Here is a 56922-nt window from a genome sequence, read left to right as displayed (position 1 = left end):
CGCTAGGAACGGTCTTACTAGGCCCCGCCCGCCGCAAGCCCCACGAGGAGCTGCCCCGCCGGACGCCCGCTGCTGGGCAGGGAACAGTTGCCGGTCAGCGTTCCTTGGTGATCAGCAGCTCGTGCGCGCCGGCCCCGGCAGCACCCATCGACTCCACCACGGTCTTGGTCCGCTGCCGCGTCGCGGCGTCTGCGGCGGGGCTGGCGCAAACGCCCTGCGGCGCGTCGGAAGCCACGGAGCACCACCGGTAGGGCGCGTTCACGATGACGGACGGTGCCCAGCCCAGGTCGGACGCCGTCCACTTTCCTGCGGCGTCCTGGCTGAACTGCGCCCGCACCAGCAGGCCCTCGTTGTTCACCACGTACGTGGGCGACAGCTCAGTCACGCCGTTGCCGAGGCCGTACACAATCCAGGTCCCCTTGTACTTTTCGACCGGCAGCACGGAGTGCGTGTGGTGTCCGTAGATCATGGTGAACTGGCCGCTGTCCACCAGGGCGTGCGCGACGTCCTGCTGCTGGGCATTCGGGGCGCTGGCATATTCGTCGCCGGCGTGCATGGCGCCGAGCACGATGTCAGCCCCCAGTTTCCTGGCCTTCTTTGCCTTGGCGATCATGGCGGAAGCGTCCAGCATGTCCACCTGCCAGTCCGCTTCCGGAGTCTGCCCGTTGAGGCCGTACGCGGCCTCGATGACGGCAATCTTCGCGGCGTCGGTCTGCATGATGAGGATTTCCTGGGATTCGGCCTGGGTCCGGTAGGAGCCAGTATGCTCCAGGCCGGAGGCGTCCAGGGCGTCCAGGGTCCTGACGAGGCCTTCAGTGCCCTGGTCGATGGTGTGGTTGCTGGCGGTGGTGCAGGCCCTGTAGCCCACGGCCTTCGAGGCGGCGATGATCTGCGGCGGCACGTTGAAGGAAGGATAGGCGGAGAAGGGGCCCTGCGGAACGCCCACCGGGGTCTCCTGGTGGCAAATGGCGAGGTCGCTCTTCTGGATGTAGCGCCGCTGGCCCTCGAGCAGGGGGGCGAAATCAAGACCCTTGATGCCGCCCGCCAGTGCGTCTTCCCGCGCCTGGTCCCACAGCTGGGCGTGGACCAGCATGTCGCCACTGACCAGCACGGACGTGCAACGAGCGGCCTTACAGGCCGGGCCCGCCCCTGGCGTCGGAGTAGGGGTCGGAGTGGGCGTCGGGGCAGCGGCGGCCGAGGACGCCGGAGGCGTTGCCGCCGAGGCGGTGGAGGTGGGCTGTCCGCCCGGCCCCGGATTGTCCCGTTCCGAGATGACCCCGCAGGAAGCCACGGATGCGATGAGTGCTGCCGCCGCGACCGTACGGACGGCACGGCCAGCGATTCTGGTGCGAATGTTCCCCATCCCGCAATCCTACGGCCGCACCCCGGCCGGAACGCGTAGCCAAACGCACCCGACATGATTGTGAACCGGACAGCTGCATGAAAGTGTTTCGTCATGACTAATCCCCTGCTGAGCCCGAGCAAACTGCCGTTCGGCCTGCCTCCGTTTGCAGACATCACTGACGCCCACTACGCCGAGGCAGTTGGTGCCGGCCTCGCTGAGCATCTGTCCGAGATCGCGGCCATCGTGGACAACCCCGAACCGGCAACGTTCGAGAACACTGCCCTGGCGATGGAGCGGTCAGGCCGTCTACTGGAACGCGCCGCCGCATCCTTCTTCACCCTGGTTTCCGCCGACGCCTCTGATGCCATCCAAGACCTAGAAACAGAGCTGTCGCCACGCTTTGCCGCCCATCAGGATGCCGTCTACCTCAACCGGGGGCTTTACGAGCGGTTCGCGGCTATCCGCACCGATAGTCTGGATGCTGAGTCGACCCGGCTGGTGGAGGAATACCTCAAGGAATTCCGCCAGTCCGGCATTCAGCTGGACGATTCGGGCCAGGAGAAACTCAAGTCGCTGAACGCCGAACTCTCGAGGCTTGGCACGGAGTTCGGGCAGCGGGTCAAGGAAGGCATGAAGTCCGCGGCCCTCCTGCTGGATGACGCCGAGGAACTGGCCGGCCTGCCCGCTGACGAGGTCGCCAGCGCCGCGGAAGCGGCCCGGGTTGCCGGCCACGAGGGGAAGTACCTCCTGACGCTGATCCAGCCAAGCAACCAGCCCGCCCTCGCGGCGCTGGAAAACCGGGACGTCCGCCGCCGGCTCTATGAGGTGTCCGTCGCCCGGGGCAGCAGCGGCGGCAGCCTTGACGTCCTCGATCTTGTGAAGTCCATGGTGCGGCTTCGCGCCGAGAAGTCCGCGCTGCTGGGCTTTGCCAACTACGCCGAACTCGTCGTGGACCGGCAGACAGCCCCGGACTTTGAGGCCGTACGGACCATGCTGAACCGGCTGGCGCCTGCCGCCGTCCGGAATGCCGACGCCGAGGCCGCCGCCTTGGCGGAAAGCGCTGGCCACCCGCTGGAGGCCTGGGACTGGGCGTACTACTCCGCGAAAGTCCGGCGGGAGCGCTACGCGGTGGACGAGCAGGCAATCCGGCCCTACTTCGAACTGGACCGGGTGCTGGTGGACGGCGTGTTTTTCGCGGCCACGTCGCTTTACGGCATCACCTTCCATGAACGGAGCGACCTCGCCGGCTACCACCCGGACGTCCGGGTCTGGGAGGTCCACAACGAGGACGGCACGGCGCTGGGACTGTTCCTGGGCGACTACTACACGCGGGAATCCAAACGGGGCGGCGCCTGGATGAACTCGCTCGTGGAGCAGTCAGCCCTGTTGGGCACCAAACCGGTGGTGATCAACAACCTCAACATTTCCAAGCCCGCGGCCGGTGAGCCCACCCTGCTGACGCTGGACGAAGTCCGGACGGCGTTCCACGAATTCGGCCACGCCCTGCACGGGCTTTTCTCGGACGTCACTTATCCGCGGTTCTCCGGCACGTCGGTGCCCCGCGACTTCGTGGAGTACCCGTCGCAGGTGAACGAAATGTGGATCATGTGGCCCGAGGTCCTGGCCAACTATGCCCGCCATCACGCCACCGGTGAGCTGCTCCCCCAGGAGACGGTGGACCGGCTCAACGAGTCGAAGCTCTGGGGCGAGGGCTTCGCCACCACGGAGTACCTCGGCGCCGCGCTCCTGGACCTGGCCTGGCATGTGCTGGACGCCGGCAACGTCCCGCAGGACGCCCTGGAGTTCGAGGCCAAGGCGCTGGCGGCGGCAGGGGTTGCTCACAGACTGATCCCGCCCCGATACCGCACGGGGTACTTCCAGCACATCTTCGCCGGCGACGGCTACGCGGCCGGCTACTACTCCTACATCTGGAGCGAGGTGCTGGACGCCGAAACCGTAGACTGGTTTACCGAGAACGGCGGACTCACCCGCGCGAACGGCGACCGTTTCCGTACTGAGCTCCTGTCCCGGGGCAACAGCAAGGATCCCCTGGACTCGTTCCGCACGCTGCGCGGACGCGACGCAGCCCTGGAGCCGCTCCTGAAGCGCCGCGGCCTGGAATGACCGCCGGCCCCACCCAAGTGACTCGCATTTGTTGTCGTTCTGAGGGCTGAAAACGACCACAAGTGCGAGTTAGTTGGGAAGAACGGACGACGCCGGCCGGTCACCCAAGAAAGGTGACCGGCCGGCGTCGTACTGCTTTTGAAGCTGTTACCAGCCGCGCTCGGCGAGGCGGTGCGGCTGCGGGATCTCGTCCACGTTGATGCCCACCATAGCTTCGCCCAGGCCGCGGGAGGCCTTGGCGATGACGTCGGGGTCGTCGAAGAAGGTGGTGGCCTTCACGACGGCGGCGGCGCGCTGGGCCGGGTTGCCGGACTTAAAGATGCCGGAGCCGACGAACACGCCGTCGGCGCCGAGCTGCATCATCATGGCGGCGTCGGCCGGGGTGGCGATGCCGCCGGCGGTGAACAGCACCACCGGGAGCTTGCCGGTGGAGGCAACTTCCTTGACCAGTTCATACGGTGCCTGCAGTTCCTTGGCGGCGACGTACAGCTCGTCCTCCGGGAGGGAGGACAGCCTGCGGAGCTCGGCGCGGATCTGGCGCATGTGCGTGGTGGCGTTGGAGACGTCTCCGGTGCCCGCCTCACCCTTGGAGCGGATCATCGCCGCGCCCTCGTTGATGCGGCGCAGGGCCTCACCGAGGTTGGTGGCGCCGCAGACGAAGGGAACGGTGAAGTTCCACTTGTCGATGTGGTTGGTGTAGTCGGCCGGAGTCAGGACCTCGGACTCGTCGATGTAGTCCACGCCGAGGGACTGCAGAACCTGCGCCTCGACGAAGTGGCCGATGCGGGCCTTGGCCATTACCGGGACGGACACGGCTTCGATGATCTTGTCGATCATGTCCGGATCGGACATGCGGGACACGCCGCCCTGGGCACGGATGTCGGCCGGGACCCGCTCGAGCGCCATGACGGCAACGGCACCGGCGTCTTCGGCGATGCGGGCCTGTTCGACGTTGACGACGTCCATGATGACGCCGCCCTTGAGCATCTCTGCCATGCCGCGCTTGACGCGGTTGCTGCCCGTGACGCTGTTGGCGGACGAGCCGGCTTCGCTGCTTACATCAGGTGTAGACACAAAAACCCCTATGGGTAGATAGATGACCTTCGCCGGGAGTGCGGGCGGCACGGAAATGCCGTAATTTGCACACACCGGATTACCCGGATCCATTGACCAGGCAGTCCTAATACTAGTCCCACCCCGGCAGCCCGGCTTAATCAGGTTTGCTCGGTGTCTTCGTGCGACTGGTCGCGGACCGCCAGCACACGCTGGACCACCGTGACGAAGCTTGCCAGGGCCAGCAGCACGAGGGTCACGAACAGGACTATGGACGGCAAGCCCAAGCCCGTGAAGCCGGTGACCACCAGGACGGACACCAGCCGTTCGGCGCGTTCGGCAATGCCCACATTGGCCTGGAAGCCCAGTGATTCGGCCTTCGCCCGCACGTACGAGACCACCATGCCAAGAACAAGGCAGACGACGGCGGCGATCGCTATCGCCTCATTCTCGCCGCCCGTAAAGAACCAGACAGCCAGGCCGGCGAAGAGTGCCCCGTCCGCCACCCGGTCCAGGGTGGAGTCCAGGAAGTTGCCCCAGCGGCCTCCCCCGTTCTGCAGCCGCGCCATGATGCCGTCAATAACGTCGGAAAAGATGAAGGCGGTGATAAAGATCGTTCCCCACCAGAGCTGGCCCAGCGGGTAGAAGACCAGGGCGCCCACCACCACACCGGCCGTCCCGACGATGGTGATGGCGTCCGGGGATACACCGATCCTGAGGAGCCAGCGGGCAAGCGGGGAGAACAGCGCGGTGAAGAAACCGCGGGCATGCCTATTCAGCATGCGTCTCCCCTGGCCACGCCTCGGCAATTTGCTGGCGGACTTCGTCGAGGGTCTGCGTGATCGCCTTGGTCTGGGCGATGATGGGGAAGAAGTTCCCGTCCCCGCCCCACCGCGGAACGATGTGCTGGTGGAGGTGCCCGGCAATTCCGGCCCCGCCCACAACCCCCTGGTTCATGCCGAGGTTGAAGCCGCCCGGATTCGCCACCTTCCGCAGCACGCGCATGGCGGTCTGGGTCAGCTCGGCGAATTCGGCGGTCTCCTCGACCGTCAGGTCCGTGTAGTCCGGAACGTGGCGGTAAGGGCACACCAGCAGGTGCCCCGGGTTGTACGGGAACAGGTTCAGCACCACATAGCTCGTGCGGCCCCGGTACACGATGAGGGACTCCTCATCCGTCCGTGAGGGGGCTATGCAGAACGGGCAGTCGTCCTGGTTCTTGAACTGGTGCTGCCCGCCCTTGATGTAGGCCATGCGGTGCGGAGTCCACAGGCGCTGGAAGGCGTCCGGAACGCCGGCGAGGCCGAAATCATCCGTCACCTCAGCGTCGCCCGGATAGCCCGCTCCTGTGTTCTCCTGCACTGTGTGTCCCTCCGCCGCGGCTAGGTGGTCCGGTCGCGGACGGCATCCACGATCCGCTGGACAGCCTCGGCCACGGGCACGCCGTTGTCCTGGCTGCCGTCGCGGAAGCGGAAGGACACAGCGCCGGCTTCGGCGTCCTCGCCGCCGGCGATGAGCACGAACGGGATCTTGTCCTTGCTGGCCGTGCGGATCTTCTTCGGGAAGCGGTCCGAGGAGATGTCCACCTCGGCCCGGATGCCGGCCGCCTTAAGCTGGCCGACGACGTCGAACATGTAGTCGTTGAACGCCTCGGCCACCGGGATGCCCACCACCTGCACGGGAGCCAGCCAGGCCGGGAAGGCGCCGGCATAGTGCTCCGTGAGCACGCCCATGAAGCGCTCCACCGAGCCGAAGAGGGCGCGGTGGATCATGACCGGGCGCTGGCGGGTGCCGTCAGCGGCCTGGAACTCGAGTTCGAAGCGCTCGGGCAGGTTGAAGTCCAGCTGGATGGTGGACATCTGCCAGGTGCGGCCCAGGGCGTCTTTCGCCTGAACGGAGATCTTGGGGCCGTAGAACGCGGCTCCGCCCGGGTCCGGGATCAGCTCCAGGCCCGAGGCTTCGGCCACCTCGGCCAGGGTTCGGGTGGCTTCGTCCCAGGCCTCGTCAGAGCCGACGTTCTTTTCGGGATCCTTGGTGGACAGCTCCAGGTAGAAGTCGTCCAGGCCGTAGTCCTTGAGCAGGCCCAGCACGAAGTTCAGGGTGGAGGTGAGTTCGTCCTTCATCTGCTCGCGGGTGCAGTAGATGTGGGCGTCGTCCTGTGTCATGCCGCGCACGCGGGTCAGGCCGTGCACCACACCGGACTTTTCGTACCGGTACACGGAGCCGAACTCGAAGAGGCGAAGCGGCAGTTCGCGGTAGGAGCGGCCGCGCGACCGGAAGATCAGGTTGTGCATGGGGCAGTTCATCGGCTTCAGGTAGTAGTCCTGGCCGGGCTTGCGCACGGTGCCGTCCTCGTTCAGTTCCGCGTCGATGTGCATCGCCGGGAACATGCCCTCCTTGTACCAGTCGAGGTGGCCGGAGACTTCGTAGAGGTGACCCTTGGTGATGTGGGGCGTGTAGACGAACTCATAGCCGGCCTCCACGTGGCGCTGGCGGGAGTAGTCCTCCATGGCCTTGCGGATGATGCCGCCCTTGGGGTGGAAGACCGGCAGGCCGGAGCCCAGTTCATCAGGGAAGGAGAACAGGTCCAGTTCGGCACCAAGCTTGCGGTGGTCGCGGCGTTCGGCCTCGGCAATGCGCTCCTGGTAGGCCTTGAGGGCATCCTTGGTGGGCCAGGCCGTGCCGTAGATGCGCTGCAGCTGCTGGTTGTTCTGGTTGCCCAGCCAGTAGGCGGCCGAGGACCTGGTCAGGGCGAAGGCGTTGGAGATGAGCTTGGTGTTGGGCAGGTGCGGGCCGCGGCACAGGTCGCACCAGACGCTGTCGCCGCTCTTGCGGTCCACATTGTCGTAGATGGTGATGTCTCCGGCGCCCACTTCGACGTTGACGCCCTCGCCGGCGTCGGCGGCGTTGTTCTTCTTGCCCAGGAGCTCGAGCTTGTACGGCTCGTCCTTCATGGCTTCGCGGGCTTCGTCCTCGGAGACGACGCGGCGGACGAACTTCTGGTTCTGGTTGATGATCTTGAGCATCATCTTTTCCAGGGCCTTGAGGTCTTCCGGGGTGAACGGCTCAGCGACGTCGAAGTCGAAGTAGAAGCCGTCGGTGATGTAGGGGCCGATGCCCAGTTTGGCGTCGGGGCGCAGCTGCTGCACTGCCTGGGCCATGACGTGGGCGGTCGAGTGGCGCAGCACGTTGAGGCCGTCAGGGGAATCGATGGTAACGGCCTCGATCTGGGCACCTTCGGGAAGGGGCTGGTCCAGGTCCTTCAGCTCGCCGTCAACGCGGGCCACGACGACGTCGCGGCGCTCAAAGAAGAGTTCCGCGCCGGTGGTCCCGGTAGTCACCTTCATCTCTTCGCCATCGACGATGAGGGTGATCTGCTCGGCATCTGACACGGGTGTCTCCTATTCAAAGTTAAGGCTTCGTAGCTTGTGGCATACGGGGACCACAGCCAGCCTTGTCAATGGTATCTGTAACGGAAGAGGCCAGCCAAAGCGGCACACGGGCGGCCGCGGCGCATCACGGGGGCGGGCGCGTCAGCCGCCCAGTCCGGTGATGGCAAGATTCCTGCCGATTCCCTCCAGCGGTCCCGGCACCCTGAATTCGTCAGGGATGACCGTTCCGGGGTGGACAGCCGCGCCTCCGGGTTCACCCTGCGCCGGGAGGGCCTGTGCTGGTTCACCCTTTTCCCGGAGGGCCTCCGGGAGGGCCTGTTCCGGGATGGCCTGTTCAGGGAACGGCAGGGTGTCTATCCGGCTGAGGTCCCAGGCCATGCTGGCGCTCAGGCTGATCCCCCGCGGGCCTGTTCGCCTGGTGGTACCCCGGATGAGCAGCAGCCGCGTGCCGAAAAGCAGGGGCCCTGCGAGCTCCTGTGCTTCATGGAAGAACACGGAGTCCACACATCCGGTGCCGTCATCGATGCTGATGAAAACAACCCTGCGGCCGCCGCGCATGGGCGGGGTTTGGGTGGCAATCCGGACCCCGGCCACCAGAACCTCCGTGCCGTTCCTGAGTTCGAGCAGTTTGTCCGCGGTGGTGACACCCAGCCTGTCCAGCAGCGGCCGGTGGCTCGACATCAGGTGCTCGCTGACATCCACCGCCATCAGGTCAAGCTCAGCGCGGACATTCTCCACCATGGTGGGTGCCGGAAGCTCAGCCTTCACGTTCCGCAACTCAACATCACCCAAAGGCAGTGCCAGTTGTCCGTCGATGACGTCGGGGCCTTTCCGGACCTGCCGGCCCTGGAGGTTCTGGAGGTGCTGGACCAGGTCTGCCCGGTTGGCCGCACCGCCCGATTCACGGTGCAGGGAATCGAAGGCGCCCAACTGGGCCAGCCTCTTGATGCTCGGTTTACTCACCCTGGACCTGGCCCGAAGGTCCGCCAGGGAATCGTAGGGCTGCCCGGCCACGATCCGTTTCAGCTCCGAACCCGAAAGGCCGAAGATCCCGTTCAGGCTCAGCCTGATGCCCAGCTTCCCCCGGTCCGGCCCCTCCGCGACCCGCTCCACCCGGTACTCGCCCCCGCTGCGGTTGATGTCCAGCGGCAGGATGGGGATGCCGAGACGGCGTGCCTCGGCAACCAGCAGGCGCTTGGGGTACATGCCGGGATCGTGTTCCCACAGCCCCGCCAAGAAGGCCTCCGGATGGTGGGCCTTCAGCCAGGCCGACTGGTAGGTGGGCACCGCAAAGGCTGCGCCGTGGGCCTTGCAGAATCCGAAGCTGCCGAAGGCCTTCAGGGTCCCCCAGACCTTGTCCACTACCTCCGGGGTGTAGCCGTTCTCCTTGGCCTTACTTCGGAAGAACTCCTCCACCTTCGGCTCCAGTGCCTCGTTGCCCAGGGCGCGGCGGAATTCGTCTGCCCTGGCCAGCCCGCAGCCCGTCATGACGTCGAAGGTTTTCAGGATCTGCTCATGGAAAACGGTGACGCCGTGGGTTTCCTGCAGCACCGGTTTGAGGTCCGGATGGGGATAGACCTCCGGCGCGAAGCCGTGCCTGTGTTCCAGGAACGGCCGGACCATGTCCGACTTCATGGGCCCCGGGCGGAACAGCGAAATGTCGATGATGAGATCGTTGAAGTCCCTCGGCGCCATTTTGCCCACGAGTTCGCGCTGGCCCGGCGATTCGATCTGGAAACATCCCAGGGTGTGGGTGCTTCTGATGAGCTCGTAGGTGGGTTCGTCATCCAGCGGCACAGCGTTGAGGTCTATGCGGCCGTCCTCGCTGATGTAGTCCGGGCCCCTTCCGTCTGGTCCCACGGGATGGGCCCCGGCTGCCACCACTTCCTCCTTCGAAGGATGGATCCGGATGATCTCCCGCACGGCAAAGGCCATGGCGCTTTGCATCCTGACCCCCAGGACATCGAGTTTGAGCATGCCCATGGGGTCCATGTCGTGTTTGTCGAACTGGCTCATGGGCAGCCCCAGCCCACTGGGCTGGACGGGGGTCCGGTCCAGCAGGGTGGCATCGCCGAGAATCACGCCGCAGGGGTGCATGGAGATATGGCGCGGGAGGCGGTCCAGGCGTTCGGTGAGATCCACCAGCAGGTCAAGCTGCTGGTTTTCCGAAAAGTCCCGATGCTCCACCCTGCCGGCAAATTCCCGCAGTTCGGGCTTTTCCTCAAGCGCCTCCCTGAATTTCCGGGCCGAGAACCGCCACAGCTGCTTGGCAATTTCCCCCACATCGCCATCGTCCATTCCCAATGCCATGCCTGCATCCCGCACGGCTCCCCGGGCGCGGTAGCCGTTCTGCATGCTCATCAGGGTGACGCGCTGGGCACCGAAGCGGTCAAAGATTTTCCGGTAGACGTTGTGCCTCTCAGCACTTTCGACGTCGATGTCGATGTCGGGCAGGGTTGACCTGTCCCCGGACAGGAACCGTTCGAAAATCAGGTCGTGCTGGAGCGGATTCACCTGGCTGATATCGATCAGGTAATTCACCAGGCTCGAAGCCCCCGACCCCCTGGCGGCGGCGCGCACCCCCATGTCCAGGATCATCCGTGAAACCTCCGCCACAGTGAGGAAGTAGGAGGCGAAGCCGAGGTTGGCAATGATCTTCAGTTCGTGATCCAGCCGTGCGCGCATCACGGCCTCAGCTTGGCCGGATATCCCCGGAAAGCGGCGGGTGACACCGGCCTCGCAGCGCAGGGCCAGCTCTGCCAGCGGGTCCCCTTCAATGCCGATCACGGAGGCCTCGGGCACCACCGGCTGTTTCCAGCCCATGTCGGAGACCGGATCCATGCGGCACCGGTCGGCGAGCGCCTCCGTCTGTGCGAGGAGCACCTGGAGATCTGCCGTCCCGTAACCGGCGGCGTGAATGATTTCCTTCCCCAGCTGAAGCATCTGCGCGGGCGATTTCAGCCAGCCCTGGCCGTTGGGCTGGAGCATCGGTGCGGCGGACAGCTCGGGCAGCGACTTCAGCGTGCGGGCGGAATCCAGGACGTCGGCTGTCGCGGCGCCGTCCTCAGCGCAATACCGGACGGCGTTGGTGAGCACTGCCGGAACGCGGTATTCCTCGGCGAGCTTCAGCATGCGCACGGCATGGGCCGTGCTCAGCGGCTCCCCGGGAGCGCTGAGATGGGTGACAACTTCGGCGGCGAGGCTCCCTGCCGGCAATGCATCCAGCCAGCTCTTGAACAAAGTTCGTGGCCGAAGGTAACGCCGCCCGCCCAAGGCCCGTCCGACGTCGGAATCAGGGCCGACCAGGACGGTGAGCACCGGTTCCAGGGTTTTGGGGTCAAGGATCCTCGATGCGAGCTCCGCGCGGGTGACCGCAACCGGGACCGCTCCCCCGGCCTTACCGGTGGTGCGGGCGTGCGCATCCGAAATCAGCCGGCACAGCGCCTTGTAGCCGGCTCCGTTGTTGTGGCCGTGCGCAAGCACCACCACCCGGCCGGAAAGCTGGGTGCGGAGGTCTCCGTCGTCGTCGAATACGGCGAGGTCCACCCCCACGACGGGGTCTATGCCGGCAGCCATGCATGCCTTGAGGTGTTTAACGGTGCCGTACAGCCCGTCCCTGTCAGTGCAGGCCAAGGCGGTAGCTCCTTCGGCCGCTGCCGACTGGGCGAGCTCATCAGGCCAGGAAACACCGTAGTGGGCGCTGAAGGCGGTGGATACGTGAAGGTGTGTGAAGGTCATGCTGTCTTATACCGGAGTGCGTCGTGGATCCGGAGCAGCCTCCAGCGTCCGCTGCCGGTATGCCGGACCAGATCCAGGGTCAGGGGTTGATGGGTTTCCGCAGATTCCTGGCGGTTGCTCTGGGTGCCGGCCGGAACCACCTGGATGCGCCAGATCTCGTGGTCCACGAGGCCCGGTCCGCTTCCCAGCGGCGCCCGCCGCTCCTCCGCCCACCACTGCCGGCGCTCATACCAGCGCACTGGTTCGGCGCAGACTGTGTACTGCCTGCCGCCCCATTGGAGTTCCACAGGTTCGCCCGCGGCGTTGCAGACGACGTCTACCGACTCGCTGAACATGCCCACGGGTGCCTCCGGAAACCAACATGAATCTGCTGAATATAAACGGTTATTCGAATATGTATTCGAATACCTTCAGTCTACGCCGGGCCTCGGACAAAACCTAGATGGGTGTGGACGGACGGCGGCTTAGGGGGCAGGATGGAGCCATGAGTTCCAATGACGCGCTCCTGAAGCATGTAAGCATCGCCGCCAAAGAGTCAACACTGGTGGCCAGGTTTGATATCGAGGGCAACATTCCAGGATCGGGCGCCTTTGTCGTGGGGCTCATGGCTGCCACTCCGGACTATTCGCATCAACGGAGGCTGGGAATCGAGTTCATGAACGGTGAAGCGGTCTCCATGTACTTCTTCAACCACGACGAAACGGAGGAGACTTTTGACATCAGCAACGTCGAGCACTCCGGCAACACCATTACCGGCAACTTCCCGGTAAGCACAGTGTTCGGGCTTGGCAAAGGACATCTCATGTCAGGCTTCAGCGAAGCTGACGGCCGGGAATACCAGTCCGGAGTGCCCGTGGAGGAATCCCTTTAGGTAGCCCCGACAGGGCTTAGTTGCTGTCCTTGTGGATTTTCAGCTCGAGCTCGATGAACTTCGAGATCATGGCCCGGTACGTGCTTTCCACGATGTCCGGGTCAATTTCCTTCTTCAGGGCAGCAGCGCGGACATGCTCGATGACCCGCTCCACGCGACCGGGAGCCCTGACCTCGGCGTCATCGCCCTTTAGCGTTCCCGCGATCCTGATCAAGCGCTCACGGCGGGCAATCAACGTGACGATCTGCTCATCCACCTCATCGACGGCGATGCGAACGGCAGCGAGCTGCTCTTTGTCAGCCTGGGCGCTTTTATCGTCTTCGTGATTTGTGGGCATGTCCATGACAGTATCGAACCATGCAGCCCCGAGTCGATTTTATTTCACTGGGAGTGCGAAGCGTGGCCGCCTCCCGCCGCTTCTATGTGGACGCCCTCGGCTGGCCCGTCCACCGGGAGGTTCCGGATGAAGTGGTGTTTATCCAGGCCAACCACGGCCTGGTGCTCTCCCTGTGGGACGCAGCGCAGATGCAGGCCGAGGCAGCCGTGGACGCCCCGTCAGCCGTCCCCTGTATTACGCTCAGCCATAACGTGGGCAGCGCCGACGAAGTTAACCGCGTGATGGCACAGGCGGAAGCAGCCGGCGCCGCCATCGTGGCCGCCCCCAAGACCCAGCCCTGGGGCGGCTACACAGGATACTTCGCGGATCCGGACGGCTTCCGGTGGGAGATTGCCTATAACCCCACCTGGACAGTGGACGACGGCGGACGCGTCACCGTCTGATTTCTGCCGCCGGTTGCCGGTATCAGAACAGTGCCTCTACGGGTTCGATGAGCTCCGGGGAATTGTTGCGGACATTTCCGACGGCCGTGCCGACGGAGTCCACGCGCCAGCCGGCGGCAACATCCTTCACCCCCGAGCGGACCAGGTCCACCAGGCCGGCTGCATCGTCCGCCTGCGGATCGATCCAGGCCGCCATCGTTTCCCGGTTCATGGGAAGGGGGACGCGGTCGTGGAGCGCGGTGAGCTCGCCGAAAACTGTGTGCTCCGCACCTGCCGGCGGTGAATCCGCCGTCATGATGGACATCGAAAGCATCCAGCGGGCGGGGTCGTCCTGCGCCTTGGACGGGTCCTTCCACCATTCATAAAGGCCCGCGAAGACCATGCCGGAGCCGTCCCTGGGCCGGACGTAATAGGGCTGCTTGCTGCGGCCCTCACCCTGCTTCCATTCGTAGTACCCGTCCGCCGGCACGGCGCAGCGTCGTGACTGGACCGCTTTGCGGAAGGCGGGCTTCTCCAGCACGCTTTCACTCCGGGCATTGATCATCTTGGGGCCGATGCCCGGGCTCTTTGCCCAGGACGGCACCAGCCCCCAGCGCGCGACGTGCAACTGGCGGACCGTCCCGCCGTCGATTAGCCGCTCAAGGACGATGGGGGCACCGTCGGTGGGCGCGATGTTCCACGACGGCGGGATCTCTATTTCGTTTTCGATTTCGGCGTCGAATTCCGCCAGCAGGTCCCCGACCGCCCTGGCCATGACGTAGCGTCCACACATGGCACCAGCATGCCATCGCAACAGAGGCGGGGGAATACCGGCACCCGGGTTACCGTTGAGACGAACGAACTGACAGCAACACAGCAACCTGAGGAGAGCTCTGTGGATTTCACTCCCGAAGACGGCACCATCACCATGTTTTCGACCACCTGGTGCGGCTACTGCAACCGGCTCAAGAAGCAGCTGGACGCGCAGGGAATCGGCTACACCGAAATTAACATCGAAGAGGTGGATGGCACCGCCGAGCTCGTGGAGCAGATCAACGGAGGCAACCGCACCGTCCCCACCGTGCTCTTCCCGGACGGCACCGCGGCCACGAACCCTTCGGCGGCCGAGGTCAAGAGCAGGCTCGCAGCCTAGGGCGCGGATAGGTCAGCGGAGCCGGGCGGCCGCAGCTTTTTGCAGCGACGCCGCAATTCTCGTGAGCGTGGCGGATTCCACCGACCATTGCTGCCAGTAGAGCGGGACGTCGACGTGGCGCTGATCGTCGAGGACGACCAGCGTGCCGGCAGCGATAGCGTCCGAGGACTGAAGGTCGGGCAGCATTCCCCAGCCGAGTCCCAGTTCGATCGCGCGCAGGAAGTCGGCAGATGCGGGCACGTAATGCCGGGGCGGCAGGGCGGCGCCTGCACCCAGCCGCCGCTCGAGGTAGCGGTCCTGCAGGGCGTCCTTGCGGTCGAACACCACCACGGGCGCCGCGGACAGGGCCTGGTCGGTGAATCCGTCGGGTAGCCACTCCTCGGTAAAGACCCGGCTGGCCACCGCCCTGTACCGCATGATGCCGAGGGGCCGTGCAATGCACCCCTGAACGGGGTTCGGGTCCGATGTTATTGCCGCCATCGCCGTGCCTTCCCGGAGACGGTCGATCGAGTGGTCCTGGTCATCGATGGTGACTTCAAAGCTGGTCCGGTCGATGCTGGCCAGGGCCGGCAGAACCCACGTGGCCAGTGAGTCGGCGTTGATCACCAGCGGTATGCGCGGGCGGGCCCCGGCTCCTTCCAGGCCCAGCTCATCCATGGCCTCACTTTCGAGGAGGGCCACCTGGCGTGCCAGCCGTACCACCACACTTCCGGATTTGGTGGGCCGGGCGGGCTTGGTCCTGAGCAGCAGCACGCGGCCGGTCTGCTGCTCGAGGGCCTTGATCCGCTGGCTGACCGCTGACGAGGTCACATGGAGGGCTTCAGCCGCCCGGTCGAACGTGCCGTGTTCGATCACGGCTGCCAGCGTCCTGAGCTGTTCGGTCGTCGCATCCATCCTGAATTTTCCTTAAGCTCGGTAAGAAAGTTTAGCTGTACTCATGATTCCGCGGCGCCTAGAGTCAGGCAAGTGGACTTCATGACAACTTTCGGATCTCTCCTTGCGGGCTTCGGCGCCGGCCTTTCCCTCATCATTGCGATCGGCGCCCAGAACGCCTTTGTGCTGCGCCAGGGATTGCGCCGCGAACACCTGGCACCCATCGTGGGGGTCTGCATCGCCAGCGACGCTGTGCTGATCGTTGCCGGGGTCGCGGGAGTGGGCGCCCTGATCCAGGCAGCGCCTCTTGCGCTGGCAGTGGTCCGCTGGGCGGGGGCCGCCTTCCTACTCGCCTATGCCGTCATCGCTGCGAGGCGTGCCCTGAATCCCGGAGCCCTCGCCGCCTCAGGCCCGACTACCCGGACCACGCTGACCGCGGCGGTGACCACCGCCGTCGCCCTGACCTGGCTCAATCCGCACGTGTACTTGGACACGGTGGTGCTCCTGGGTTCGCTGGCGTCCGGCCAAGGCCCCGATGGCCGCTGGCCATTCGCCTGGGGAGCGGTGGCCGGCAGCACGCTGTGGTTTAGCCTCCTCGGCTTCGGCGCGAAGTTCCTCGCACCGGTGTTCGCCCGTCCCGGCGCCTGGCGCATTCTCGACGGCGGAATCGCCGTCCTCATGGCGGTGCTGGCTGTGCTGCTGGTCGCTTCGTGACACGAGTCGGTGCTGACGGCTAAACAAAGCAGGCCAGCCGAACACAGGATAGGCACCGCCGCAGCGGTGCCTATCCTGTTTGTGCCTAGACCTTCTCGTGGATGCGGTCAGTCATCGGTTTCGGAGCCTGGTGTTCCCTGCGGCGGGCAAGGAAGGCCCACAGTTTGGTTTGGTCCGCATGGGCCCTCGGTTCCGGGGTTTCCGCAGGTGTCGTCTCCCGGCGCTCTTCAGGCTTCCGGGTTGCGTCCTTCTTAGTGCCCCAGCCGAAATCCTCACGCGATGAATAGCACATCACCGACCTCCTTTACAGCGGCTGTCCTTTAATGGTGCTCCGCTTTGGGCCGAAAAGTCGACGGGATTCAGGACGATTGGGCGGGAGATACGTTGGGGTTACTTATCTGTTGATCGGCTGCTCTGCCGTAAGGCTGATGACCTGGCCCGGCGCGAGTTCGCCGGCCGGAAGATCGGCAAAGGCGAACCATGTGCGCTCGCCGGGCGCCAGAGGCCGGTTCGCGGATTCGAGTTCGTGAATTGCAAGGTTGAACCGGAACGCCACCTGACGCTCGATGTCTCCCGCCGCCGTCGTGTACGTCAGCGGGACCCCGGCGGCATCGGCGGTAAACGTCCCCCGGGCGCCGGTGATCCTGACATCCCCGGCCATCAGTTTCACCCTGGTGCCCGGCGGGATAGGCCTGTCCGCCTTCAAGGCCGGGTTGTAGAGCAGCAATTGGGGTGCTGTGCGCCGGAACTTGTAGCCGATGCTGTCGAACGAGTCCCCGTCCACGGTGGTGTAGAAATCGGCGTTCCCGAACGAGTTCGTGACGGTTACCCCGGTGCCGGACCTGCTGTCCACAGGGTTCTTCTGCAGTTGGATGCGGTTCCCGCGTTTGAGGAAGTAGACATTGCCCTGCTCGTGGACATAGGGGACCTTGTTCGCTTCGGCCAGCTGTTCCTGGGTGAGGCCGAAGCGGTAGGCGATGCCGTCCAGGGTGTCGTTCGCCGCAACATCGTACGTGGAGGGGATGCCGTTGGCGTCCACCGTCGCCGTGCCCGTGGCCCCGCGGAGCGGCCCTTCAGCCGGAATGAGGCGGAGTGTCCTGCCGGGCACCAGCGGCGCCCCGGGGGTGAGTCCGTTGAACTCGGTTATCTTCGCCTCTGACAGTCCGAAGGCGGCGGTCATGGCCGAGAAAGTGTCGCCTGCCACCGTGGTGTAGAAATCGACGTTGCCAAACGAATCGGCCACCTTGGGCCCCGGCATCTCGCGGGACGTGGAAACGTCCCGCGGTTCTGTTGACGCTCCTGTTGCCGCCGGGGCAGCCGCCAGCTTATCCGTCACCGCTTTGCCCGAGACTACACTGCCCGCTCCTACCGTCGCCGTCGGTCCGGGTGCCGGTTCACCGGGCGCGCAGCCCGCCAGTCCACCTGCAAGCACGACGGCGAGCGCCAGGCATTTCGCCTGCGCGGCCAGTCTGACCGTTCCCCTTGACTGACACTCAGATTTCAGTACCAAGACTTCCCCCAATATCCGGCCACGCGAAGATGCCGCGTTTCGCCACTCAACGAGCATAGGTCACGGCGGGCCGGCCCGACCTCAGGTCCCGGAGGTCGTGCCGGCCTTCGGATGACATGACCCCGCGCCATGCTGGCGGCAGGTGTGCGCCCGCGTTAGGGTTCAAGTGCCTGTCCATCTCACGAAGGATCGCCATGCATGCAGTTGCGCCGCAAATCGGCACCGTTTTCGTTCCTGTCCGCGATATTGAAGAGGCCCGTGACTGGTACTGCGAAATGCTGGGCGTGCCCGCCGAGGACAAGATCCTGCTTGACCACCTCTACATACTGCCCATGGACGGGGCCGGCCTGGTCCTCGACAGCAAGATCTACTCCCCCGACGCCGTCTTCCGGGTCCCCGCCTTCCATTTCAACACCTCAGACATCCGGGCAGCCCATGAGTTCATGAAAGACCGCGGCGCGGAACTGACGGACGTCACGGACGATGAATGGTTCAACTTCAGGGATCCGGACGGAAATGTCCTCATGATCTGCCAGATCCCGGCGTCCACCGAATAAGCGCCTCCACGAATGAGCCCCTCCAGCGAATAGACCGTCAGGCCTGGGGGCTGCCGGCCTACGGGTGCAGGCTGCTGAACTCCGCATGGGCCAGGGTTGCGTAGTCCGCGTAGGCACTGACCACGGCGCCTTCGATGGCATCGACGTCCAGGTGCGGCACGAGGTCGTTGACCGCGCCTGCCGTCGCCGGATCCCAGTCCAGGCCGAGGGCCGCGTAGCTCGCCGTGAGGACGCCGCGGATTGGCGCCGAGTTTTCGACCACCACCACGGAGCTGAACAGCCAGCCGCCGGACACCACACGCTGGGCCGTTCCTACCAGCTTGACCTGGTGCGCCGGGAACTGCGGGTCCGTGCCGTGGACGCTGTACTCACCTGGGCAGTACTCGCCCGGGATTTCCCCGACAGCGGCCTGCACGCCGGCACTCCGCAGCGCCTGCGCCAGCATCTCGCCGAAGAATGCGAACCGGCCCTTGGATCCCGAGATGGCGTCGGCGTGCGGCTCCACGTGGTCGATGATCAGCGTGCCTTCGTGATAGGCCGCCGCGCGCCCTCCGGCCTTCCGGATCAGCGGCTCAAAGCCCAGTTCGCGGCAGGCCTGCGCAGCGGCGCCGAACCCGGTCAGATGCGTGTCGCGCTGCCCGAAGGCCACCGTCGGCGCCGGCCGGTACAGCCGCAGGGTCGGCCCGATCCGGCCGGTCTTGGCCTGGCCCAGCAGCTCGATCCCGAAGTCAAGGTCCCTGACAGCCCCCAGCGACTTCTCCTGGCGGACGACGGTCAGTGTCCGCGAGTCAGCCCCGGTCTGCTGCATATTGCTAAGCTCCCTTATGGTCATATTGCAATTCCTGGTCGTTGCCGCTGCCTTCGCCGCCATCGACGCCGTATGGCTCAAGCTCATGAACCCGTTCTACCGCAGCCACATCGGTGACTTGCTGGCGGACCGGCCCCATCTAGGTTACGCCGTGGCTTTCTACGTGATTTACATTGCGGGAATTGTCTTTTTTGCCTTGCGGCCGGCGCTCGACGGAGGCAGCTGGCTGACCGCCGTCGGGTACGGAGCAGCGCTGGGCGCGTTCGCCTACGCGACCTATGACCTGACCAACGCCGCTACGCTCAAGGCCTGGCCACTGCAGCTGATCCTCGTTGACATGGCCTGGGGCGCGCTGCTGACGGCGCTCGCCACGCTGGCCGGCTGGCTCGTCTTCCACTAGCCGCAGCGGGCGCAGGCCAGGAAATCAGCGCAGGTCAGGATTTCCGCAGCGTGAGGATCTGCTCCGCCCGGCCGAACGGCCCCGTGAGGTCGTGCAGCACCGTTGACGTGAGCCCGATCCCGTCAGCGCCGAAGGACACGGCGTTGTCCAGGCCGAGCCATTCACCCTCGGGCCTGCGGTACATGTGGATCTGCAGGTCCAGGTTGGGGAAGGCGTAGCTGTCCTTGCCGGGTGGAACCCGCGCGGCGATACCGTTGGCAGTGTCCACGAGCCCCATCAGCCGGGCCAGGTCGGTGCTGTCGGCAGCATCAGTCAGCGGATGGTCGGTACGCAGCCACACCTTGCCCGCACCGGGCCGGTGCCCCTCTGCCACCCGCATTTCGAGCGAGCGGATGTACCCTCCCGGCCAGACGCTTGAGCCGTCGTAGGGCTTGCATTCGTCCGGTGACGGAATGACGGCGTCTTCGATCGCGGCGACGGCGGATGTGTCGCTGGTGATCATCCGCCAGGCCGTTGCCCTGATGGCCACCCGTCCTGCAGCCAGCAGTTCTGCCTGCACGAGTTCTATGGTCCGGCCGGGCCGGAGCGTCTTGGTGACCACTTCGAATTCGCCGCCGGGAATCAGTCCCAGGATCTCGTAGCTCAGCCTCGCCATGCGCACGTCGCTGCGGGGCTCGTGCCGGTCCAGCCGGTCCGCCAGCAGTCCGGAGGCCGGAGCCATGTGTTGTTCGTGCTCGTTCCAGGCCCCCTGGGCGTGGATGGTGGAGCGGAAGCGTCCGCCTCCCAGGTCCTGGTAGTAGAAGTCGCCGTCGGCGAGTTCCGGCAGTGCAGCAGTCAACGTTGACCCTTTCGAAGCTTGGTACTAACCCGGAATCACACTATCGCCTCCGGCGCAGGCCCGCAGTGACCGGCCGCACGCCGCGGAGACCGGCCGCCCGTTCACCCGCTTTCACAGCTCCCTCAAATGAGGGGCTCACGGCCGGTATAAGTCCGGAACCTAGAAATGATGCATGACCTCCCAAAAGAACCCACCCAGCAAATCCAAGCCGACGCGTCGGGCTATCCTCGCGGCAGGCCTCGCGCTCACACTTTCCGCCGGAGGCGCGAGGCCTGGGCGCTGGACCGGTTTGTGATCCAGCACGTGGAAATCTCTGACGTATCCGCATACGAAGCCAGCCAGGCGTGACCTCGGAAACCAACACTGTGGGCTCGTCCGCGGCCACCGTGACGGACACGTCCTACACCGCAGACGGCTCCAGCATCAACATCTCCACCGTGGTCACCGGCAGCGGTGACAGCACCGTCACGTACTACGTTGCCGACGTCGTCCTGGACGACGCGACCACGCTCAAGTCCGCTTTCGCGAACGACAGTTTCGGTGAAAACATCACCGAAACCACGGCGGCGATCGCCGCCGACCACAACGCCATCTTCGCCATCAACGGCGACTATTACGGGTTCCGGGACACGGGAATCGTCATCCGCAACGGAATGGTCTACCGGGACGAAGGAGCCCGCCAGGGGCTGGCTTTCTACCGTGACGGCACCGTCAAGGTCTACGACGAAACCGCTACCAACGCCGAGCAACTGGTAGCCGACGGCGTGTGGAACACTCTCTCCTTCGGCCCCGCGGTCCTGCAGGACGGCAACATCGTCGACGGCATCGAGGACGTCGAGGTGGACACCAACTTCGGGAACCACTCCATCCAGGGCGAGCAGCCGCGCACCGCGGTGGGCGTCATCGGGACAAACCACCTCGTATTCGTGGTGGTGGACGGCCGCAGCCCCGGCTACAGCGCAGGCGTCACCATGACCGGAATGGCGCAGATCATGAAGGACCTGGGCGCCACCACCGCGTACAACCTGGACGGCGGCGGATCCTCCACCATGTACTTCGACGGCGCGCTGGTCAACAACCCCCTCGGCGCCAACAAAGAACGCGGCACCTCCGACATCCTCTACATCGGCAAGTGAGGTCCGGGCATGATCATCCTGATTCCCGCCTACGAACCGGACGCCCACCTCGTGGAGCTGATCGGCACGATCCACGCCGCTGATCCAGGGCTCACCCTTGTGGTGGTGGACGACGGCAGCGGCCCGGCGTATCGGCATATTTTCGACGGCGCCGCGCGGCTCGGTTGCCGCGTCATCAACTATCCCGTCAACCGCGGCAAGGGCCACGCCCTCAAGGCCGGCTTCGGTTTCATCGAGGAACACCTTCCCGCCAGGACGTCGTCTGCGCCGACAGCGACGGCCAGCACAGCGTGGTGGACATCCTGCGGGTGGCCGAGCGAGCGGGCGGCACCGCCACGGCCATGGTGCTGGGCTCCCGCAGTTTCGCCGGCGACGTGCCCGCCCGCAGCCGCTTCGGCAACGCCGCCACCCGCTGGCTGTTCCGGCTGGCCACCGGCGAGCGCGTGCAGGACACCCAGACCGGCCTGCGCGGCTACCCGGCCATCATGCTTCCGTGGCTCCGCTCCGTCTACGGCGAGCGCTACGAGTACGAGCTGAACGTCCTCCTCGAAGCCAAGGCAGCCGGCTACGGAATCGACAGCGTGGACATAGCCACGATCTACCTGGAACACAACTCCGGGTCCCATTTCCGGCCGCTCGCCGACTCGGTGCGCATCTATGCCCCGCTGCTGAAGTTCTTCCTGTCCTCCTTTGCCGGGTTCCTCATCGACACTGCCGCCTTCCTGGTCCTCAGCGCACTGACAGACTCGGTGCTCGCCGCCATCGTCGGCGCCCGCGCCATCAGCGCCACGGGCAACTACCTCATCAACCGCAGGCTCGTGTTTGAACACGGCCGCGACAAGCCGGCAACCGCCACGGCCGCCCGCTACGTTGCGCTGGCGGTGTCGTTGCTGGCGGCGAACTACGCCCTGCTGACCGCGCTGGCCGGTGCCGGCATCCCCGATCTGCCGGCCAAACTACTCACCGAGCTTGCCCTGCTCGGGGTCAGCTACTCCGTCCAGCAGCGCTTCCTCTTCGCTGCCGGGGGGCCCAAAACGCCTCACGCGGCAGCGCACCCGGCCGCGTGTGAAGGTCATAAACCAGCCCTTGTTCCGGCACAGCCCCAGCACAGCTTGACCGTGAATCGTAAGAAGTAATCCACCACGAGATTCCGGAAAACCCCATGAACCACTTCATCCTGATGGCCGCAGATGTCGCCGCCATCTGCCTCCTCACCTTCGCCCTGTACGTCCGGCGTCACCGGCGCCGCGACCTTGCGGTGTCATACCTGGGCATGAACATCGGCGTCCTGGCCGTGGCCACCGCGCTCTCCGGCTCGGCAGCCGGCGTGGGCCTGGGGCTGGGCCTCTTCGGGGTGCTCTCCATCATCCGGCTCCGTTCCACGGAACTCGCCCAGCACGAAGTTGCCTACTACTTCTCGGCACTGGCCCTGGGCCTGATTGCCGGCATCGGCGTCGAACCGATGTGGCTCACGCTCTCCCTCATGGGACTTGTCCTGGCCGCGATGTACCTCGGTGACCACAAGCGGGTCCTGCCCTCATACCGCCACCAAACAGTAGTGCTGGACCGGGCCATCGCCCGCGAGGACGAGCTGACGGCCCGCCTCGAGGAAGTCCTGGGCGCGAAAGTCCACACGGTCACTGTCCAGGAACTGGACTTGGTCAACGACAAGACCATCGTCAACGTCCGCTACGCATACATTCCCCGCACCCCGGGACTCCACGAAAGCCTTCAGCCCCACGAAGCGCATCCCGTGCAGGCAACCGCAGTGCAGGCAACGCTGGCGCCGGCAGGTGTGGCATGAGCGGCGGCATCCAGTTCAGCGGCCTTTCCCAGCTGCCGCCGGTCGGCCTCGAAGAGCTCAACTCCGAGGCTGCGCTCCAGACCCGCGTGGACCGGAAATACGTGGTCCCCGTCGAGTCTGCCAGGCAGGCCCTGGCGTCCTTCACCGGCCAGGTCCGCGTCCTGGAGATGGATGGCATCCGGTCCTTCGCCTACGACTCCGTCTACTTCGGCACCCCGCAGCTCGACAGCTACATGCTGGCGGCCCGCGGCCGCCGTCGCCGTCGCCGTTACAAGATCCGCACGAGGACCTATGTGGACAGCAGGCTCAGCTTCCTGGAAGTCAAGACCGAGGGCGCCAGGGAAGCCACGGTCAAGGAACGCATCCCGTATGACCTGCAGGACCGGGCCCGCATGACGGCGGAGGGCCTGGACTACGTCAACGAGACCCTCGCGGCCGCCATCGGCGACGTTCCGGCCGGCCCGCTCAGCCCGGTGCTTGAGACCCGGTACCGGCGGATCACGCTCTTCCTCCCCGAATCAGGCAGCAGGGCAACCATAGATGCAGACGTCACCTGGCAGGGCCAGGGAGGCAGCCCGCAGGTCCTTGACGGCAGCGTGGTGCTCGAGACGAAGTCCGGTTCAGGCGCCGGGCCGCTGGACCGGCACCTGTGGCAGCACGGCATCCGGCCTTGCAGGATTTCCAAATTTGCCACCGGAATGGCCGCCCTGAACCCGCAGCTGCCGGCCAACCGCTGGAGCCGGACCCTCCGGCGCACCATGCTGCTGACTCCCGTGGCCTGACCGGCGCCCGCCTGTTCGAAGTGCCCCCAAAACCCCTCCCCGCATCACATCAGATTTTAAGGAAACGCCCATGCGCAAATTCAACAAGACCTTCTCCGTGGCCGCTTTCGCCCTGGCCCTCACCCTCGCCGGGTGCTCCGCCTCCGGGACAGCGGCCACCAGCGGAACCGCAGGCTCCACCGGCCAGGCCGGCACCTCGGCAACCACGCAGATGGTGACTGCCGCGTCCATCTCCGAGGACACCCACTACGACGCCGACGACCTCACCTGGGACGCCGCCACTGAGGTGGCAGTCACGCTCAAGGACGGCGCCAGCAGCGTTGCGGACTCGGCTTCCGGCGCGGTGACGGTCGACGGCGACACCGTCACCATCACGGCGGCCGGCACCTATCGGCTCTCCGGCGCGCTCACCGACGGCAAAGTGGTCATCGCCGCCGGTGAGGAGGATGTTGTCCGCGTAATCCTCGACGGCGTGACAGTCGAAAGTTCCACTGGTTCGCCGTTCGTCGTCCGGAGCGCCAACGAGGCCATCCTGTTCCTGGAGGACGGCAGCACCAACTCGCTCAAGGACGCGGCAACGTACACGGACCAGGGCACCGACGCGCCCAACGCCGCCCTGTACTCCATGGCCGACCTCACCCTGGCAGGAACGGGTTCGCTGGCAGTCAACGGCCAGTACAACGACGGCATCGTGTCCAAGGACGGCCTGGTGCTGGCCGCCGGCAATGTCACCGTCCAGGCCGCCGACGACGGCATCAAGGGAAAGGACTACGCCGTGCTGCTGGATGGCGCCTACCAGGTGACCGCCGGCGGAGACGGCTTCAAGTCGGACAACGACACCGACGACGGCCGCGGCTGGCTGCTGGTCAACGGCGGCAAGATCACGGTCACCGCGGGCGATGACGGCATCAAGGCGCAGAACCAGCTGGCCATCACGAACGGCACCGTGACGGTGGCCGAGTCCGAGGAGGGCCTCGAGGCGCAGCACATCGCCGTCAGCGGCGGGACGGTGGCCGTCACGGCGAACGACGACGGGGTCAATGCCTCGGGCGGGAGCTCCTCCAGCGCCCAGTCCAGCGCCCAGTCTGGTGCCCAGGGCGGAGCGCAGGCCGGCGGGATGGGCGGCGGACCCGGCGGCGGCGAGTCGGTCGGCGACTACACCGTGGACGTTTCCGGCGGCTCGCTGACCATCAACTCCCAGGGGGACGGCCTGGATTCGAACGGCAACGCCACGATTTCCGGCGGCACGGTGTTGGTCAACGGACCCGAGAACGACGGCAACGGCGCCCTGGACGTCAACGGTGAGCTGGCAGTCAGCGGCGGAACCCTGGCGGCGGCCGGAAGTTCCGGCATGGCCGTGACCCCCGGATCCTCGTCCACCCAGTCCGGCGTGCAGGTCACTTTCGGCTCGACCCAGCCGGCCGGCACCACCGTGCAGCTGGCGGACGCCGACGGAAAGCTCGTGGCCACGTTCGTCACGGCCAAGTCGGCGGCATCGCTGGTCTTCTCCTCCGCAGCCATCGAGGCCGGCAAGGAATACACGGTGTACACCGGGGGCACAGCCCAGGTTGAGTCCGGTCTGGGCGAGGGTTCCCTTGACGGCGCGGCGAAACTCGGCACCGTCACTGCCGGCGAATACACGCAGGCCCACGGCCCTGGCGGAAGGTAACAGGTCCCGCATAAGGCAGGCAGCGGGCGAGGTGCCCGTCCGGCGTCGCACGCTGTTTTGGCGGCGCCGGACGCGCGCTTAAGTTTCCCGATCTCCATATGATGTTCTGGGTAGACTCGGAGACTGGTCCTTCTAGCAGCCCTCGGAAGAGGTGTTCCACTGATGAGAGTAATTAGCTACAACCTCCGCAAGCACAAGGCGAGCGGCGAACTGGTCAGTCTGACCCGCAACTTCGGGATAGACGTCCTGTGCCTGCAGGAATGCGATGCCGCGGAGCTGCCGGACACGCTCGGCCCGCTCCATCTGGCCGACTCCACCAAGGGCAACCGGCTGGGCCTGGCAATCTATTACCGCACCGACCGGTTCACGGCGCTGGAAACCAAGACGTTCGCCCTGCACAAGTCCATGCACGACCGCGTGATGGCACCTGCCCACGAGCGCCTGATCGGGACGCGCATGGTGGACAACGCAACGGATCATGAACTGGTCATCGGCTCGTTCCACGCGGCCCCGCTCACCGCGTCGAATTCGCTGCGCCGCAAGCAGATCCATGCGGCCCACGCGGAACTGCTGAGCATGGGCGAGGGCCTCATGACCCTGATGGTCGGAGACTTCAACTACCCGTTCTTCACCAAGAACCTCCACGCGCACATGAAGGACTCCGGCTACGCGCTGTCCCTGAGTGACCGCAGGACGTATACGCGGTACAAGGTCTTCAAGGGCCACTTTGACTTCGCCACGTCCCTGGGTCTGGACATCGAGAGCGTCGAGACGCTGCCGCGGGGCAAATCGGACCACCTTCCGATTCTGATTACGGCCGAGTACGGCCAGGACCGTTCACCGATCAAGGCGCAACCCGTTTCATGATGTGACGGCTTCTCCGAGGGGGGCCCTTGCGCCTGAGCCGCGACTGGATCAAGAATGCCGTACCGGGGGTCCACCTTGCCCGGAGCTATAAGTGGTCCTGGCTGAAGTCCGATCTTGCCGCCGGAGCGGCACTAAGCGCGGCGCTGATCCCTGCAGGGATGGCGTACGCCGAGGCGGCTGGCCTGCCGGCCGTCAACGGCCTATATGCCTCGATAGTTCCCATGCTCTTCTATGCCCTTTTCGGCCCCTCACGGGTGCTCATCATCGGCCCGGATTCATCGCTCGCTCCCATGATCGCAGCGGCTGTCCTGCCGCTGGCGGGCCATGAACCCGCGCATGCCGTCGCACTGGCAGGTGTACTCGCCATCCTGATCGGCGTGTTCCTCATCGCCGGCCGGATTTTCCGGCTCGGGTTCGTGACCGGGCTGCTCTCGAAGCCCATACGGGTCGGCTACCTCAACGGCATCGCCCTGGCCGTCATCGTGGGCCAGGTTCCACGGCTGCTCGGGATCACGGTTCCGGGAGGACCGCTCCCGGACAGGGCGGCAGCCACCGTGGATGCCGTCCTTCAGGGATCCGTCAACCCCATCGCCGTGCTGTTCGGTGCGGGAACGCTGGCCATCATCATTGCCGGCCGCTTCCTCCCGTGGAACGTACCGGAGGTTCTGCTGGCAGTGGCGGCGTCCACCGCCGTCGCCGCAGCCTTTGAGGCGGGACCCGGCCTGGCCATGGTCGGTGCCCTGCCGCCGGGGCTTCCGGCACCTGCTTTGGGCGGCGTCAGCGCGGATGAGGTGGTGGGCCTGATCGGACCGGCGGCGGGAATTGCGCTGATTGCGTTCGTTGATACCTCCGCGCTATCCAAGAGCTTGGCCGGGCACAGCGGCGGCCGCAGCGGCGGCAACCAGGAAATGGGCGCATTGGGCATCGCCAACGCAGCCAGCGGGATGTTGGGCGGGTTTCCCGTCTGCGGGAGTTCGTCTCGGACGCCCATAGCCATCGACGCCGGAGCGCGCACCCCGTTCAGCGGCATCGTCGCAGCCGGACTGGTAACGCTCTTCATGGTGGCCGCACCGAACGTGACTGCCTTCCTGCCGACAGCCACGCTCGCTGCCGTCGTGATCGTGGCGGCCTCATCACTCGTGGATGTCCGAACGGTTCTGCGGCTGGTCAGGATGAGCCGGCTTGAAACGCTGCTGCTGCTCGCGGCGTTCTTGGGCGTAGCCTTCATCGGCGTCCTTGAAGGCATTATCCTGGCCATTGCCCTGTCCTTGATCGCGTTTGTCCGCCGTGCGTGGGATCCCTACCGCACCGAGCTGGGCGGCCTCGACGGCGTTCCCGGCTTTCACGATCTGACCAGGCATCCGGAGGGCAAGCGTGTGCCCGCTCTGGTGGTGGCGCGCTTTGATGCTCCGCTCTTCTTTGCGAACGGGGAAGTTTTCGCCGAGCACATCCGGAGCCTCGTAAACAATGCGCCGGGTCCGGTGCGCTGGGTGATCGTCGCAGCGGAGCCGATCACTGATCTCGACACCACCGCACTGGACGAGCTCGTCCGGCTGGACGATGAACTGGCCCGACTCGGAACCAGCCTGGTGTTCGCTGAGATGAAGGGGCCCATCAAGGACCGCATGATCAAGTTCGGGGTCAGCAGCAGGTTCGGACCGGACCACTTCTTTCCGACCATCCATAGCGCCGTACGCAGCTACAAGAAGACGATGGGACTCGAATGACTCCCCTGCTACTCGCCGCCCGCCAAGGGAACGACGTCGATCCGGGCATCCGGTCCGATGACCACAAGCACGCGCTCGCCGCTGACACCTTCCAGCGCCCTTGCCAGTTGCCCGGGGTCCGGCTGGTCGGGTCCGCCCGAGCCAGCCGGACCGCCGTCGGCCCTTTTCCATACGGTGATTCTGGCCCCGCTCGCCTCGCTGATGACGCGGGACAAGGGCGCGGGGTCGGAGCCTGTCACCAGGATGACGTGCCCGATGGTGCGCCGCTGGGGCGGCGGTCCCGGCGGCAGGGCTGAGCGTTCCCGCTTCCACGCGCCGTAGTGATAGCCGGCCACGAGGCCGGTGGCCACCAGCAGGCCGAGCGGTGCCCGCACCCGCCCGGCGAGGCTCCCCCGGTTTGCGCCATCAAGCAGATATTCGAAGGCCTGGTAGCCGATGACCAGGAGCGTCACGAGTGCCACCACGGCGCTGAGCCCGAAGACCGCAACCAGGTAGATGCGCCGCCCGCCCGCTGCCTTCCCGGACGGCGGAGCTCCACCATCCGGCCCGGCTCCGTCCGGATGGCCTGTAGGACTCCAGACCTTCCACCAGGCCGGACCGCCAATCGTCAGGGCACTGATGCCGCCCAGCAGCAGGGTCCTGGTGTCCGTCCCGGCGAGCGTGGTCTCGGCCAGCCCCAGCGTGGCGTTGACGATCACGCCTATCCCGGAGGCAGCGGCAACCAGGGCGGCTCCCGAGGCCAGCAGCCGGACTGCCTGCCGCATCTGTCCTGACCGTCCGTCCGCGAGCGCTGCGTGGTACGTCCAGAGGAGTGATCCCATGGCCGCGGCCGCCACTGCGGGCCCGAGCGGATCCAGGAGCCGGCTTATGGGATCGGTCCTGTCGAACACCAGCCGGAGCAGCACGAACAGGGCCGTGACCGCACCCGAAAGCGCGAGAATGCAGCCGCCGAGCACGCCGAAAACGGCGACAGCCACGTTGGCCAGCCCCGACAACAGGAGCCGGCCCCCGCCGCGGATCCAGTGCCACCACCAGACAAGGCCTCCGCCTGCCGCCCAGACAAGCGACTGGACAACGGAAACCCACCATGGCCTGCCCAGGGACTGCGTCACCGCAAACACCTGCACGGCTGCATCGAGAAGACCGCCCAGGGCCGTCGCCGCCCCGCCGGCGCCGAGAATGAACCCGAAAACCGACCCGACCACGGTGGGCACGCCGTTGAGGCGCTCGGGCCCTTTGCCCGGGTGCAGCCACATCCACCGGTGCCACCCCCAGACGCCGGCCCACACAAGGCCAGTTGCCAGGGACGGACGCCACTGCGCGGACTCCCCCGCGACGAGCTGCGCGACCATGCCGAAAAGGGCGGTCGAGAAGGTGATCAGTGCAACCGTGTAGATCCCGGCAACGTAGAGCCCCCAGGCGAGTGAGGCGCGCTCCGCCTCCTCGCCGAGCCGCCGCCACACGATCCACCACAGGACGGCCGCCAGCGACCCGCCCACCAGCGCGAAGGCCAGGGACCTGGCGAGGCCGCCGACGTCGTTGGCTGCGAGCGCCGTGCCGGCGGCCAGCAGCCGGTCCAGCAGGCCGGCCAGGCCGGATGCCCCGATGAGGACGAGGGCAAACAGGAGAAGGTAGACAATGAGCCGCCGGACCGTGGACAGCGCGGAGTGCGTTTGTTGGACTGCCGCGGGCCGGACAGCACTCACGGCTTCACCAGGGGTTCCGGACAGACGGTGAGCTGCCACGGGGCGGTCTTCACGAGCCACTTGCTGTTGACCTTGACGAGGTCAAACACGCCCTCGGTCTCGTACTCAGGGTTCCCGAAGGGCCCGTTTCCGTTCGAGACGGACAGCACAACGTGAACGTCCGCGGATTCAGGGCGTTCCGTCGTCGATAGCAGCGTCACCCTGAGGCTGTCGGTTGCAGTGCGGTCAACCGGTCCGCACTGCCGGTTTGAACTTTCCGTCAGGTAGCGGGTAGCGCCGGCCTCGTCGCCGTCGAGGACCGCTGCCGCATAGCGCTGCACCACCCCCGCCGGCGTATCCTCCGCCAGCGGCTCAGGCTGGCCGCGGAAAAAGACGGCCGCCAGCGCCAGCACCACGAGGCCGGCAATGATGGACAGGATAACAATCAGGATCCGGTCGGGCCGCCCCGCGGGTGCGCTCATCCCAGGAGCTACGTGGCTCGGTGCTCGACGGTGAAGTCGCCGCCCGGATACATAATTGTTTCGTGCCCGTCGTCAAAGCGGACGAAGTACGGCGGGGTTCCGTTGGGGCCGCGGACTTCGAGAATCTCACCGTGGCGGTCCGACGACTCCACCGTCCTACCGTGGATGACAATGCGGTCTCCTTGGCTTGCCTGCATGGCAATCACCTCCCAGCCCCTAGCGTACGATGGTCTTCCCCTGTGGGGAACAGCCTGCCAGGACAGGATGAAGAACCGCCGTGGTCAGGCCTTGCCGCTCGCGTGGAGGATGCAAAACGGAGTCCAGGGCCGGGCTTCCAGCCGCCCCTCGGCGATCTCCTGGCCGCACACCGCGCATATGCCGAACGTGCCGGCCGCGATCCGCTCCAGGGCGGCCTCGACCTGGGCCAGCCCGGACCTGCTTTGGTCCAGCAGCGCCGAGGCCTGCGAGAGTTCGAAGGCGATGGTGGCACCTTCGGGATCGTGCTCGTCGTCCACATTGGAGTTCTGCCGGGCCGCGTTGGCCGAAGCGATGTCAGCGCGGAGGGCCGGGAGCAGGGCCAGCTTCCGGGCACGTTCCTCTTCAAGCAGCACCCGGAACCGCTCAGTGTCCGCCATGACGCTCAGCGCCCGTCATGGAGAAGGGGCCGTTGGTGGTCCAGCAGCTTTTCGCTGAGCGCCGGCCAGGACGCGGCGAACGCGGGGTGGAGGTTGAAGCCGGCCACCTCGTGGACCGGGATCCAATCCAGCTCGATGCTTTCGGGGTCGCTGATGGCGGGTTCGAATGGCTCCACGACTTCCACCGCCACGGTCGTATAGGACCAGTAGCCGACGTCGAACACCGAGGTGAAGAGCACCCTGACGTTTTGCTCCGGAACGGCCGCCTCCTCAAAGGCCTCGCGCAACGCACCCGTGACGGGGTCCTCTCCCTGGTGCAGCGCACCGCCGGGCAGCCCCCATGTCCCGCCGTGGTCGCTCCACGTGGCGCGGTGCTGCAGCAGGATGCCCTTCTCAGCGTCGTGGGCCAGGAGCCCGGCGGAGCCGAACCGGCCCCAGAAACGTCCATGGTCACCCTCCACCCAGGCATCGCCCGGGTCACGCGGCCCGAGCGGACGGCGAGGATCTCCCGGCGAGGGCGGCACAATTTTCTCCATCGTCCCAGTCTGCCCCATGGGAAGATGCTGTGATGAGCCTCCGGCTTCTGCTTGTTTCCGACACACACGTACCCCAGCGGGCGCAGGCGCTTCCTGACCAGGTGTGGGCCGCCGTCGACGACGCCGACGTGGTGTTCCATGCCGGCGACTGGGTAAGCGCCGAACTGCTGGACATGTTCGAGCAGCGCAGCAGGCAACTGGTGGGGGTCTACGGCAACAATGACGGCGGTGACCTCAGGCAGCGCCTGCCGGAGACGGCAAGCGTGACGCTTGAGGGTGTGCGTTTCAGCGTGATTCATGAGACCGGCCCGGCGAAGGGCCGCGAGGAGCGCTGCGAGGCGCTGTTTCCGGACGCTGACGTCCGGGTTTTCGGCCACTCCCACATCCCCTGGGACACGGCCTCGGCCCGCGGGCTGCGCCTCCTCAACCCCGGCTCACCCACGGACCGCCGGCGCCAGCCGGTGTGCACCTACATGACCGCCGTCGTCGGGAACGGCAGGCTGGGCGACGTCGAACTCGTGGAGGTCAAGCGGCGGTAAGCGCGGCCGCCCCCCGGAAAGCCGAGAGCCCCGCCTGCTTCGGCAGGCGGGGCTCCCTGTCGGGTCAGTCGTGCTTGAATGCGTCCTTGACCTTTTCGCCGGCCTGCTTCAGGTCAGCCTTGGCCTGGTCGGCTTTTCCTTCGGCTTCGAGGCCTTCGTCGTCCTTGGCCTTCCCGGCACCTTCCTTGGCTTTGCCTGCAAGCTTTTCCGCTGCGTTGTCGATCTTGTCGTCCAGACCCATGCCACTGTCCTTCCGTCTGCGCGGCCCGCTGGCTGCGGGCTGGCTCGTGCTCCCAGTGTAGGACCGGAGGCAGGACGGGTGAAGGCGCCCAAAACCTTGCGATTCAGCGAAGCGGGGGCCCGGCAGACCCCCTATTTGGGGGGTCCGGCCACGACCACCTGTTCTGGTCTGAAGACCGGGGTTTTCCCAAGACGTACAGGCGAGAGTAGCGGTGTCCTGAAGTTGCAGGTAGCCGCGAACCTTCACTGCAGGACTGCCGGGTCCGGGCGCACTCCCCCCAGAAGCGCCGGACCCGGCTACACCCCTCCGGCATCGGCGGCCGCACTCGCCGGGCAACGGCCGGGAACAGTCCCGGTCAGCTCCAGGGACTCCAGCCCGGTCCCCTGGCTGCCAGGAGCCGGTCCGTGCCCGAGTCCGGTTGCCCTTCGAAGTACTTATCAAGGACCCGGTGGAAGGCCGCTTGCCCCGGTACGGCACGTAGGAAGAGCGTCATGGACGAATGAAGCTTCAGCGCGTCGATGCCGCCGAAGATCTGAGTGGCGTTGCGGGCATTGAGGCCGGCCACAATTTCGGCGCATTCGATGAGCCGGGGGCCGAGAACCGGATGCTGCAGATAAGCCCGGGCTTCGTCGAGGGAGGCGATGGCGTACATCCTGGAGGTGGCGCTCTGGCCCAGCCCGGCGATCTGGGGAAAGACGAACCACATCCAGTGGCTCCGCTTGCTTCCGCTCCGAAGCTCGGCAACGGCCGCATCGTAGGTGTCGGCGGCGTTCTGGGCGGCCAGGAAACGCTCTAGGTTGTGCGGGTCACTCACAGCCGGCCCGGCAGGATCGCCACTCATACCCCATGGTGACCGGGGCTGCTTCCGGCGGTCAAGATGCGTGATGTGCGACGGCGGGATGTCGCCCTCAGCGGTTGTGTTTCGTTCACTGGCCCGTAACCCGCCCTCAAAACACCTCTTTCACGGTGACGTGCCTGCCACCGCCCTTGAATTGGCACCTGTGGCGGCGCACGGCACCACTTTCGGCGCGCTCCAAGAGGCCCCGTTAACAATCCGGAAACAGAACGGTCATGCGGGCTTTACTTAGCGGCGTTTTTTGAAACGCCTGCGAAACTTTCCTCGCCAACACCTGAAACATACGTCCACGAATATCGATGAGGGGCTTGGGACCGGCAGCGGTCTCCTGTACGGATGACTTGTTGCGAAGGGAACACGCGTGGAGATCACTGCGGCGAACGTTTGGATGATGGTGTCGGCGGCCCTGGTGCTGCTCATGACCCCGGCACTGGGCCTCTTCTACGGCGGCATGACCCGCGCCAAGGCCTCCCTCAACATGGTCATGATGAGCTTCGTGTCCGCGGGCATCGTAGGCGTCGTCTGGGTGCTGTGGGGCTACTCGATGAGCACCGGTGAAGGCATCCTGGGCCTGTTCGGCAACCCTTTCGCCAGCTTCGGCTTGAACGGCCTTATGGGTACCCCCGAACTGATCAAGGCCGGCTTTGCCGGTACCTTCGCCATTCTCACCGTGGCCCTGATCAGCGGAGCCATTGCCGACCGCGCCAAGTTCACGGCGTGGGTGGTCTTCGTGCCGCTCTGGATCACCTCTGTCTATTGCCCCCTCGCCTTCATGATCTGGGGCGGCGGCCTCATGAGCCAGGGCGGAGCAGTGACCGCCGTCTTCGGCCAGGTCATCGACTTCGCCGGCGGCGCCGTCGTCGAAATCAGCTCCGGCATCGCCGCGCTGGTTCTTGCGCTGATCGTCGGCAAGCGCCACGGCTTCGGGAAGGACCCGGGGCACCGCCCGCACAACGTCCCGTTCATCATGCTCGGCGCGGGCCTCCTCTGGTTCGGCTGGTTCGGCTTCAATGCCGGCGCTGCCACCACGGCGGAGCAGGCGGGACTGATCTGGGTCAACACACTGGTGACTCCGTGCGCCGCAATGCTTAGCTGGCTCCTCACCGAGAAGGTCCGCCACGGCCACCCCACTTCCCTGGGCGCCGCGTCCGGTGCTGTCGCTGGCCTCGTGGCCATCACGCCGTCGTGCGCCAACATCAGCCCGCTCGCCGCCGTAGGCCTGGGCCTGGTGTCCGGTGTGGCTTCGGCGCTCTTCGTCGAACTGAAGTTCAAGTACGGCTACGACGACTCCCTGGATGTTGTCGGCGTCCACCTGGGATCCGGCCTGGTCGGCACGCTTGCACTGGGCTTCATCGCCCTCCCCGTCGACGGCCAAGGCGGCGGACTCTTCTACGGCGGCGGACTCCAGCAGCTCATCGCCCAGACCGTGGCCGTCCTCATCACGCTCACACTGTCCGGCCTCATGACCGCCATCATCGGCGTCGGGATCCACAAGACCATCGGGTTCCGCGTCAGCCACGGGGATGAGGTGGCCGGCGTGGACCGGTCCGAGCACGCCGAGAGCGCCTACGAGTTCGGCGGGCTGGCCCCCAGCCAGTTCCACCCGCAGCGCCAGCACATCGACGCTGCGACGTCTGTACTGCCGGAAGAGGCGCTCGAAGACGCCGATGATCTCCGGCGGGTCGCCACCTCAGTGTAGGACTAACCCGGGCAAGCTACGCGCCGGATGGCAGGCGCAGTTCCGGCCGGCTCTTCGCCACCTCGTCCAGCACCACGCGGATCGCCTCACCGGCAGCCGACCCGTCATCGCCGCTGTCCGTCACCTCGGCGAGAATCGTCCGTGCGTGACGGGTGAACCTGTCCCAATCGCCGCCGCCTGCCCGGAGTGCCCGCAAGGGTGCCATCAGGGCCGCACGGCGCAGCCAGACGTCGGGCTCCCCCGCCCAACGGTCCAACACGACGTCGGCGCGGGCCCTGCCCTGGGCGTCGAGCCCCTCCATCAGCGGCCCGACGACATCAACGGCGAGCGGATCAACCAGAGCCCGCACGCCCGCCTCCCGAACGAAGCCTTCGATCCGCGTGAGGTCTGAGTTGGTCAGCACTTCCACCCTGGACTGCAGGAGAACGACGGCGGCCAGGCGGCGCTCGTATACCGGCACCGACCACAGCTCAGAACTGAGCGCAGTGACGTCATCGTGGGTCAACCCGGCGTGGCGGCGGAGGGCGTCGCGCACCGTGCCGCGGATTGCTCCCACTGACGCACCGTAGAACTGCAGGTCGACGCCGAGCCTGAGGCGCGTCTCGTCAGCCCTGTACCACGACGATTCGCGCTGCAGGGCGTCGTCGATGAACTCTCCAGCCGCACTCACCTCCCCATTCTTTCGGCCCGCGTGGCTGCCCGTCGACTCATTTCGAGACTGCGACAAAGAGGGCAGGAGCAGACTCTGAGGGCACGCGCATGGCTATCGACAAGCATGCTCCAACGGAGGAAGCTGTCACCGTACGCGATTCGTAGTCCGGATTGGCGTGAAATCTGCGGCAGCGCCAGCCGATCCTGCTGACCGGTTTCCTGTGGGAAAGCGTCCAGCACTGTCCAAGCCCGCCATGAGAGAAGGAGTGCAAGTGTCCCAGAACGTCGTCACTCAGCTGAACGTGAAGTCGCACAACTCCCCCGACGAAAGACGCCGCCCGGACAAGGCCGAAGTGGACGTCGTCACGGTTGGGGACTACACCATCGGCCGGTTCAAATTTGAGCCCGGCTGGCGGTGGTCCGAGTCCGTCAAGCCCGTGGTGAAGACCGATTCATGCCAGAACAGCCACGTGGGCTTCTGTGTTTCCGGCAGCCTCGTCGTCGAGACGACGGAGGGAAATCGGATCAACATCACCCAGGGCGACTCCTACACCATCCCTCCGGGCCACGACGCGTGGGTTGAGGGGAACGAGACCTTCACCGGCATCGAGTTCCTGAGCGCTGCCACCTTCGCGAAGGCCCCGGAGTAGCCTGACCGTGCCGGCAGGTTACCCCTGCCGGCACCGGCCCATCTGGCACGGTTCGACACAGCGTCTCCGTGCCCACTGTCTCCACAGTGGGCCCACAAAACTCATCCCGTATGCGAGCACGGACCTGCGCGCCCGCATGCTTCGGTGCGGACGAATCCAGCACGTTTCCGGCTTCAGGCGTGCGACCACGGGCCAGCGTCGGGGTGCCCGGTCGTGACGGGCTCCCGCGAAATTGTTTCAAATCGGTGTTCCCGCAGGTCAGATGCGCCGCCGCTGCCGTCGCGGTGATCCGCACGATCCCGGTGGTTTGCAGACGAAGATCACAATCAGGTAACGTTGGCGCCTGGCCCTGAAGGGCTGGCCCGAACGGGCCCCGGACGCCTGAATGCTGGGCCCGGATGCGCTGAGCGGCACCATGCACGCTCCGGCCCCGCCGACGGGGGCCCAGAAACGCTTCGCGCTTTCTTCATCACCATCGTTGTGGCTGTCGCATGCGTGGCAGTCCTATGCCCGGAGGGTTTTTTGATCAAGAAGAACATAGCCATAGCCATTAGCATCGGTGCTCTGTCCCTGACCGGATGCAGCATCGCTCCCACCTCCCAAAAAGCGGCAGCCCCGGCCCCGGCGGAGACGGCCGCGTCCACCATGGTCGGCGTGTCAGCTACCGCCACCAGCAAAGCCGCTGAGGCGAAGGCCGTGGCTGCCCAGGCCAAAGCCGCAGCTCAGAAGAAGGCCGCCGCGCAGAAGGCAGCCGCCGCTCAGAAAGCCGCTGCAGCACAGCAAGCTGCCGCAGCACAGCAAGCTGCCGCAGCGGCTGCAGCACCAGTTGCTAGCGCCGAGCCAGTGGCCGCAGCTCCGGCAGCTGCGCCCGCCCCCACCCCGGCATCGGTAGCGCCCGCCGCAGCACCCGTGGCACCCGCCGTAACTGGCAGCGGAACGCAGGCAGCCGCCGCGCTCGGCTGGGGACCCGTCGTCGCCGGCGACGAATTCTCCAACACCGGCGCGCCGGACCGCACCAAGTGGGGCGTCTACGACGGCTCCGGCCATGCGGGCAAGGGCGTCCGCAGTCCCGCGGCCTGGTCGGTTGCCAACGGCGTCGCAACGGTCAGCGGCGACTCGGCCGGCACCACCGGCGGCATGTCGGCTAAGTTTGCGAATCAAAAGTACGGCAAGTGGGAAACGCGCATGAAGACCAATGCACGGGACCCGCAGTACCACCCGGTGCTGATTCTGTGGCCGGACAACGATGACTCCAAGTGCGCCGAAATTGACTACGCCGAGGGCACATCCGACACCGCGCAGATGAAGTTCTTCCTGCACTACGCCTGCGGCGGCGGGGACTTCCAGACCACCTCAGCCAAGGCCGTTGATACCACCCAGTGGCACAACTACGCCGTGGAATGGACTCCGGCCGGCATCACCGGCTACATCGACGGAGTCAAGACCTTCACCGATACGAACCCGGCACACCAGCCGTCGGGCAGCATGCACCAGACGCTGCAGCTCGACTGGTTCCCGAACGGCTCAAACACCGCACCCTCGCAGATGCAGGTCGATTGGGTGCGCGTCTACAAGTAAACTGCGCGTCGGCTCACCGCATGGGCGGTTGTGAACCGGCTGGCCCAGCGGGAGCAGCGCGAGCCCTTCGCGGGTGGGCCCCGCACGCATCACTAACCATGACCACCGCAGGGTGGCCGCATCACGCGGCCACCCTGCGGTGCTCGTGGTTAAGAGGGGCGTTGACCCTACTCGCGAAACTGTGCGGCCTGCAGCTCCGCGTACTGAAGCTGGCTGCTTACCTGGGAGGTGCGTCCTAGAAGGCCCTGCGACGCCGGAGACGCGTGGTCTCCGCCGACCTCAGCTGCTCGCAGACGGCTCCGGGCAAGCGCAGCTTCCCCGTGCGCCATGGCCGAACGCCGCGGGCGGGTGAGAGACTCAGGTTCATGCGTGAACTTGTCGTCCTCGGCACCGCCTCCCAGGTTCCGACACGGACCCGGAACCACAACGGGTACCTGCTGCGCTGGGACGGCGAGGGCCTGCTCTTCGACCCCGGGGAAGGGACGCAGCGGCAGATGATCCACGCCGGCGTATCTGCCAGCCAGGTCACCCGTATCTGCCTCACCCACGTCCACGGTGACCACTGTTTCGGACTGCCCGGCGTGCTGTCGCGGATGGTGCTCGACGGCGTGACTCACCCGGTTCATCTGCACTATCCGGCCTCGGGCGAGGACGTAGTGCAAGCACTTGTATCCGTCGCCTCGCCGGGCCTTGATTTGCGCATGCTCCCGCACGCGGGCCCTGGGGAGATTGCGCCAGGGCTGGACGTGCGGCCGCTGCGGCACCGCGTCGAGACCTACGGCTACCGACTCGTCGAGCCTGACGGCTACACCCTGCTGCCAGACCGCCTGACGGCGGCCGGCATCAGCGGTCCGGACGTTGGCCGGCTGCAACGCGAGGGAAGCCTGCGTGGTGTGCGCCTGGAAGACGTAAGTGTGCCGCGGGCCGGGCAAGGTTTCGCCTTCGTCATGGACACGGCGCCGTGTGTGGGTGCCGAGGAACTCGCCGACGGCGTCGACATGCTAGTGGTCGAGTCCACGTTCAGCGACGACGACGCCGATCTCGCCACGCAGTACGGTCACCTGACCGCCGGGCAGGCTGGAGCGCTGGCTGCCAGCGGCGGCGTCGGCACTCTGGTCCTCACCCACTTTTCCTCTCGCTACGCGGACGTCGGCCTGCTTGCCGAGCAGGCGCGGGCCCGCGCAGGTGGGGCCGCCGTCGTCGCAGCGAACGACCTGGACTGGATCGCACTTCCCAAGCGACAGCGGGCCTCCTCGTGAGGCTTCGCAAGAACGGCCGGCACGTATGGGGCCCCGCCGAATAGCAAGATATGGGAAACCCTAGACGTACTTACGGAACCAGGCCAGAGTGTCGTTCCAGGCGGCGGTGGCCTGCGCCTCGTTGTAACGCTCGCCCGTGTCATTGTGGAACGCGTGGTCGACGCCGGGATAGACCTTGAGTTCGTGGCGTACGTCGGTGCCGTCCAGCGCAGTCCGGAGTTCCGGCATTGGGCCGGTGATCCTGTCGTCGAGTTCGGCGTAGACGCCAAGGACCGCCGGCTTGATGGTCGGGACCTTGTCCAGATCGGGAGCGGGTCCGTAGAACGCCGAGGTGGCCTTCAGACCGGTCAGCTCCGTCGCTGCCTGCCAGGTGATGCCGCCGCCGAAGCAGTAGCCGGTCATGGCGATCCGGCCAGCATCGACATAATCCTGCGAGTTCAAGTAGTCGAAGGCGGCCTTGAAGTCGGCGACATGGCGTTGCGCCCCGGCCTGGGTCAGTGCACCCGGCACCGCGTCCCGGTCGAGACTGGCGGTGCCGCCTTCCCTGCTGAGCAGATCCAACGCGAGGGCCGCATAGCCTTCCTTGGCGAAGCGGCGGGCCACATCCTGGATATGCGGGGTAAGGCCGCGGTTCTCGTGGCAGACCAACACGGCAGGTCCAGGCTTGTCCCCTTCGGGCCGGGCCAGGTAGCCGCTGATGTCCGTTCCGCCGGCAGGAAACTTCACGGTTGCCGTCACCAGGCCTGCCGCACCCTCTGGAACGGAAAGCGGACTTTTGGCGCCCGGAACTGCGCCGGCAGTTGCAGTGCCGGTCCCCGGTGAGGACGTGGTCGGCGTAGGCGTCGGCATGGGGTCGGTGGCGCGGGGAACTTCACTCGGCGTGCAGCCGACCAGCGTCATGGCTGCCGCTGCCGCAGCCATGCTGCCCGTGATGAACGCCACCCGGCGCGTGAACGTGCGCTGGCTCATGGCCCCGGCACGGTAGTCGTCAAAGAATTCCTCGATCAGGTACTTCTCAAACTTGCCAAGCTGGGTCATGGCGGACCTCCTGGAGTTTTCCGCATTTCCTCCTCCGAAGTCTGTCGCCGGGCAAGGCTCGGTGATTTCACTCCCCGCGGCCGGTGGGTCTGGAACGAGTCCTACTAAATCCGACTGCTTGGAGGCTGGCCCTGGTCGTCCTTGCCGACGTTCTGCATGCCGACCGGTCCGCCCGGACCCTTATTCGTCATCCTGTTGATCAACCAGGTGATGAACCACAGCACGACGCCGATCGCCATCAACCCGCCGGCGACCTGGTACTGGATTATGTTTCGGCCCACCCACGGGCCGGCGAGAAAGGTGCACAGCAGGGCCGCAACCAACGGCAGTTGCCCCGGCGAGGTGAAAAAGACCTTGCGGTTGGGGTCCCTCTTGCGGCGCAGGACAAGGCAGGCAACGTTCACCACGGTGAACACGCACAGCAGCAGGAACGCCGTCGTGCCGGAAAGGTTGGCCACGATATTGCTCTCCGGGTCGCTGCTGACGTACCAGATCAGCCCCAGCGCGAGGAGGGTGGAGAACACGATGCCGGCCCACGGGGTGCGGCGTCCCGGCAGCACCTTGCCCAACGGTCGCGGCAGGACGTCCTGGCGGGCCATGCCGTAGATCAGGCGGCTCGCCATCAGCATGTTGATGAGCGCGGTGTTGGCCACTGCGAAGACCGCGAGGAATGGGAAGATCCTGTCGATCGGGAAGTCCGGTGAGCCCTTGTGGACCACCTCAAGGAGCGCGGCGCCTTCGGCCTCCCGGATCTGCTCAAGCTCGGTGGGCGAGAGGACGCTGACCACGGAGACAGCCACCAGCATGTAAAGGATCACCGCGACGCCCAGGCCGGTCAGCATAGTGCGCGGGAAGATCTTCGGGGTTCTTGGTCTCCTCGACCATGTTCACCGAGTCCTCGAAACCCACCATGGCAAAGAAGGCGATGGAGGTGGCAGCGGTGACGGCGCGGAACAAGCCCTTGTCCTGGTAGTCGTTGAAGACCGTGATCTCTTCGAAGTTGCCGGTTCCTTGAGCCATCACGTAGAAGCCGACGCCGATCACGATGCACAGGGCGATCATCTCCACCAGGGTGAGCACCACTTTGAACTTCACGCTCTCCCCCACGCCGCGCAGGTTGATCGCCGCCAGCAGCAGCATAAAGCCCAAGGCAACGGCGGTGATCACCTCCCGTCCGGGCAGGCCCATCCAGCCGTTGATCGCCAGGCCCCCGAAAAAGTTCTGGGCAAGGACTTCGCCGATGTGGAGGCGCTGGTGGTGCCGGAGCAGACGACGGCGAACGCGACGAGGAAGGTTACGAAGTGGATCCCGAATGCCTTGTGCGTGTAGAGCGCCGCACCGGCTGCCTGGGGTACTGCGTGACCAACTCCAGGTAGGAGAAGGCGGTCAGCGTCGCGACGATGAACGCGAGCAGGAACGGCAGCCAGACGATCCCACCGACTTGGCCGGCCATCGTCCCCGTGACGGCGTAGATGCCGGCGCCGAGGATGTCACCGACGATGAAGAGGAGAAGGAGTTTGGGTCCGAGGACCCGCTTAAGTTCATGCGTGTCGCCTTCGGGAGTTACATCGAAGACTTTGTCGTCGGACGTTGTGCTCATGGCTGACCTCCACAGCGGGTACACGGCTCCCAAGAGCCGCAGCAGGGCTCGTACTTCACTTTCGCCCTCGCGAGTCACTTGGCAACAGCCGTCGCGAAATGTCCGACGGAAAGCGGAGGACCCGCTCGCAAATGCGAACGGGGTCTTGTCAGCTTGGGTCGCCCTCGGGTTCCACGACTTCATCAGCCACAGTGGATCTCGGCACTGCTGTGAGATGACAGACTGGCTAGCAAAAGACAATTCTTGCCCGCATTGATATGCCGATATTCTTTTTTGACAGACGACTTTTGCCAATCTGACCGGTAACCAATCCGCTCATACCTAACGAAAGAAGACCATCTGTGATCACGGTGCACCTTCGATACGAGATCAATACAAACAAGCTCGCTGAGTTTGAAGAATACGGACGGCGCTGGATCCGCCTCGTCAACAGGCTTGGCGGAGAGCATCACGGCTACTTCCTTCCCAGCGAAGGTGACAGCGACGAGGCCTTCGCCCTGTTCACCTTCCCGTCGCTCGCGGACTACGAGAAGTACCGAACGGCGGCAGCAACGGATCCCGAGTGCATCGAGGCATACCGATTCGCAACGGAAGCAAATTGCATCCGACGGTACGAGCGAAGGTTCCTCTCACCCATGTTCGACTAACAACCAATGGAACGGCCGATGTCGTGTCAACGGGTCGTCTCAAACCCGAGTGCTCGGTACAAACTGAGTGCTCGGTGGTAACTGCTGGACGCATCTATCGGCACGGTTGGGACCAAGAATCGACTGTGACGGGCCGTTGGTTGTGGTTGAGTTAGGAACATGGCCTCACGGATCGAGGAATATGGTTTTGTTTCCGACCTTCGCACCGGCGCCCTGATCTCGCGCGAGGGCAGTATCGATTGGCTTTGTGTGCCCAGGTTTGATTCCGAATCGGTTTTCGGAGCCTTAGTTGGAAATAAAAACCATGGCCGATGGCTACTCGAACCATCTCACGAGGACGAGGCGACTTCGGTTCGTCCCGAAGTACACCGCCGGTACAGGCCCTCCACTTTCATATTGGAGACGCGATGGAGAACCGAAAGCGGGGAAGTCCTCGTTACCGAGTTCATGCCGATCGGGGGAAACGGCAATTCATTGGTACGCAGGATACAAGGCTTACGTGGGCAGGTCCTGATGCGCCAAGAGCTGGAGTTGCGGTTCGGGTACGGAAAAATCGTGCCCTGGGTTCGCCGGATTCACGACGACGACGGAGAGGCGCTGCTCGCCATCGCTGGGCCGCAAGCTGTCATCCTAAGAGCGGATGCTCTCCCCCAAGCTGGGCCTGATTACTCGCACGTGGGGGAGTTTATGGTGGAAGCCGGTCAGGCCATAGATCTGCAACTGCACGCATACTCATCCCACAATATTCCGCCGGCGGCAATTAACGTCGACCTCGCACTGGAGGCAACCAGCACGTACTGGACCAACTGGTCGAGTAACTACCTCCCCCAAGGGAACTACGACAGGGAAGTAGAACGTTCACTGCTCGTTTTGCGCGCACTGACCCATGGGAGGACCGGGGGAATTGTGGCCGCCCCCACCACCTCGCTACCTGAACAGTTCGGCGGGGAACGCAACTGGGATTACCGCTACTGCTGGCTGCGTGATGCTGCGCTCACGCTGGAAGCAATGATGACCCATGGATTCCGACAGGAGGCACTGCACTGGAGGAACTGGCTGCTTCGGGCTGTCGCCGGCGATCCGCACGATCTCCAAATAATGTATGGAATTTCCGGTGAGCGTGAACTGCCCGAGCAGGTCCTGGCCCACTTGCCGGGTTATGAAGGCTCTACGCCTGTGCGGCTCGGCAATGGCGCCGTCAATCAATATCAAGGCGACGTTGTGGGCGAAGTCATGGTTGCGCTTGCGAAGCTGCGCAACAGAGGGGTCCATGAGGATCATTTCTCGTGGCCCCTCCAACGGAACATGCTTCTGTTCGTAGAGAACAACATCAATCGTAAGGACCACGGCATCTGGGAGATGAGGGGCGAGAAAAGGGACTTCACTCATTCCCGCGTCATGATGTGGGCCGCAATGGATTGCGGAGTGCAGGCTGTACAGGAGCACGGGCTCGAGGGTCCGGTCGGACGGTGGGCGGAGATCAGGGACATGCTCCGTACCGAGATTCTGGAGCTGGGTTTCAACAGCGAAATCAACTCCTTTACCCAGACCTATGGAAGCACTGAGGTGGACGCGTCCCTGCTGGTTCTGCCACAGGTGGGCTTTCTGGCCTACGACGACGAAAGAATTCTTGGAACAGTGTCCCGCTTGGAACACGACCTGCTCGGCAGTACCAGCATGCTGTTGCGCTACCGGACGGAAGCCTGCCTGGACGGTCTTGCGCCCGGGGAACACCCCTTTCTTGCGTGCTCTTTCTGGCTCGTAGAACAGTACGCCCGGTCAGGCCGGGTTCCCGAAGCAAAGACGCTCATGGACAGGCTCATTGGGTGCGGGAACGACCTTGGTCTGTTGAGTGAGGAATACGACACGACCGCGAACCGCATGGCAGGTAACTACCCGCAGGCTTTCTCCCATTTGGCCCTGATCAGGGCCGCCGACGCCCTTAACCGAGCTACTCATCAGGGGACCACTACGGGCCAGGAACCGGCCCAACCAAAGCCCCGCGGCAACTGAGAACCTTCTCGACTCCGGCAAACCCTTCCTGGCGTGGAGTTTTGTGCAGCCACCGCAATCGAGGGCTCACTGCCGAGTGCGGCTGGAGACAAGCCGGTAGCGCCCAATCCGATAAGAATGCGTGCTGGCACGGATGCTGACCCCCAACGCCCGAATGCACCATGGATTCATCCAACGGTACGGATCAAGAGACAAGGTCCGCTTACCGCCCGCAGAAGTCCGAAGGAATACGTCAATGTTGTCCACACCCGAATCGGTGAACACGATCCGCCTGGCACATTGCACGCATGCTGACGACCCCACCCAGCTCCTGGATCATCACTGGACCAGAACACAGCTGCAGGCTGTGGCTGAAATGGACCGGAAGGTCCAGAGGCATCCCCAGCACATGCTCGCGCGCTTGGCACTAGCCAATCAGGGGAATACGTTGAGCCTGGAACGCATCAGGGCTGGCGTAGCGCGGTCGCTGGGAGGGACCTCGGGTACGCATTACATCGTTGCCGCCCTGCATCTGGCCCATCTTGCGCTCGCCTTCCCGCAGACCCTCTCTGCCACCCAGCTGGCCCTCCTGCTGGCCCCGCTTGAGGCAGCCGAAATGGCCAAGGAGTCACCCGAGGACGCTCCAGCCGAGGCGCGGATAGCCGCATAGCCGACTTCGCGGCCACGGCCGACTATCCGGAACTCCGCTCCTGTCCGACTCCTCGAAGGTATGTGAGGACGGCGAGCACCCGCCTGTGGTCCTCAGGCTCGGGCCTCAACTCGAGCTTAAGGAAAATGCTCCGAATATGGGCCTCTACGGTCCGCTCCCCTAAGAAGAGTGACTTCCCTATTGCCTGGTTGGTGCGCCCTTCGGCCATGAGCTCAAGGACGCTCTTCTCACGGCTCGTAAGGTCATCGCCTCGTTGGTGACCTTTGTGCGGACGGGCGACCAAACGTGTAACAAGCTCCGGATCGATGGCCGTGCCGCCCGCAGAAACGCGATGCAGGGCGTCAATGAATTCGTCGACATCGGACACCCGCTCTTTAAGCAAGTAGCCCAAGCCTTTGGCCCCATTCTTCAATAGGGACATCGCGTTTTCCGTTTCCACGTACTGGGATAGTAGGAGTACGCCTGTCTCGGGGTGTCTGCTTTTTATGGTTTCGGCGGCCTGGATGCCTTCGATGGTGTAACTGGGGGGCATCCGGATGTCCACCACGGCTACATCGGCCCCATGTTTGTCAATCATTTCCAGCAGCTGCGGGCCATCAGCAGCCTCACCCACGACTTCTAGTCCTTCGGACTTCAGCAGGGCGGACAATCCCCGGCGCAGTAATGCCGAGTCTTCAGCGATGGCAACACGCAGCGTCATGGCAGGTCGCCTTCCGGGTCCGTGGAGAAGGGAAGAACAGCACGTATCGTCGTCCCTCTGCCTTCAGGACTGTCAATGGACAATGAGCCTCCCAGCGCCGCTGCCCGGTCCGCAATCCCCAGCAACCCGCCGTCGGGTCCCGGCCGGGCACCACCAATTCCGTTGTCTACGATCTCCATGCGCAACTCCTTTTCGTTTCCGTCGATGCAGATGCGCACCCACGCCGCCTTGGCGTACTTTGTAGCGTTGGTGACGGCTTCTGCGCAGATGAAGTAGGCAGCCAGCTCCACGTGAGCCGGTAGCCCGTTGCCCGTTCTGAGATCCAGCTCCATGGGCAGTGATGATCGCTCCGCTAACGCAGTGAGGGAGCCCGCTAAACCTCTCTCCCGAAGCGAGGGGGGATACACGCCCCTCGCCAATTCGCGCAACTCGTCAAGTGCATCCAAAAGCTCGGCCCTTGCCTGCCCGACTAGGGTTTGTACCTCCTGCGAATCCGTCGTCCGCTGGGCCCGCGCCAGCTCCATCGACACGGCCACTAAGCGTTGCTGAGCTCCGTCGTGAAGGTCCCGTTCAAGCTGACGACGTCGGGAGTCCCCCGCCGTTACGATTCGCTCCCTGGAGCGACGGACCTCAATGAGTTGGTCCCGGAGCTGTTGTTCCATCTGCTGGTTTTCCAACGCCAGGGACGTTGCGCTGCGCACGGCGGCAAGCAACTGCGGCTGGTCCTGGAGGGCTTCGTCAAAAACCAGGGCTCCCACTGGTGTTCCGTGGCGTTCCAAGACCATGGAGGCGCGTCCGGTTGAACCATCCGGTAACGCCTGGGGAACGCCACTGCTGTCAACAAAAGACGCCTGATCGGGGAACCAACGCAGCAAAGCGAGGGTGGGGTCATGGACGGATCTCCGAAGGGCGCCGATTAGTCGGTCGCTAACCGGGGCTGAGCCGACCTCCACCATGAGATCACCCAAGGTGCCACGCGCGAACCGGTAGCGCCACAGACCAAACAATACTGCTAGCGGCACTATTGCGGTCGCCGGATACTGCCAGAGCAACGCTTCCGAGGACAGGGATCCAGACAGTTGGATCACCGCGAGGGACACCCATACGGTGGCCGCTGTTTTTACGATTACGGCGAGCCATAGTGGCAGGAATGCCGACCGGTAAGCCCTCGTCCCTGAGCGCCAGCGGGCGATCAGGACTACTACGATCGCGACCCCCACCGAGATCTGAAATATGCGGATTGCGTTCCCGAGGGCGGCCACGAGAGACGGGCTGTCCCAGAGAAGCAACAGATTGCGGGACGTGGACTCCCCTACCGCGACATGGAGGCGTGGATCGAAGAAGGCCCAGCCAGCTGCGGGGGCAAACAGCCAAGAAGTGTAGAAGAACGCTACGGCAGCTTTTTCAGCTCGACTGCGCAGCCTTCCTGACGGAAAGCTGAGCGCCAACTGCAGCAAAGGAGGCTGATACATCAGCGTAAGGGTTACGCCGAGCGTAAAGGCCACCGGGTCGCTGGAACGGCGAATCCCGGACGCCAGCCAAAGCCAACCAGCCACAACCAACAGCAGCCCCGGGTTCCGGGACGGGCGACTCCGCCAAGCCGTCACACCAGCGAGAACGAATGCCAAGCCCACGCCCAGGAACAGTGTCAGTTCAAAAACTGTAAACGGAATCCGGTTCGGATTCTCTCCCCACCGGAGTACGCCTTGGGCATTCAAACTCAAGGTTCGAGCAGGATCCTGTAGGGCTGTGGGGGACCAATCGACGCAGACCAAGACCAGGATTACGAAGCCCGTCGTCACCCCGATTACAGAAGTGAGTTGTCGCGGAGTCATTTGCGCTTCCGTCCCATTCGGCCTGTACCTTCGTCCTGGCCACGTTCTGCCCTAGGTGGATCTGCTTCCGCCTGGTCTCAATCTTGGCTTGGCTGATTATTTCTCCGACGGTTGCCTGGCATGTCGGGAGGAACGGTGAGGTCCGGGCAGACCTTGATGTAGTCGATGCCCGGAGACACCCATTCACGCCACTGTTTGTGGCTGATGTTCTGGGAAAGTTTGGTACATAATGTGTCGGACGGGGTCAGGGGTGCGGGCCACAGCCTCACGGTGCTGTCGTCGCTCCCGGAGGCGATTCGGCGGCCGTCGGGGCTGAACGCCACGCTGTACACCGGGCCCTCGTGGCCGGTCATCGGTCCAACGACAGGCTGCCCCGTCTCCGCATCCCACAGCCGCACCGTGCCGTCGTTACCCCCGGTGCTGATTCGGAGCCCGTCGGGGCTAAACGCCACGCTGTACACTCCATTCAAGTGCCCGGTCATCGGCTTACCTAGGGGCTGGCCCGTTTCCGTGTCCCACCGCTCCACTGTGCCATCGGTGCTGCCGGAGGCGATCCGGCGCCCGTCGGGGCTGAACGCCACACTCGTCACCGCATCCTTGTGTCCGGTCAAAGGCTCGCCGAAGGCCCGGCCCGTCTCCGCGTCCCACCGCCTTATCGTGCCATCGGTACCGCCGGAGACGATCCGGCGCCCGTCGGGGCTGAACGCCACACCCGTCACCGCATCCTTGTGTCCGGTCAAAGGCTCGCCGAAGGCCCGGCCCGTCTCCGCGTCCCACCGCCGCACCGTACCGTCTGCGCTGCCGGAAACAATCCGGTGACCGTTCGGGCTGAACGCCACACTCGTCACCGCATCCTTGTGTCCGGTCAAAGGCTCGCCGAGGGCGCGGCCCGTCACCGCGTCCCACCGCCGCACCGTACCGTCTGCGCTGCCGGAAAGGATCCGGTGGCCGTCGGGGCTGAACGCCACACTCGTCACCGCATCCTTGTGTCCGGCCATCGGTTTGCCGAGGGCCCGGCCCGTCTCCGGGTCCCACAGCCGAACCGTGCCGTCGTTACCCCCCGAAAGGATCCGGCGGCCGTCGGGGCTGAACGCGACACTCGTCACCGCCTCCTTGTGTCCGGCCATCGGTTTGCCGAGGGCCCGGCCCGTCTCCGGGTCCCACAGCCGCAACGTGGCGTCGTTACCCCCCGAAAGGATCCGGCGGCCGTCGCGGCTGAACGCGACACCCGTCACCGCACCACCCTGGTGTGCAGTCATCGGTTCGCCTTGAGCCCGGCCCGTCTCCGGGTCCCACACCCGAACCGTGCCGTCGTCACCGCCGGAAACAGTCCGGCGCCCGTCGGGGCTGAACGCGACACTCGTCACCGCACCCTTGTGTCCGGCCATCGGTATGCCGACGGCCCGACCCGTCGCGGCGTCCCACCGCCGCACCATGGCGTCTCGGCTGCCGGAAAGGATCCGGCGCCCGTCGGGGCCGAACGCGACACTCGTCACCGCCTCCTTGTGTCCGGTCATCGGCCCGCCGAGGGCCCGGCCCGTCGCAGCGTCCCACAGCCGCAACGTGCCGTCGGTACCGCCGGAAAGAATACGGCGCCCGTCGGGGCCGAACGCGACGCTCGTAACCGCCTTCTTGTGTCCGGTCATCGGTTTGCCGAGGGCCCGGCCCGTTTCCGGGTCCCACAGCCGCAATGTGCCGTCGTCGCCGCCGGAAAGGATCCGGTGACCGTCGGGGCCGAACGCGACACTGGTCACCGCCCCCGTGTGTCCGGTCAAAGGCTCGCCGAGGGCGCGGACCGTCTGCGCGTCCCACCGCCGCACTGTACCGTCTCGGCTGGCGGAAACAATCCGGCGTCCGTCGGGGCTGAACGCGACACCGTTTACCGGCCCTTTATGTCCAGTCATTGGTTCGCCGAGAGCCTGGCCAGTCTCAGCATTCCACAGCCGCAGCGTACCGTCTGGTCCGCCGGTGAGTATCCGGTTGCCGTCCGGGGTGAACGCTATAGCGCTAACTTTGGTCGCCGTTTCTATGATTTTCTGCAGGTCGCGCTTCATATTGACAGCGCTTAGGAGTGCGCTTTCGCCTCCTGCGGTCGAGGCAATCGCCTGTGCGGCGAGGAGGCGCTTGAGACCGTTTACATCGCCGCCGCTGCGGGTCCCTTCGAGCATGGACAGCCCTTCCGATACAAGACGAAGAGCGGTGGCTTCGCGGTCGCGCGCAATGGCCTCGCGCTCTGCAAAGGAGGCCCATACGAAGCCAGCCACGGCAACCATGGTGATAACGACCGCTGATGCTAGGACGATTTTGAGTACGCGAGAGCGTTTCCGTAAATCCGCTGCGTGCGTTTCGGCCACTTCCTGCTTGTCGCGGGCAGCCTGCAATTCGGCATCCCGCCGTCTCTTCTCGGCTGCCAGCCGTTCCTCTTCCCGGCTTCGGGAGGCGCGGAGGAACCCGCGGGCAGAGTCCAGCCGTTCCCGGAATCCGGGTTTTGCGAAGAGTGTCTCGGCACCACTGAGCCTTTCTCCTTCGAAGAGCCACGCCTCGTTGCGGCCGCTGCGTTCCCAAGCGGCTGCGGCCCGTTCCAGGTTGTCGGCCTCCTTGAGATCCTCCTGCTCGGTGGTCAGCCACCCGGCCAGATCCTGCCATTGCCGCAGCAGGCTCTCCAGGGCTACTTCGATCACGGTCTCCCCGCCGCGCTCGTCCCCGACCAACAAGCGCCGGCCCACCATGGCATCTATGAGTGGCCGGGCGTCGGCCGGTAGGTCGGACAGGCGGGCCATCCGGCGAACCGGCTGGTCATTGTCTGGGTTGATGGTCGCCAGCCAGGGAATGAACGCAGATTTCAGCAGCTCCAACTGCCCCTGCCGCACTGCCAGATCCGGGGACAGCAGGGTGCCGATCTCGTGTTGCACCACCTGCTGCATTCCACCCATGGCATGGTATTCGGCCAGACGGAGGTCCCCGTCGCCGCCGTAGTCCTGGTACAGGCGTGCCAGGGTCAGTGAGAGCAACGGCAGGGTGTCCGCGCCCTGAACGCTTTCTTCCAGCAGCCGATCCACCAGCACAGGCTCGATTTCCAGCGGTCTCCCGGCCCCGGTGGCACGGGCTGCGGGGCCAAGGATGACCTCTCTAAACCGGGCGACCGGCATCGGCTTGAGCTCGTCGAAGACGACGCTCTTGAGTCCGGCCAGCTCGGGTGCGGTCTGCAATGGTTCGTAGAAATCCGCACGGACCGTTGCGGCAACAATTAAGGCCGGCACGGTCCCGTCTTCATGCTCCAGCAGACCGGCAAGCAGATCCAGGAACCGGGGGGCTTGGGGGCCGGAATCCGCACTGAAGAGTTCTTCGGCCTGATCCAGCGGCAGGACCAGGGTCGGGGGCGGCGTCCCGGTTGGCACCTCCAGCAGCCGTTCGGCGGCAACTTGCCGGGTTTCGGCCAGCCACTCCCTCAGTTGTGCCGTGTCGGCCCGACTGCAGGCATCCTTGACGGCCCCCAGAGTGGGGGTGTCCAGTCCGAGACGGGTGCGCTGGGCATGGACCGCGCAGGCGAGGCCCCGGTCCCCGGTGAGCGGGTTGCGCTCCGGGCGCACGGTGTCCAGCACCAGGAACTGCCGGTCCTCACGTCGCAGCCGCGGCATCAGCCCTGCCCGCAGGAACGAGGACTTGCCGGCACCTGACGGACCCAGGATCACGAACAGCGACTCGACACCGGAGTTGCGCATCGTGCGCAGTGCATCCAAGCCGCGCACTATCTGTCCGTCCCGGCCGAAGAATACAGCCGCGTCCGCCTCCTCGAACGGTTCCCAACCCCGATATGGGGACCGGCCAGCATCGTGCGGCGGCGGCCACGCGAAGTGCTCCGCCCCTATCCCTGTACGGCGCAGCCCCTGATGCAGCCGCCGCAGGCCCTCCGTGAGAAAAACAACGGGGCTGACTTCGCCGTCAATCGGAATTTCGGTGGTGGGGCCCTTGCCGAAGAGGTCGCAGCGCTGCCATTCCCCGGTGACACCTTCCTCCTCCAGAGGCTCAAGCCGGGCACACAAAATCAGCTTTCCCAGGTTCTCCGCGGTCCGGTACTCGGCCATGCATTCGCGGGAGTCCTCCCAGCTGGCGGAGAGCAGGCAGATCACCACCTCGCACCGCTCATTGGCCCGAAGCAGGGCCTCCTTCCACCGCTCCCCCGGCGCAATACCCGTCACTGGATCAAGGTCCAGGAAAATTTCCTCGGCAAGACCCGGGTCCTGCTCTACCAGCCACCGCTTTAAGGCGACTGCCTGCCAAGTGTCCCGGCTGGAATGACTCAGGAAGACCCGTGACATGCCTGCACCGCAATCCACTGCTGTAAAGACGGACGGCTTCGCATCAGAAACGCCCCATGGTCCCGCCGGCACAGCTGTAGAACTCCACGCTCACGAAGTCGGCGCCGGCCGCCCTGTGCTGCGTACACAACGTCTCCTGCCCGCGGAAGCGAATCACCCAGCCCCCCAATATTCAATAGTCCACCCGGCGTGTCACGCACTCAAGAGTCATGGATCCGCACGGTGGACCATCTCCGGAGACCCCGCGCGGCCCTGACTACCAAACCCTGTCCAGCTAGCATGGTGTTACGCAGCTCGACATGAGAAGAGGCGTCCAGATGCCTTATCGCATACTTACCCGGGACGAGCACTTCCGCTGTGATGGCGGGCCCAAGCGCATTCTTGCACTTGACGGCGGCGGGTTGCGGGGCGTGTTGAGCCTCGGAATTCTGGAAAAGATAGAGGAGCTCCTGCGGGACCGCCACGGCAGCGGTGGTGACTTTCGTCTTTGCCATTACTTTGACCTGATTGCAGGCACGTCCACCGGGGCCATCATCGCGGCGGCTCTCGCCCAGGGCTTGAGTGTCGGCGAACTCACCGACAAGTATTTCAGCCTCGGGTGGCGGGTGTTTGAGAAAAGTCTTTTGCGCCAAGTTCTCCTGCGTGCCAGGTACAACGAACAGGCGCTGGTTGCGGAGTTGAAGGATGTCTTCGGTACGGACACCACTCTGGGCGGCCCCGAGCTATTGACCGGATTACTGGTGGTCATCAAACGCCTGGACAGCGGCAGTCCGTGGCCGGTGAGCAACAACCCCAGCGGCAAGTATTTTGTTGCCGGGGCCAACGGCAGGATGGGTAACGGTGACTATCCTCTCTGGCAGGTTGTCCGGGCCTCCACCGCTGCGCCGTCCTTTTTCGAACCGGAAACCATCACCATCATGGGCGGTCGCAACCTGAGCCCTGTGACCGGTAGTTTCGTGGACGGTGGTGTCAGCCCCTTCAACAATCCTGCCCTGCAGGCGCTCATGTACGCCTCACTGGAGGGCTACCGCGTGGGTTGGGAGACCGGTGGGGAGAAGCTGCTGCTGGTGTCTGTCGGCACAGGCGCGGCGGATCCTGCCGTCAGCCAGGCAAAGCTGACTGCAAGCCATGCCCTGCGGGCACTGAAATCCGTGCTTCAGGACTGCGCAGTCCTTCAGGAGACGATGCTGCAGTGGATGTCCGCCAGCCCCACCGCGAGGACGATCGACAGGGAATTGGGGGCACTGACCGGTGATCTCCTCAACGGTGCCCCGCTCATGAGTTACCTGCGCTATAACGTCGACCTGCGTCCGGAGAGTGTCCGCGCCCTGGACGAAACTCTTGCCGCACCGGACGCGGTCACCTCGCTGAGCGCCATGGATGCACCGGAAAATATGGAGGCACTCCACCGGCTGGGCAGTCTGGCCGCGGCACGGGATGTGCGGGACACTGATTTTGGCACCGTATTTGACCTGCCGGAAAGGGACGCTGATGAGTGAGTTCCGCCGCTACAGGAGCCGGCCGGACTATTACGTGGTCGCCGTACCGCTACGCCTGGACACCGAGGGGTTCAGCTATCGCAAGTGGGGCGGTGAGCAGAAGTGCAAACCTGGTGACTGGCTGGTTGACGACGACGGCGATATCCACACCGTCGACGCGGACGTCTTCGCCGCCACTTACCGGCAGGTCCACCGAGGTGCTTATGTGAAATCCACGCCTGTCTGGGCTGAAGTTGCCTCGGAAGCCGGCAGCGTGACCACCAAGGAAGGCCGGACTCACTACAATAAGGGCGACTTTGTGGTGTTCAACAATGAAGATGGCACCGATGGCTATGCCATGACCGCCGAAAGATTCGAAACTCACTACGAACCGGACGAATAGGGAGTTCCCTGGCTGCAGCTCCCGCGCTCCGCTCGTGTTTACTAAGCCACATACCCTACGGGCACGGCCAACCTCCATGATCGCAGGCTTGCTTCGCCAACTATCATTGAAACCTTTCGGGCATTCGACTGCCGTCGACTCGTGGTCCCATTCGGCCGCTAGATGCGGGTGCGCGCGACGCCGTCGTCATCATTATTTGGGACGCGAGGCGCTTAGCCGAACGGGTAGATTTGAGAGCATGATTCAGATTGAGCGCGACGACCCCACGCGTGGGGACGTCCACCAACTCCTGAGCGAACACTTGGCGGACATGTTTGCTAAATCTCCGGCCGAAAGCGTGCGCGCGTTGGGCCCATTCAGCACTGTCCGAGCCGTCCATCACGTCCTGGACAGCCCGTGAAAACGGCGAACTCCTGGGATGCGGCGCCCTGAAACTCCTCGATCCCCCAGACGCCGCTATGCAGGAAACCCCAGCGCAGCTCAGCGAAATCAAGTCCATGCGAACCACGCCCAGTGCACGCGGCCGAGGCGTGGCCACCCTCATGCTGAAGCACATCGTGGACGAAGCCCGACGCCGCGACTACGAGCGCGTCTGCCTTGAGACAGGAACCCAGGAGTATTTCGCTCCTGCACGGCGCCTTTACGTCCGCAACTACGTCCGCAACGGATTCACTGAGTGCCCACCGTTTGCGGACTACACCCTGGACCCAAACAGCGTCTTCATGGAACTTCGCTTCTAGGTCTCCCCGCTTAGCCCCGGCACGCCCGACGTAGCGAGTCAGCGGCCCCTGCCACTCCGTGGTGAAAGCAAGTTTTTTGCCTCACTGGTTGCCAGTCGGATTCGGCCGGAACCTGCTGGCCAGTGACCAAGCCGCCCTTACCTGACGAAAGAGGACCACCTGTGATCACGGTGCACCTTCGATACGAGATCAATACAAACAAGCTCGCTGACTTTGAAGAATATGGACGGCGGTGGATCCGCCTCGTCAACAGGCTTGGCGGGGAGCATCACGGCTACTTCCTTCCCAGCGAAGGTGACAGCGACGAGGCCTTCGCCCTGTTCACCTTCCCGTCGCTCGCGGACTACGAGAAGTACCGATCGGCGGCCACAGTGGATGCCGAGTGCATCGAGGCGTACCGCTTCGCAACGGAAGCAGATTGCATCCGACGGTACGAGCGACGGTTCCTCTCACCCATGTTCGAATAACCAAGAAATGGAGCGGGCGTCAACGAGGCGTCTCAAACGGAGTGCCCGTTCCAGCCTCCGCGGGCTGTCTCGGTTGGTTTAGTTTGCTCGGCCATGCAGGCCCTAGGCAGTACGCTGAGACAGCTGTGCCAATGCCGAGGGCGCAGAGGATGAGACCGGATGTCTTTTCTACGGTGCGTGACTGCCGATGGGTATTCCTTGATCCATCCAAGCGGCGTCGCTGGTGCCCGTCGCCAGCCTGCGCCAGCCGCGGCAGGGTACGAGCACACCGCGCCAGAATCGGAACCACGGAACCGACAACCGAATCTGCGACCTAACCGCCATTCCCGGTAACCAGCCACATCCGCAAGTTGCCCCACATCGTTTAGCGACCCATTCCCCTTGGAGCTGAAGGAAAACCGCCTCGAATCCAACCAGACAGTTGTGAATTATGTCCCGGGGGTTAGAGTCCACTAATTGCCAACCAATTGTTTGGAGATCGATGGAATGCGACCAGACCCGGAAACGACCGCTCCACAACGCAGGGGATCGGCGATGAAGGTTTTGATTCTGGGTGCCAGTGGCGCCGTCGGCGGTCACCTGCGCACTGCGCTTCTGGCCGCCGGCCACCAGGTGACAAGTGCCGCGAGGAACGCGCCCAACGGTTGGGTTCGCATCGACGCCGCAAACACAAACCTCAGCGACCTGCTGCGCGAGGCCAGCCGTCACGACATCGTGGTCAACGCATCAGGCGTGGAGAACTCTTCACTGGGCACTGCTGTCGGTGACAGTACGATCATCGACATCAGTGCCAGTGCAGGCTACCTGGCTCAGCTTCAGTTGGCATCCCCGCAGACCGCCATGGTTCTCGGCGTGGGATTGGCTCCAGGCCTTAGCACCCTCATGGTGGCGGCCCTGGACCATGAACCGGGCGACGACATCGACGTGGCCATCATGCTGGGCGCAGGTAAGAAGCATGGACCGGCCGCCGTCAAATGGACCCAACGGCTCATCGGATCACGTCTTGCCGATCCACCCGAGGGGCGGACGGTGATGAACCTGCACGAGGCGCGGACCTTCAGCACTGCCAGTCGTCCCCGGCGCTACCTCAGGGCGGATTTCCCCGACCACGTGCTTTATGGCCAGGCTCGGGAGCTTCGCGTGCGCAGCTATCTAGCGTTCGGGTCCCCCGCTGCCACCACGGCGCTGGGCATACTCGCCCGGGCGCCACTGGCCAGGGGGCTAGTCGCCATGGTTCCACCCATTGGCGATGAAGGCTGGTCCGTTATCACGACCAACCGGAGAACCGGTCAGTCTCGTCGTGCGCGAGGATACAACCAGTCCAAATCCACCGCCCTGTTAACTGCGCGAATCGTGGATGCCTTGGCCGGCAAGCGTCTGTCCGGGGCAGTGACGGTGGATCGTCTGCTGGACTTCAACGGCCTCGTGGTGGAGGGGATCGAAATGGATTACTAGTACTGGGTCAGCGTGGCCCGGCCGCCGGACGGTTCACCAGGATCAAGACCAGTAGGCGGAATTCATCAACGTGTCCTGAATGTCAGCGCCAGGATCGACAGCATCACCTGAAACAAACAGTTGGCACCGCGCCAAAATTATTTGCCGCGGTGCCAACTGCTTTGTCAATATGCCGTCTACTTTTTCATCTCACAACTGCCGATCACTGTGAGATTCCGATCTATTTGGATCAATCGGGCAAGGTTGGCTCCACTGTTTCCGCGGGTTCCTCAACCACGCGAAGAGGGCGCAGTTGCAACGTACTTGGCCTTTTCTCATGCGTTGCACGACTCAACCGCTCGGCCGTCCCGACCAGTTAGCACACGAACTTAGGTACCCGGCCAGCCTGGTGGCCCGCTAGTGTATTGGCGGTGGTCAGCCCGCACGCGCACGACGACGCGCCCTGACTGAATGCGGTCCCCGCCCGCATCCAGTCAGGGACGTGTCACAGTCGTATATATGGCGGGCGCTTGAAGTCGAGGACAGGGAGTAAGATAGGAGTTTTGGCCCGTTGCAGTCAACCGGGACCAGATCCGTACCTCCCCGGGCACTCTTGATGTGCCCGTGGTTGACTCTTACTTCGTAGAGTCTGCTAGTCCGAAAATGAGGTG

Annotated in this window: 53 protein-coding genes and 4 pseudogenes (1 of these 57 only partly in view); 30 read left to right on the top strand and 27 right to left on the bottom strand. The window is 64.9% G+C overall.

Features of this window, described 5'->3' with window-relative positions; all coding sequences use genetic code 11:
• Nucleotides 1–6, top strand: partial view of a type 1 glutamine amidotransferase gene (locus J7I89_RS17905; RefSeq protein WP_214973116.1) — the 3' end only. The gene continues 735 nt to the left of window position 1, outside the view; the window shows 6 of its 741 coding nt (coding positions 736–741); its start codon lies off the left edge, out of view; it ends in the stop codon at nt 4–6.
• Between the two features lie 88 nt (nt 7–94).
• Here J7I89_RS17905 and J7I89_RS17900 read toward each other — a convergent pair whose 3' ends face one another.
• Nucleotides 95–1363, bottom strand: coding sequence for a CapA family protein (locus tag J7I89_RS17900; RefSeq protein WP_214973113.1), 1269 nt, complete (start codon nt 1361–1363; stop codon nt 95–97).
• Between the two features lie 93 nt (nt 1364–1456).
• Between J7I89_RS17900 and J7I89_RS17895 the strand changes: the two genes are divergently transcribed.
• The gene (locus J7I89_RS17895; protein WP_214973111.1) at nt 1457–3469 is read left to right on the top strand and encodes a M3 family metallopeptidase; all 2013 of its coding nucleotides are present in this window, start codon (nt 1457–1459) and stop codon (nt 3467–3469) included.
• A gap of 147 nt (nt 3470–3616) precedes the next feature.
• Here the strand turns inward: J7I89_RS17895 and pdxS are convergent, their stop codons facing one another.
• From pdxS to J7I89_RS17865, 6 genes are all read right to left on the bottom strand, one after another.
• Nucleotides 3617–4543 (bottom strand): pyridoxal 5'-phosphate synthase lyase subunit PdxS, encoded by a 927-nt coding sequence (gene pdxS, locus J7I89_RS17890; RefSeq protein ID WP_214973109.1) that lies wholly within the window; start codon nt 4541–4543, stop codon nt 3617–3619.
• 140 nt (nt 4544–4683) lie between these two features.
• The gene (pgsA, locus tag J7I89_RS17885) at nt 4684–5304 is read right to left on the bottom strand and encodes a phosphatidylinositol phosphate synthase (protein WP_214973106.1); all 621 of its coding nucleotides are present in this window, start codon (nt 5302–5304) and stop codon (nt 4684–4686) included.
• Nucleotides 5294–5881, bottom strand: coding sequence for an HIT domain-containing protein (locus J7I89_RS17880; RefSeq protein WP_056635076.1), 588 nt, complete (start codon nt 5879–5881; stop codon nt 5294–5296). Before J7I89_RS17880 ends, pgsA begins: the two co-directional genes overlap by 11 nt.
• A 20-nt stretch (nt 5882–5901) precedes the next feature.
• Complete coding sequence (gene thrS, locus J7I89_RS17875; RefSeq protein ID WP_251045527.1) at nt 5902–7866, bottom strand: threonine--tRNA ligase; 1965 nt, start codon at nt 7864–7866, stop codon at nt 5902–5904.
• Nucleotides 7867–8052: 186 nt separating this feature from the next.
• The gene (locus J7I89_RS17870) at nt 8053–11649 is read right to left on the bottom strand and encodes a DNA polymerase III subunit alpha (RefSeq protein ID WP_214973102.1); all 3597 of its coding nucleotides are present in this window, start codon (nt 11647–11649) and stop codon (nt 8053–8055) included.
• On the bottom strand, nt 11646–11990 hold the full coding sequence (locus tag J7I89_RS17865; protein WP_214973100.1) for a DUF6504 family protein: 345 nt from the start codon (nt 11988–11990) through the stop codon (nt 11646–11648). The genes J7I89_RS17870 and J7I89_RS17865 overlap by 4 nt, the downstream gene beginning before the upstream one ends.
• Nucleotides 11991–12133: 143 nt before the next feature.
• Here J7I89_RS17865 and J7I89_RS17860 point away from each other — a divergent pair, with 143 nt between their 5' ends.
• Nucleotides 12134–12520 (top strand): hypothetical protein, encoded by a 387-nt coding sequence (locus tag J7I89_RS17860; protein WP_214973098.1) that lies wholly within the window; start codon nt 12134–12136, stop codon nt 12518–12520.
• A gap of 16 nt (nt 12521–12536) precedes the next feature.
• Here J7I89_RS17860 and J7I89_RS17855 read toward each other — a convergent pair whose 3' ends face one another.
• Nucleotides 12537–12863 (bottom strand): chorismate mutase, encoded by a 327-nt coding sequence (locus J7I89_RS17855; RefSeq protein ID WP_214973097.1) that lies wholly within the window; start codon nt 12861–12863, stop codon nt 12537–12539.
• Between the two features lie 14 nt (nt 12864–12877).
• Between J7I89_RS17855 and J7I89_RS17850 the strand changes: the two genes are divergently transcribed.
• Nucleotides 12878–13300: a VOC family protein gene (locus J7I89_RS17850; RefSeq protein ID WP_214973095.1), complete on the top strand. Its 423-nt coding sequence runs from the start codon at nt 12878–12880 to the stop codon at nt 13298–13300.
• Between the two features lie 22 nt (nt 13301–13322).
• Here J7I89_RS17850 and J7I89_RS17845 read toward each other — a convergent pair whose 3' ends face one another.
• Nucleotides 13323–14072, bottom strand: coding sequence for an SOS response-associated peptidase (locus J7I89_RS17845; protein WP_214973093.1), 750 nt, complete (start codon nt 14070–14072; stop codon nt 13323–13325).
• Nucleotides 14073–14174: 102 nt separating this feature from the next.
• Here J7I89_RS17845 and J7I89_RS17840 point away from each other — a divergent pair, with 102 nt between their 5' ends.
• Nucleotides 14175–14432: a mycoredoxin gene (locus J7I89_RS17840; RefSeq protein ID WP_078028863.1), complete on the top strand. Its 258-nt coding sequence runs from the start codon at nt 14175–14177 to the stop codon at nt 14430–14432.
• Nucleotides 14433–14444: 12 nt separating this feature from the next.
• Here the strand turns inward: J7I89_RS17840 and J7I89_RS17835 are convergent, their stop codons facing one another.
• Nucleotides 14445–15326, bottom strand: coding sequence for a LysR family transcriptional regulator ArgP (locus tag J7I89_RS17835; RefSeq protein WP_214973091.1), 882 nt, complete (start codon nt 15324–15326; stop codon nt 14445–14447).
• Nucleotides 15327–15407: 81 nt separating this feature from the next.
• Here J7I89_RS17835 and J7I89_RS17830 point away from each other — a divergent pair, with 81 nt between their 5' ends.
• A complete protein-coding gene (locus J7I89_RS17830; RefSeq protein ID WP_214973245.1) occupies nt 15408–16019 on the top strand; it encodes a LysE/ArgO family amino acid transporter in 612 nt (203 codons plus the stop codon).
• 85 nt (nt 16020–16104) lie between these two features.
• On the opposite strand, the gene J7I89_RS17825 is transcribed toward J7I89_RS17830, so the two are convergent.
• Nucleotides 16105–16311: a hypothetical protein gene (locus J7I89_RS17825; RefSeq protein ID WP_214973087.1), complete on the bottom strand. Its 207-nt coding sequence runs from the start codon at nt 16309–16311 to the stop codon at nt 16105–16107.
• 102 nt (nt 16312–16413) lie between these two features.
• Nucleotides 16414–17355: a LysM peptidoglycan-binding domain-containing protein gene (locus tag J7I89_RS17820; protein WP_214973086.1), complete on the bottom strand. Its 942-nt coding sequence runs from the start codon at nt 17353–17355 to the stop codon at nt 16414–16416.
• Between the two features lie 368 nt (nt 17356–17723).
• On the opposite strand from J7I89_RS17820, the gene J7I89_RS17815 reads away from it, so the two are divergent.
• Nucleotides 17724–18086 (top strand): VOC family protein, encoded by a 363-nt coding sequence (locus J7I89_RS17815; RefSeq protein WP_214973085.1) that lies wholly within the window; start codon nt 17724–17726, stop codon nt 18084–18086.
• A 58-nt stretch (nt 18087–18144) separates the two neighbouring features.
• Here J7I89_RS17815 and J7I89_RS17810 read toward each other — a convergent pair whose 3' ends face one another.
• On the bottom strand, nt 18145–18918 hold the full coding sequence (locus tag J7I89_RS17810) for a lipoate--protein ligase family protein (RefSeq protein ID WP_251045511.1): 774 nt from the start codon (nt 18916–18918) through the stop codon (nt 18145–18147).
• Here J7I89_RS17810 and J7I89_RS17805 point away from each other — a divergent pair.
• A complete protein-coding gene (locus J7I89_RS17805; protein ID WP_214973083.1) occupies nt 18911–19294 on the top strand; it encodes a DUF2177 family protein in 384 nt (127 codons plus the stop codon). The genes J7I89_RS17810 and J7I89_RS17805 overlap by 8 nt on opposite strands.
• Nucleotides 19295–19328: 34 nt before the next feature.
• Here the strand turns inward: J7I89_RS17805 and J7I89_RS17800 are convergent, their stop codons facing one another.
• Entirely contained in the window at nt 19329–20132 is an 804-nt protein-coding gene (locus J7I89_RS17800) for a thioesterase family protein (RefSeq protein ID WP_214973082.1), read from the bottom strand.
• 172 nt (nt 20133–20304) lie between these two features.
• On the opposite strand from J7I89_RS17800, the pseudogene J7I89_RS17795 reads away from it, so the two are divergent.
• From J7I89_RS17795 to J7I89_RS17765, 8 genes and pseudogenes are all read left to right on the top strand, one after another.
• Nucleotides 20305–21268: pseudogene (locus J7I89_RS17795) on the top strand (phosphodiester glycosidase family protein).
• Nucleotides 21269–21277: 9 nt separating this feature from the next.
• Nucleotides 21278–21433 (top strand): annotated as a pseudogene (locus J7I89_RS25360) (glycosyltransferase family 2 protein); the annotation flags it as partial.
• A gap of 128 nt (nt 21434–21561) precedes the next feature.
• Nucleotides 21562–22404 (top strand): GtrA family protein, encoded by an 843-nt coding sequence (locus J7I89_RS17790; RefSeq protein WP_308159955.1) that lies wholly within the window; start codon nt 21562–21564, stop codon nt 22402–22404.
• Nucleotides 22405–22430: 26 nt separating this feature from the next.
• Nucleotides 22431–23072: a DUF4956 domain-containing protein gene (locus tag J7I89_RS17785; RefSeq protein ID WP_214973080.1), complete on the top strand. Its 642-nt coding sequence runs from the start codon at nt 22431–22433 to the stop codon at nt 23070–23072.
• Entirely contained in the window at nt 23069–23854 is a 786-nt protein-coding gene (locus J7I89_RS17780; protein ID WP_214973078.1) for a polyphosphate polymerase domain-containing protein, read from the top strand. Before J7I89_RS17785 ends, J7I89_RS17780 begins: the two co-directional genes overlap by 4 nt.
• Nucleotides 23855–23924: 70 nt before the next feature.
• Nucleotides 23925–25523, top strand: coding sequence for a carbohydrate-binding domain-containing protein (locus tag J7I89_RS17775; protein WP_214973076.1), 1599 nt, complete (start codon nt 23925–23927; stop codon nt 25521–25523).
• Between the two features lie 162 nt (nt 25524–25685).
• Nucleotides 25686–26390 (top strand): endonuclease/exonuclease/phosphatase family protein, encoded by a 705-nt coding sequence (locus J7I89_RS17770; RefSeq protein WP_214973074.1) that lies wholly within the window; start codon nt 25686–25688, stop codon nt 26388–26390.
• 26 nt (nt 26391–26416) lie between these two features.
• On the top strand, nt 26417–28117 hold the full coding sequence (locus J7I89_RS17765) for a SulP family inorganic anion transporter (RefSeq protein ID WP_251045510.1): 1701 nt from the start codon (nt 26417–26419) through the stop codon (nt 28115–28117).
• 8 nt (nt 28118–28125) lie between these two features.
• Here the strand turns inward: J7I89_RS17765 and J7I89_RS17760 are convergent, their stop codons facing one another.
• From J7I89_RS17760 to J7I89_RS17740, 5 genes are all read right to left on the bottom strand, one after another.
• Nucleotides 28126–29823 (bottom strand): DUF5671 domain-containing protein, encoded by a 1698-nt coding sequence (locus J7I89_RS17760; protein WP_214973072.1) that lies wholly within the window; start codon nt 29821–29823, stop codon nt 28126–28128.
• Entirely contained in the window at nt 29820–30284 is a 465-nt protein-coding gene (locus J7I89_RS17755; protein ID WP_214973070.1) for a hypothetical protein, read from the bottom strand. The genes J7I89_RS17760 and J7I89_RS17755 overlap by 4 nt, the downstream gene beginning before the upstream one ends.
• A gap of 8 nt (nt 30285–30292) precedes the next feature.
• Nucleotides 30293–30481, bottom strand: coding sequence for a DUF1918 domain-containing protein (locus J7I89_RS17750; RefSeq protein ID WP_214973067.1), 189 nt, complete (start codon nt 30479–30481; stop codon nt 30293–30295).
• Between the two features lie 84 nt (nt 30482–30565).
• Nucleotides 30566–30919, bottom strand: coding sequence for a TraR/DksA C4-type zinc finger protein (locus tag J7I89_RS17745; RefSeq protein ID WP_214973065.1), 354 nt, complete (start codon nt 30917–30919; stop codon nt 30566–30568).
• A 5-nt stretch (nt 30920–30924) separates the two neighbouring features.
• Complete coding sequence (locus tag J7I89_RS17740; RefSeq protein ID WP_251045509.1) at nt 30925–31455, bottom strand: NUDIX domain-containing protein; 531 nt, start codon at nt 31453–31455, stop codon at nt 30925–30927.
• Nucleotides 31456–31487: 32 nt separating this feature from the next.
• Here J7I89_RS17740 and J7I89_RS17735 point away from each other — a divergent pair, with 32 nt between their 5' ends.
• Nucleotides 31488–31994 (top strand): metallophosphoesterase, encoded by a 507-nt coding sequence (locus J7I89_RS17735; protein ID WP_214973061.1) that lies wholly within the window; start codon nt 31488–31490, stop codon nt 31992–31994.
• A gap of 64 nt (nt 31995–32058) precedes the next feature.
• Here the strand turns inward: J7I89_RS17735 and J7I89_RS17730 are convergent, their stop codons facing one another.
• A complete protein-coding gene (locus J7I89_RS17730) occupies nt 32059–32235 on the bottom strand; it encodes a CsbD family protein (protein ID WP_214973059.1) in 177 nt (58 codons plus the stop codon).
• 355 nt (nt 32236–32590) lie between these two features.
• Nucleotides 32591–33076 carry a DUF1810 domain-containing protein gene (locus J7I89_RS17725; RefSeq protein ID WP_251045508.1) on the bottom strand — a complete coding sequence of 162 codons (486 nt, stop codon included), beginning with the start codon at nt 33074–33076 and terminating at the stop codon, nt 32591–32593.
• A 376-nt stretch (nt 33077–33452) separates the two neighbouring features.
• Between J7I89_RS17725 and J7I89_RS17720 the strand changes: the two genes are divergently transcribed.
• Nucleotides 33453–34790, top strand: coding sequence for an ammonium transporter (locus J7I89_RS17720; protein WP_308159954.1), 1338 nt, complete (start codon nt 33453–33455; stop codon nt 34788–34790).
• 16 nt (nt 34791–34806) lie between these two features.
• On the opposite strand, the gene J7I89_RS17715 is transcribed toward J7I89_RS17720, so the two are convergent.
• A complete protein-coding gene (locus J7I89_RS17715) occupies nt 34807–35460 on the bottom strand; it encodes a DNA alkylation repair protein (protein WP_214973058.1) in 654 nt (217 codons plus the stop codon).
• Nucleotides 35461–35713: 253 nt separating this feature from the next.
• Between J7I89_RS17715 and J7I89_RS17710 the strand changes: the two genes are divergently transcribed.
• From J7I89_RS17710 to J7I89_RS17700, 3 genes are all read left to right on the top strand, one after another.
• The gene (locus tag J7I89_RS17710; RefSeq protein ID WP_214973057.1) at nt 35714–36091 is read left to right on the top strand and encodes a cupin domain-containing protein; all 378 of its coding nucleotides are present in this window, start codon (nt 35714–35716) and stop codon (nt 36089–36091) included.
• A gap of 522 nt (nt 36092–36613) precedes the next feature.
• On the top strand, nt 36614–37669 hold the full coding sequence (locus J7I89_RS17705) for a glycoside hydrolase family 16 protein (RefSeq protein WP_251045505.1): 1056 nt from the start codon (nt 36614–36616) through the stop codon (nt 37667–37669).
• 365 nt (nt 37670–38034) lie between these two features.
• Nucleotides 38035–38928 carry a ribonuclease Z gene (locus tag J7I89_RS17700; RefSeq protein ID WP_214973056.1) on the top strand — a complete coding sequence of 298 codons (894 nt, stop codon included), beginning with the start codon at nt 38035–38037 and terminating at the stop codon, nt 38926–38928.
• Nucleotides 38929–38988: 60 nt separating this feature from the next.
• Here the strand turns inward: J7I89_RS17700 and J7I89_RS17695 are convergent, their stop codons facing one another.
• Together J7I89_RS17695 and J7I89_RS17690 are read right to left on the bottom strand one after the other, a co-directional pair.
• Nucleotides 38989–39966 carry a dienelactone hydrolase family protein gene (locus J7I89_RS17695; RefSeq protein ID WP_214973050.1) on the bottom strand — a complete coding sequence of 326 codons (978 nt, stop codon included), beginning with the start codon at nt 39964–39966 and terminating at the stop codon, nt 38989–38991.
• 104 nt (nt 39967–40070) lie between these two features.
• Nucleotides 40071–41566, bottom strand: a pseudogene (locus J7I89_RS17690) (APC family permease).
• Between the two features lie 341 nt (nt 41567–41907).
• On the opposite strand from J7I89_RS17690, the gene J7I89_RS17685 reads away from it, so the two are divergent.
• The 3 genes from J7I89_RS17685 to J7I89_RS17675 all read left to right on the top strand — a co-directional run bounded on the left by J7I89_RS17685 (nt 41908) and on the right by J7I89_RS17675 (nt 44875).
• The gene (locus J7I89_RS17685; RefSeq protein ID WP_214973048.1) at nt 41908–42213 is read left to right on the top strand and encodes an NIPSNAP family protein; all 306 of its coding nucleotides are present in this window, start codon (nt 41908–41910) and stop codon (nt 42211–42213) included.
• A 159-nt stretch (nt 42214–42372) separates the two neighbouring features.
• A complete protein-coding gene (locus tag J7I89_RS17680; protein WP_214973046.1) occupies nt 42373–44226 on the top strand; it encodes a glycoside hydrolase family 15 protein in 1854 nt (617 codons plus the stop codon).
• Between the two features lie 235 nt (nt 44227–44461).
• Nucleotides 44462–44875, top strand: a complete 414-nt coding sequence (locus J7I89_RS17675; protein ID WP_214973044.1) for a hypothetical protein — start codon at nt 44462–44464, stop codon at nt 44873–44875.
• Between the two features lie 22 nt (nt 44876–44897).
• On the opposite strand, the gene J7I89_RS17670 is transcribed toward J7I89_RS17675, so the two are convergent.
• The 3 genes from J7I89_RS17670 to J7I89_RS17660 form a co-directional block, all read right to left on the bottom strand.
• Nucleotides 44898–45575, bottom strand: a complete 678-nt coding sequence (locus J7I89_RS17670; protein WP_214973042.1) for a response regulator transcription factor — start codon at nt 45573–45575, stop codon at nt 44898–44900.
• Entirely contained in the window at nt 45572–47410 is a 1839-nt protein-coding gene (locus tag J7I89_RS17665) for a sensor histidine kinase (RefSeq protein WP_214973040.1), read from the bottom strand. The genes J7I89_RS17670 and J7I89_RS17665 overlap by 4 nt, the downstream gene beginning before the upstream one ends.
• A 77-nt stretch (nt 47411–47487) precedes the next feature.
• Nucleotides 47488–51729 (bottom strand): TIR domain-containing protein, encoded by a 4242-nt coding sequence (locus tag J7I89_RS17660; protein ID WP_214973039.1) that lies wholly within the window; start codon nt 51727–51729, stop codon nt 47488–47490.
• 317 nt (nt 51730–52046) lie between these two features.
• Between J7I89_RS17660 and J7I89_RS17655 the strand changes: the two genes are divergently transcribed.
• The 6 genes and pseudogenes from J7I89_RS17655 to J7I89_RS17630 all read left to right on the top strand — a co-directional run bounded on the left by J7I89_RS17655 (nt 52047) and on the right by J7I89_RS17630 (nt 56272).
• Complete coding sequence (locus J7I89_RS17655) at nt 52047–53228, top strand: patatin-like phospholipase family protein (RefSeq protein ID WP_214973037.1); 1182 nt, start codon at nt 52047–52049, stop codon at nt 53226–53228.
• Nucleotides 53221–53610 carry a hypothetical protein gene (locus J7I89_RS17650; RefSeq protein ID WP_214973035.1) on the top strand — a complete coding sequence of 130 codons (390 nt, stop codon included), beginning with the start codon at nt 53221–53223 and terminating at the stop codon, nt 53608–53610. Before J7I89_RS17655 ends, J7I89_RS17650 begins: the two co-directional genes overlap by 8 nt.
• Nucleotides 53611–53848: 238 nt before the next feature.
• Nucleotides 53849–54350 (top strand): annotated as a pseudogene (locus J7I89_RS17645) (GNAT family N-acetyltransferase).
• 161 nt (nt 54351–54511) lie between these two features.
• Nucleotides 54512–54817 (top strand): NIPSNAP family protein, encoded by a 306-nt coding sequence (locus J7I89_RS17640; RefSeq protein ID WP_214973033.1) that lies wholly within the window; start codon nt 54512–54514, stop codon nt 54815–54817.
• Nucleotides 54818–54948: 131 nt separating this feature from the next.
• Entirely contained in the window at nt 54949–55134 is a 186-nt protein-coding gene (locus J7I89_RS25985; RefSeq protein ID WP_374102027.1) for a CGNR zinc finger domain-containing protein, read from the top strand.
• A gap of 139 nt (nt 55135–55273) precedes the next feature.
• A complete protein-coding gene (locus J7I89_RS17630; protein ID WP_214973029.1) occupies nt 55274–56272 on the top strand; it encodes an NAD-dependent epimerase/dehydratase family protein in 999 nt (332 codons plus the stop codon).
• Nucleotides 56273–56922 lie beyond the last annotated feature (650 nt).

The sequence above is a fragment of the Arthrobacter sp. ISL-5 genome (assembly GCF_018613835.1).
In the GTDB taxonomy this organism is placed as follows: Bacteria; Actinomycetota; Actinomycetes; order Actinomycetales; family Micrococcaceae; genus Arthrobacter.
The sequence above is the reverse complement of the archived record's forward strand: the minus strand, read 5'-3'. Positions and strand labels throughout refer to the sequence as shown.

Coding starts and splice junctions, on each gene's coding strand:
- J7I89_RS17860 (WP_214973098.1), top strand. CDS start 12,134: ATGAGTTCCAATGACGCGCTCCTGAAGCATGTAAGCATCGCCGCCAAA.
- J7I89_RS17850 (WP_214973095.1), top strand. CDS start 12,878: ATGCAGCCCCGAGTCGATTTTATTTCACTGGGAGTGCGAAGCGTGGCC.
- J7I89_RS17895 (WP_214973111.1), top strand. CDS start 1,457: ATGACTAATCCCCTGCTGAGCCCGAGCAAACTGCCGTTCGGCCTGCCT.
- J7I89_RS17650 (WP_214973035.1), top strand. CDS start 53,221: ATGAGTGAGTTCCGCCGCTACAGGAGCCGGCCGGACTATTACGTGGTC.
- J7I89_RS17870 (WP_214973102.1), bottom strand. CDS start 11,649: ATGACCTTCACACACCTTCACGTATCCACCGCCTTCAGCGCCCACTAC.
- J7I89_RS17735 (WP_214973061.1), top strand. CDS start 31,488: ATGAGCCTCCGGCTTCTGCTTGTTTCCGACACACACGTACCCCAGCGG.
- J7I89_RS17695 (WP_214973050.1), bottom strand. CDS start 39,966: ATGACCCAGCTTGGCAAGTTTGAGAAGTACCTGATCGAGGAATTCTTT.
- J7I89_RS17825 (WP_214973087.1), bottom strand. CDS start 16,311: ATGTGCTATTCATCGCGTGAGGATTTCGGCTGGGGCACTAAGAAGGAC.
- J7I89_RS17725 (WP_251045508.1), bottom strand. CDS start 33,076: ATGAGTGGCGATCCTGCCGGGCCGGCTGTGAGTGACCCGCACAACCTA.
- thrS (WP_251045527.1), bottom strand. CDS start 7,866: ATGAAGGTGACTACCGGGACCACCGGCGCGGAACTCTTCTTTGAGCGC.
- J7I89_RS17775 (WP_214973076.1), top strand. CDS start 23,925: ATGCGCAAATTCAACAAGACCTTCTCCGTGGCCGCTTTCGCCCTGGCC.
- J7I89_RS17680 (WP_214973046.1), top strand. CDS start 42,373: ATGGCCTCACGGATCGAGGAATATGGTTTTGTTTCCGACCTTCGCACC.
- J7I89_RS17815 (WP_214973085.1), top strand. CDS start 17,724: ATGCATGCAGTTGCGCCGCAAATCGGCACCGTTTTCGTTCCTGTCCGC.
- J7I89_RS17785 (WP_214973080.1), top strand. CDS start 22,431: ATGAACCACTTCATCCTGATGGCCGCAGATGTCGCCGCCATCTGCCTC.
- J7I89_RS17670 (WP_214973042.1), bottom strand. CDS start 45,575: ATGACGCTGCGTGTTGCCATCGCTGAAGACTCGGCATTACTGCGCCGG.
- J7I89_RS17740 (WP_251045509.1), bottom strand. CDS start 31,455: ATGGAGAAAATTGTGCCGCCCTCGCCGGGAGATCCTCGCCGTCCGCTC.
- J7I89_RS17730 (WP_214973059.1), bottom strand. CDS start 32,235: ATGGGTCTGGACGACAAGATCGACAACGCAGCGGAAAAGCTTGCAGGC.
- J7I89_RS17675 (WP_214973044.1), top strand. CDS start 44,462: ATGTTGTCCACACCCGAATCGGTGAACACGATCCGCCTGGCACATTGC.
- J7I89_RS17745 (WP_214973065.1), bottom strand. CDS start 30,919: ATGGCGGACACTGAGCGGTTCCGGGTGCTGCTTGAAGAGGAACGTGCC.
- J7I89_RS17665 (WP_214973040.1), bottom strand. CDS start 47,410: ATGACTCCGCGACAACTCACTTCTGTAATCGGGGTGACGACGGGCTTC.
- J7I89_RS17830 (WP_214973245.1), top strand. CDS start 15,408: ATGACAACTTTCGGATCTCTCCTTGCGGGCTTCGGCGCCGGCCTTTCC.
- J7I89_RS17810 (WP_251045511.1), bottom strand. CDS start 18,918: ATGACCATAAGGGAGCTTAGCAATATGCAGCAGACCGGGGCTGACTCG.
- J7I89_RS17855 (WP_214973097.1), bottom strand. CDS start 12,863: ATGGACATGCCCACAAATCACGAAGACGATAAAAGCGCCCAGGCTGAC.
- J7I89_RS17655 (WP_214973037.1), top strand. CDS start 52,047: ATGCCTTATCGCATACTTACCCGGGACGAGCACTTCCGCTGTGATGGC.
- J7I89_RS17755 (WP_214973070.1), bottom strand. CDS start 30,284: ATGAGCGCACCCGCGGGGCGGCCCGACCGGATCCTGATTGTTATCCTG.
- J7I89_RS17835 (WP_214973091.1), bottom strand. CDS start 15,326: ATGGATGCGACGACCGAACAGCTCAGGACGCTGGCAGCCGTGATCGAA.
- J7I89_RS17845 (WP_214973093.1), bottom strand. CDS start 14,072: ATGTGTGGACGCTACGTCATGGCCAGGGCGGTCGGGGACCTGCTGGCG.
- pgsA (WP_214973106.1), bottom strand. CDS start 5,304: ATGCTGAATAGGCATGCCCGCGGTTTCTTCACCGCGCTGTTCTCCCCG.
- J7I89_RS17780 (WP_214973078.1), top strand. CDS start 23,069: ATGAGCGGCGGCATCCAGTTCAGCGGCCTTTCCCAGCTGCCGCCGGTC.
- J7I89_RS25985 (WP_374102027.1), top strand. CDS start 54,949: ATGCCGAGGGCGCAGAGGATGAGACCGGATGTCTTTTCTACGGTGCGT.
- J7I89_RS17900 (WP_214973113.1), bottom strand. CDS start 1,363: ATGGGGAACATTCGCACCAGAATCGCTGGCCGTGCCGTCCGTACGGTC.
- J7I89_RS17805 (WP_214973083.1), top strand. CDS start 18,911: ATGGTCATATTGCAATTCCTGGTCGTTGCCGCTGCCTTCGCCGCCATC.
- J7I89_RS17700 (WP_214973056.1), top strand. CDS start 38,035: ATGCGTGAACTTGTCGTCCTCGGCACCGCCTCCCAGGTTCCGACACGG.
- J7I89_RS17660 (WP_214973039.1), bottom strand. CDS start 51,729: ATGTCACGGGTCTTCCTGAGTCATTCCAGCCGGGACACTTGGCAGGCA.
- J7I89_RS17770 (WP_214973074.1), top strand. CDS start 25,686: ATGAGAGTAATTAGCTACAACCTCCGCAAGCACAAGGCGAGCGGCGAA.
- J7I89_RS17750 (WP_214973067.1), bottom strand. CDS start 30,481: ATGCAGGCAAGCCAAGGAGACCGCATTGTCATCCACGGTAGGACGGTG.